The organism is Oscillospiraceae bacterium (assembly GCA_031265355.1).
GTDB lineage: Bacteria > Bacillota > Clostridia > Oscillospirales > UBA929 > JAIRTA01.
In genome coordinates this window covers 1-57671 of record JAISCT010000042.1, presented here as the reverse complement: position 1 = coordinate 57671, position 57671 = coordinate 1, and the positions used below count along the sequence as shown (strand labels likewise).

The window sequence follows — 57671 nt, the reverse complement described above, 5'->3', positions numbered from 1 at the left end:
ACTTGCTGGACGCGCTGAAACTCGACAAAGTGCACCTCGTTGGCAACTCCTTCGGCGGCGCGCTGGCCCTGGCGGTGGCTGTGAAGTATCCGGCGCGCGTGGACAAGCTGGTGCTCATGGGCAGCATGGGCGTCACGTTCCCGATCACCTACGGGCTCGACCGCGTGTGGGGTTACACGCCGTCGCTGGACAATATGAAGGAATTGCTCGACATCTTTGCCTACAACCGCAAGATCGTCTCGGACGACCTCGCCAAGCTGCGCTATGAGTCCAGCATCCTGCCGGGCTTTCAGGAGAGCTTTTCCGCGTTGTTCCCCGCGCCGCGCCAGCAGGGCGTGGAGGCCATGGCGGGCAACGAGAGCTATTTGCGCACCGTGCGCCACCAGACGTTGATCATTCATGGCCGGGAGGACAGGGTTATCCCGCTGGAAACGTCCCTCAAGCTGATTCGGCTGCTCGAAAACGCGCAGCTTCATATCTTTGGCAAGTGCGGCCATTGGACACAGATCGAACGCACCAAGGAGTTTGCCGAACTGCTGAAGAATTTTTTTGAGAACACGCCGGACCTGTGAGGATTCTCGCCGTCCGGGCCCGGGAGGGAGCGCTGTGAGCGACACACGCATTCAGGAGTACGCGCGGCTGCTGTACGAGGCGGAACGCACGCGCGTGCCTGTCGCGCCGCTGACGGAGCGGGACCCCGCTCTCACGGTGGACGATGCCTACGCAATCCAGCTCGCCAACGTGCGCCGCGTCACGCAGATGGGACATGTGATCTCTGGCAAGAAGATTGGCCTCACATCCCCCGGCATCCAGCGTCAGTTCGGCGTCGGCGAGCCGGATTACGGCCATCTGTTCGCCGCGATGGCGTGCCCGTCCGGGCGTGTGCCCGCGGAGGCGCTGCTCCAGCCGAAGATCGAGGGCGAGGTCGCTTTCGTTTTGGGGGCGGATCTGCCCGGCGGCCGCGTCACTCCGGCGGATGTGCGCGCCGCCACCGAATATGTGACGGCTGCCTTTGAGATCGTGGACAGCCGCGTGGCGGACTGGAAGATTCAGCTTGTGGACACGATCTCCGACAACGCCTCCAGTGGGCGTTACATTTTGGGCGACATCAAGCTGCCCCCGGACTGCGTCGATCTATCGGGCGAGGAGATGCAGCTCTTCAAAAACGGAACGCTGGCGGAGCGCGGGGTGGGCGCGGCCGTATTGGGAGACCCGTGTGCCGCGGTGGCGTGGCTTGCCAACCGGCTCTGGACCTACGGCGTCACGCTGAACCGGGGCGAGGTCGTGCTCTCGGGCGCCTTCTCCGCCGCGCCGATGGCGCGGAAGGGCGACGTGTTTGAAGCGCGTTTTTTCACGCTGGGCGTCGTGAAGGCGGAGTTTGTCTGAAAGGGGCGGTTTGAAAATGTCAAAGGTCAAAGTGGCCGTGATCGGGCCGGGTAACATCGGCAGCGATATTATGTATAAAATCTTTCGCAGTCAGCACCTGGAGATGGCGCTGATGGCTGGCATCGTCGAGTCGGAAGGCATCCGGCGCGCCGCGTCCCACGGGGTGGAGGTGTCCACCGAGGGTGTGCAGGCCGTCGTCCGGCGCGAGGATGTGCGCATTGTGTTCGACTGCACCAGCGCCGCCGCTCATCGGAAGCATGCGCCGCTGCTTCAGGCGGCGGGTCAGATTGCCATCGACCTGACGCCGGCGGCCGTCGGTCCGTACTGCGTGCCCTGTGTCAATCTCGACAAACTGAAAGACGAAAAAAATGTCAACATGGTGACCTGCGGCGGGCAGGCGACAATTCCCATCGTCTACGCGGTGGCCCGGGTGGCCGGCGCGGCCTATGCCGAGATTGTGGCCTGCATCTCCTCCAAGAGCGCGGGCTCCGGCACGCGGGCCAATATGGATGAATTCACCCAGACAACCTCCAAAGGGCTTGAGGTCGTGGGCGGCGCGGACCGCGGCAAGGCGATCATCGTGCTGAACCCGGCCGAGCCGCCGCTCATGATGACCAATACAATTCAGGTGGGCGTCAAAGACCCTTCCGTCGGGTTGGCGCCGATCCGCCGGTCCATCGACGATATCGTGGCGTCGATCCGGCAGTACGTGCCCGGCTACCAGATGCGGGTGCCGCCCGTGCTGGAGGACGACAAAGTCACCGTCATCATTCAGGTGGAGGGGCAGGGGGACTTTTTGCCGACCTATTCCGGCAATCTTGACATCATCAACGCCGCCGCGGTGGCGACGGCGGAAAAATTGGCTTCCGGCATGCTCGGGGAGGGAGGGGTCTAAATGGCAAGCGTCAAAGTGGTCGATACCACGCTGCGCGACGGCAGTCACGCCGTGAAACACCAGTTCACCGAGGAGCAGGTGGCTGCCATCGCGGCGGGTCTCGACAAAAGCGGCGTCGCGCTGATCGAGCTCTCCCACGGGGATGGTCTCGGCGGCTCCGGCTATACGTACGGATTCTCCGGCGTGGACGAGTTCACGCTCCTGCGGGCGGTCAGCCGGGTCATTCACAGCAGTAAGCTGACCGTGCTGCTGTTACCCGGTATCGGTACAATCGAAAATCTGGAGGAGGCCGTCGACTGCGGAGCGCAGGCGGTGCGCGTGGCCACCCATGTAACCGAGGGTGACGTCAGCGCGCAGCACATTGCGGCGGCCAAGCGGATGAATCTCTTCGCGGTCGGATTTCTGATGATGGTCCACATGGCGTCTCCGGAGCGCATTGCCGAGGAAGCCGCCAAGATGGAGAGCTACGGCGCCGACTACATCAACCTGGCGGACTCCGCCGGGTACTTGCTCCCGGACGACGTGGCCGCGCGCGTGGAGGCGGCGGTGAACCGAGTGAAAATCCCGGTCGGTTTCCACGCCCATAACAATCTGGGCTTTGCCATTGCCAACTCGTTGCAGGCGGTGAAGAGCGGCGCGTCCTTTTTAGACGGCACACTGCGCGGGCTGGGCGCCGGCGCGGGCAACGCGCAGATCGAGGTGCTCGCCGGTGTGCTCGCGCGCTGCGGCATCGAGACGGGCCTCGACTTTTACGGTCTTATGGATCTGGCGCAAGGCGTGGTACAGCCTCTCATGCGTCGGCCGCAGGTCATTGACAACGGTTCTCTGATGCTCGGTTATGCGGGTGTGTACTCGAGCTTCCTGTTGCATGTGTACGCGGCGGCGGAGAAGTACTTCCTCGATCCGCGCGACATCCTCGTGGAGTTGGGCCGGCGCAAGCTGGTCGGCGGCCAGGAGGACATGATCATCGACGTGTCGAATGATCTGAAAAACCAAAAAGCGGCCCGCGGATGAGAGCGGCGGCTGTGAAGCGGCATCGGATTTTGCTGGCGGACAGCGGGGAGAGTTTTCCCTGCGGGGAAGACGAATTTATTTTGCGCGCTATGTTCCACGCCGGCTGCGGTCCGCTGTGTAACGGTTGCTGCGGTGGTGGTTGTGGAATTTGTAAGATGCAGATTGTGGAAGGGGCCTACCACGTGGAGAAGAAGATGAGCCGGGCGCATGTCAGCGGCGAAGAGGCCGCCCGGGGGATTCTGCTGCTGTGCTGTGTGCAGCCCCGAAGCGATCTAACAATCAGACACATCACGAAAGAAAAGGAAGGCAGGTAGGTTACGTATGGCAATCAATCACACTCTGAGACCCGGTCTCGTCCAGCTCCGTGTGCTCGATCTGGACAAAACGCTCAATTTCTACACCAATGTGTTGGGCCTCGACGAGGTGGGCCGCACCGCGGACGGTCGTGTCCTGCTCAAGGCTTACGACGAGTTCGACCACCACAGTGTCGCGCTCCGTCTGGCCGACGAGGCAGGCCTCGATTTCGTCGCCTTTAAGGTGGGGAGCGCCGAGGAACTGGAGAGCATCAAGGCCGCCACCGTCGCCTTTGGCTATGCGGTGGAGGAAGTGCCCGCCAACACAGATCAGCCCGGCTTCGGCAAGCGCTATGGCTTTACGATCAGCACAGGGCACCGTTTCGAGATCTACAGCGAAGTTGAACTGGCCGCGAAGGGCCCGCAGCTCCGCAACCCGGACATCTGGACGACCCCGCCCCGCGGGATGCGCGCCCAGCGCATGGACCACTTCCTGCTGTACGGCCCCAACATCGCCGAGGCCGAGCGGTTCTGCCGCGAAGTGTTTGGCATGTTCGTGCCCGAGGTGTGCAATCTCCCCGACGGCAACCGCCTGGCCAGCTGGATCACCAGCTCAAACAAGCCGCATGACCTGGCCTTTGTGGAATATCCGAAACCCGGCAAGCTGCATCATCTCGGCTTCTATCTGCAGGATTGGACCGACGTGGGCAACGCGGCCGACTGGATCGCCATCAACCACTTGAAGTTGGACATCGGTCCGACGCGCCACGCCATCACCCGCGGCCTGTCCATCTATTTCTGGGAACCCTCGGGCAACCGCATCGAAGTGTACGCCGGCGGCTACACGGCCTATCCCGACAACCCGCAGCGCGTGTGGGACGCCGACCAGTTGGGCCGCGGTCTGTTCTACTATTCCGGCGAGGTCATCCCGAGCTTCCTTGAGATCGTGACCTGACGGCAGTCTGATTTCTCACGGGCCCAGCCCGTATCTCATACGCGCCGGGCTCACCCATAGAAGAGGAAGAATGACAGAGAAGGCAAAAAACAGCCCCCAGGGGCTGTTTTTTGTGGCCTTCGGCAGACGTACTTCCGACGCCGGAGACATGAACTGTGACGAAAATGTGAAAAATGTGAAACCAGTATGAAAAAACAGCGGCCGACTTGAAAAAACGGTGATTTTCTGTTATCCTATAAAAGGAGAAGTTGAGCCCTTACAGAAATAAAATCAGGTATACGAGGAGAAATGAAGATGAAAACCCCCAAAATGGCCCTGTGTCTCTTGCTGGCGTTTACCATGTTGCTGGTCTCTTTGGCCGGGTGCGGTCGATCGTCGGACAGCGCTGAGGTGTCTCCCGACGGCGGTGTTCCTCCCGGCGACGCTGAAGTGCCTTCCGGCGACGATTCTCTTTCCGGCGACAGTTTTTCTCCCAGCGACGGCTTGGATGAAAACGGATTCTGGAAGGGCGTCAAAGCCCTCGACTACGTGGAAATTTTCGATTATACGGCGATATCGATTCCCAGTGAGGTCCATCAAATTTCCGACGACCAGGTTCAGGCTGCGATCGATGAATTGTTGGCCAATTATTCGGGGGAGCCGTCGCAGATCACAGACCGCGCGGTCGAGGACGGCGACACGGTCAACATCGATTACGTCGGGAGTGTGGACGGCGTTGAGTTTGACGGCGGTTCCACTGACGGCGCCGGCACGGACGTGATCGCTGGCAGTACGAATTATATCGATGATTTCTTAACGCAGATCATCGGACATAGGCCCGGAGAAACCATCAGTGTGGAGGTCACCTTTCCAGACGACTATCAGGAGAGCAGTCTTCAGGGGAAAGACGCCGTGTTTGTTACGACCATCAATTACATTTCCGAAACGGAGCAGCCAGAGCTGACGGATGAATTTGTCGAGACGAATTTTGCCGCCGACTATGGCTGGACGACTGTGGCCGCATTAAAGGACGGCAGGCGGGCGGAGCTCCAAAAAGCGTCTGTAGAGGGATATATCAGAGACTATTTGACCGGTGCAGCGACCGTCAGTTCGGTGCCGGATGTGCTGACGGCATATACGGAAAGATCCATGCTGGACTATTATCAGGGATATGCGGATGGATATGAGATAAGTCTGGATGAATTTTTGAGTACTTACGTCGGTGTCTCAAGCAGGGAAGAGTTGATTGAGAACAACAAAGAGGCGAATCTGGAAACCGCGACGTATTACCTTGTATCGCAGGCGATCGCGGAAGACATGGGCTATTCGGTCAGCGACGATGATATGACGCGTTTTTTCACCGAACAGACAGGGACAAGCGATTATTCCTCCTACGAAGAGCAGTTTGGCCTGCCTTACCTAAAACAGACGGTTCTCTGTTATACGATACTCAATGATATCGCCGAAAACGCTGTTTTGGCATAGCCGAAAGAAGCGACCCGCCCTTTGAGACAGACGGTGGATCGGCGACATTTTGATTGCCGGACAAATCAGGCGCGGCCTATTTTGGTGACAAAGCGGGATGGGGCCATTGTCTTTTTTTCATTTGTGTGGTACAATAAAGAACTGCAGGAGTCTAATGAAGATCAGTTAAGGAGCGGACCATATGGCAGCAGGGACATTGCTTATCCTGACCGCGCAGAATTTTTCGGAAGAAGTGTTGCAGGCATCTGGCGTTGTGGTGGTCGATTTTTGGGCCCCGTGGTGTGCGCCGTGTCGGCTGATTGCCCCCGTTGTGGAAGAGCTGGCGGCGGCGCTGGCGGGCCGGGCGCGGTTTGGTAAGGTCAACGTGGACGAAAACGGCGCGCTGACGGTCGAGCATGGGGTGATGAGTATCCCCACATTGCTAATTTTTAAAGACGGCGTCGAGGCGGAGCGCGTGGTGGGCGCCAGACCCAAGCAGGCGCTGCTGTCGCTCATCGAGCCGCATCTCGCGTCGAATTGAGGGTTCGACGGACCCTTAGTACCTTGTTGCCGCGAAGCGGCAACAAAAAACAAGAATTTTGGTTGTGGGCTGCAGGTGCAACCCACGTTAGTGCAGAGAACAGTTTGCAGCGGGAGATCCGTTCGCAATAGGACTGGGGCTGGGAATGTGACGAACAAAGATGTCGGAATGCGACTCAAAGGATCGGTGGTGGGCGGTTTCCGCCGCCGGGACGTCATTGCCTACATCGAATCTCTGCAGCGCGGGCACAGGGAGGAGATCGAAGCCTACCGGGCTGGCACCGACCTGCTGCGTCGGGAGCGGGACGAGGCCCGCGCCGCCGCCGCGCGGTTTCAGACGCAGTGGAAGGAGATGTCCGACAAACACGCCGGGCAGCCGGCCCTCGCGGCGGAGCTGACGCGGGCGCACGAAAACGTGCAGACGCTGACCGAGACCAAATCGCGGCTGGAGACGGAGATCGGCGCCGTGCGCAAGGTGTTGGCCGAGCGTGAGGTCGGCCGACAGCAGCAGGAAAATGAACTTCAGGAGCTGCGGACGCGCGTGGAGAGATTCACGGTGTCGCACGCCCGGGCCGAGATGCTGGAGCAGGACGCGGCCCGCCGCGTCGGGGAGATCGAAAAAGCGGCGCGCGCGCGCGCATTGGAGATCGAACACGGCGCGCAGACGCACGCCGAGAGCGCGGTGCAAAACGCCGCGCGTGAGGCCGAACAGGCCCGTGAGGTGGTGCGCCGCCTCCGCCAGGAGACGCTCACCCGCTATGCGGTCCTTCGGCAGGAGGAGACGCACCTCTCCCGGACTGTCGACGCGGAGCTCACCCGCATCCGCGAGACGATGGCGCGGGTGGACGGCCTGTTTGAGGGGTTGGCCGCGCGCCTGGAGGTCCTGACGGCGCCCGCCGAAGAACAGCCGGAGGTGTCCGCTACGTAAAGCAAAGCAAACCAAACTGAACCGGCCCCCCGGGGCAGACAAAGACGGACGGCCGATCGGGCCGCCCGTCTTTGAATCCGAAAGGAGTCTTTCCATGGTTGTGCGTCCTCGCATCCTGCTGATGGGCGGTCTGGGGCAGACGGAAACGGGCGCGCCGTATGTGCGGCTGCCGCGTGCTTACGCCGACGCCGTCTGGCGGGCCGGCGGGCTGCCGGCGTGCGCCTGCGCGCCGGGCGGCGCGGCGGACCACGCCCGCGCCTTCGCCGGTCTGCTGCTGACCGGTGGGGAGGACCCGGATCCGGCCGCCTACGGGCAGGCGGTGCTGAACGATACGGTACAGGTGGACAAAGCGCGCGACGACTGGGAGCGCGCTTTGTTCGAAGCCTTTTGCGCGGCCGGCCGGCCGGTGCTCGGCATCTGTCGGGGCATACAGGCGATCAATGTCTTCCTGGGCGGCACATTGATCCAAGATCTTCCTGCTCAGCGGGGGTTTTGCCACAGCGGCGTTACGCACACAGTCCGCGCCGCGCCCGGCGGCTTCCCGTGCGTGCTGTTCGGTGCGCGCTTTCTGACCAACTCGGCCCACCACCAGGCGGTGGACCGGCCGGGCGGCGGGCTTATCCCGACGGCTTGGGCGGACGACGGCGTGATTGAAGCCGTCGAGGGGCGGGACGTGCCCGTCTGGGGCGTGCAGTGGCACCCGGAGCGGATGGGACCGGGAGATCCCGCGCTGCTCGATCACGGGCGGCTTTTTGAAAGGTTTGTGACGCGATGCGCGGCGGACTGAAGACGATCAATCTGGAGGAGGGCCACCCGACGTGCGACGCGGCGATCCGGCGGCTGACGTATGAACTTCACGCGGCGCGCAGCCTGGAGTACGCCGCGCTGAAACTCATACACGGGTACGGCTCCACCGGCGCGGGCGGACGCATCCGGGTGGAGGCGCGCGCCTATCTGGGGCGGCTGCTGCAAAAACGCCAGATCCGCGCCGTTGTGACGGGCGAACAGTTCTCCATCTTCGACGAGGTCACCCGCGCGGCCTTCACCCGTTGCGGCGAGCTGCGCCGCGACCCAGACGTCGAACGCCACAACAACGGCGTGACGTTCGTGATTCTATAGACGGGCGTCTCCGCTTCGGACATCTCTGCGGCCGGCCGGGGACGGCCGCCTCTTTATGTATGGTTCAGGTGTCGCACCGGACGCCGTATCGGAGCCGCCGCGCGTGGCGTGATTAGAGGCGGCAAACTGCCGATTGACATCGGTTTGGCCTCGTGCTATAATTGCTCTGCCTAATGGAACTATATGTGGTGGAATAGTTGCTCGTGGATGGATTTGGAGGGGTTCTATGCTGTCGAGTGATGTGCTGCGCGGGCATTTGGAGGCCATTTTGCTCGCTCTGATCTGTGGGGATGACCGGTATGGTTATGAGTTGTTCAGCGAGATAGGCAAGCGCACGCAGGGGCGCCTGGAGATCAAGGAGGCCACGCTGTACGCCGTGCTGCAGCGGCTGGAGCGGCGGGGTTGTATCGAATCCTACCGGGGGGATGTGAGCGGCGGCGGCAAACGGCGCTACTATCACACTACGCCCGACGGCCGGCGCGCATTGCAGCAGGAGATCGCCGCGTGGCGGGAGACCAAGGCCATTATTGACATTTTCATGGAACCAAAAGGCATGGCGGCCCAGACACAAAGTTTTTGACAGGGTTTTACCGTTTGATCCCTTTGTGCGGGTTTTAGGCAGACAAACAATAATATTGCAGACCATTTTAGAAGATAATATGGTGAATTCGCCCATAGCGAGCGCTATAATAAAAGTGAGCGCGCCGTCGAGCGAGGCTTTTGGTACGTGAACCATGCCTTTGTGCGGCTTCCGATAAAGGCGTTGCCAATCGAAAAAGAGTGTAAAATCGAAAAAGGGGTGTATTGTGAATGAAGCGAAAGGGAATCTCACTGGTGTTGGTGCTCACGCTGCTCTCAAGTGTCATGGCGGGTTTTCCTACGACCGTATCGGCCACCGCTGTCCCTGACAACGCCAACGTATCACGCTTGGCAGCCTCGGAAGGCATAGTCCTTCTGGAAAACAAGGGGGTTCTCCCGCTTGGGCCTGCCGCCAAAGTCGCCGTGTTTGGGCATTCACGGCACATGAATGGCAGCTCTTATCCCGCCGACGGCTTCGGGAAAGACGGTTTTATCACATACGGCGGCGGTTCCGGTGAGGTCACGGCGCCTTACGTCGTGGATCTCTTGACAGGGCTGAACAACAGAAAAAACGAAGGCAAGCTGGAGTCGATCACAGACGGCGGCGTCAATCCGAGCGCCGCCACGGTAAACGCGGCCGCGCAGACCAATGATATCGCGATCGTGGTCATCCGCCGCTGGACCGCCGAGGCTTCCGATCTGAGCGCCGGCGCCGGCGGGTACTTGCTCTCCGCAGATGAGACCACGATGATGCAGCGGGTGAACGCCGCCTTTGACAATGTGGTCGTGGTCATGAATGCGGGCAACGCGATCGACATGGCATGGGTGGAGGCGTATGAGCACGTCAGCGCGGTGCTGGCCGCTTGGTACCCGGGCATGGAGGGCGGCAACGCCTTGGCTGACGTGCTTTGCGGCGCGGTCAACCCGTCGGGCAAGTTGGTGGACACCTTCGCCCGCAGCCTCGGCGACTACCCGTCGTCCGCGACCTTTGCGCAGACAAACCCCCAATATACCGACGATATATATGTCGGCTACCGCTACTTCGCGACGGCTTTTCCCAACTATGAAAAGGTAAAATATGAATTCGGCTACGGGCTGTCCTATTCCACGTTTGCGATCACGGACAAAGCCGTCGCAGTGGAGGGCGACGAACTGGTCGCCACGGCAAAAGTGACGAACAACGGCCCGTATCCCGGCAAAGAGGTGCTGCAAGTCTATTATTCCGCGCCCGCGGGCGCACTGAACAAACCCGCGTTTACACTGGCGGCTTTTGCGAAGACGTCCCTGCTGGGGGTGGGAGAAGATGAAACCGTCCAAATGCGGTTCCCCATCCGCAGCATGGCATCTTACGACGACGTCGGCAAGACCGGCGTCATATCGGCCTATGTGTTGGAAGCCGGCGATTACAACATCTACATTGGCAATTCCATCAAGAACGCGACAAAGAGCGCCGCGGCCGGCCTGTACACACAGACCGCTCTTCGCGTGACGGAACAGCTGTCTAAGCGGCTGACGCCGCCAACCGCGTTTAACCGCCTTGTCGATCCGGTCAGCGGTACGTATCAGTCGACCAATTGGACGCCGGCGGACGGCGCTCCGACGCCCGGCGTCCCGAGCCCCAATCCGGGCTCCGCGGCGCCTGTTACGCCGGTGCCATGGACGGGCGGCGGCACGATTCTGCTTGAGGACGTCTATCGTCAACCGGGGTACATATACGATTTTGTGGCACAGATGACAGACGCTGAATTGCGTGTGATGAGCAGGCATCAGGGCAGTTCTATCCTCCCGAACGGGACCGGGGCCATCGGGAAATTGGCTAAGTACGGCATTCCGGAAGTGAACACGGCCGACGGCCCTGCCGGCCTGAGGATCGGCGTGATTGGCAGCCGAACCGTGGTCGCCACCAGTTTCCCAATAGGAACGCTGCTGGCCTGCACGTGGAACGAGAAGCTGATGGAAGAGGTCGGCGCCGCGGTCGGCGCCGAGATGGAACTGAACAAGGTCGACATATGGCTCGCGCCCGGTATGAACATTCACCGCAACCCGCGCAACGGCCGCAACTTCGAATATTATTCGGAAGACCCGTTGGTATCGGGCAAGAGCGCGGCAGCCGTCACGAGGGGCGTACAGGGCAGAGGCGGCTTGGTGACCGTCAAACACTTCGCCGCCAACAATCAAGAGACCAATCGCTACAATACAAACTCACAAGTGTCCGAGCGCGCCCTTCGCGAGCTCTATCTCAAGGGCTTTGAGATCGCGGTGAAAGAGGCCGATCCCGGCTGCGTCATGACCTCGTACAACTACTTAAACGGCACTCGCACCGAGGCGTCTTACGATTTGCTGACCAACATCTTGAGGAACGAGTGGGGCTTCAAAGGCATGGTCATGACCGACTGGTGGAACGGCAGAGCCACATCGGCCGCCCAGATCGCCGCCGGGTGCAACGTCAAAATGGATGACAACGACGCTTCTATCAATCAGGTTTCGCGCGACGCCCTGGAAGCGAACATCAGGACGGTCATGGGCACAGTTGTGCGCACCTTTGCCTTTGCGGAAGAGATAAGCCCCGAGCCCAGGCTTACGGCCATCGAAGTATCTCCGATGCAGATCACGGTAGGCAAAGAGGCGGACGTCAAGGTGACCGTGACGGGCAAAAACCTTGAAGGCACGAACGTCACGGCGGGTATCAAGGGCTACCCGGAAACGTTTGTCAGCATTCCAGGCGGCGCCGGCGCGACGGTTTATCTGCATGTCACAAAAGATCTGCTCCCGATCGGCACATACGATGTGGTCATGACACTGAACGGAGTCGAATCCAATACAAAAGCTTCGCTCAGAGTGGACCTAGAAAAACAGTACTTTTATCTTGTCGCCGCGAGAAACAATCAGATCGTCGGCGCGGACGCCGCTACGTTCAACAGCCCCGGAAGCATGACTACGATGGTGGCCAATCTCGACGAGCCCAACGGGTACGCCCAATTTGAAATCCTCCGCGTGGTTCAGGATAGGGTTCATCTTCAGATGATGAACGGTTATCTCATTACGATGGAAGGCTCCACTTACGGGGGCCAAATGGTCAGGCCGAGAACCGCTGTGCCGGCCGCGCCGTCGGCCACGGGCTGGGAAGCCCTCATCTTTGAAGACCAAGACGACGGCACCGTAAAAATCAAGCGGATTGGTACGGACGGCACATGGTATGTCAATGTGGCTGCGAACGGCAACCTCTCGACGGTACAAAACAGCGTCGGCGACACCGGAAAGTTTCAATTGGTTTCGCTTGGTTCGGTTGAGCCCGTGCCTATGATCACCAGTGTGGAAGCATCCCCGTCACAGATCAACGAGGGTGTCGCGGTGAATCTCACAGTGACGGTGGCCGGCAGGTATCTTGAAGACGTGCAGGTGCGAGTAGGCGTCAAAGGGTTTGAGGGCTCGTTTACAAGCGTGCCCGGAGAGACCGGCGCCACGGTGACGATACCGGTCGCGGCGGATATGCTTGCGGCGGGCATGTACGATATCGTTGTGACAATCGACGGCGTTGAATCCGACGTAAGAGGTCTGATTCGGGTGATCGGTCAAGAGATGCCATTGCCTCAAACGGGCGACATCATTTGCCTGATTGCGGTGAGAAATGAAAAGATTGTCGGCGCGGATCCCGGCACATTTGGACCGCCCGTCGACAATGGCCAGCTGACGATGACCGCCAATCTCGACGAGGTCAGCGATTACGCCAAACTGGAGGTATCCTATCGGTTTGAAAGTGTCCTCCTGAAAGCGAAAAACGGCTTGTACGTCAGCCTGGAAGGCGCGGCTTACGGAGACAGGAAGGTCAGACCGCGTGTCGGCGAGATGGAAGTCGCCGCCGATGGGTGGGAAGCTCTTCAATTTGAGATTCAAGATGACAACACGGTAAAGATCAAAAGGACGAATTCGTTTGACGGCGTCCAGTATGTGGATGTGGCCGCAAACGGCAGTCTCTCCACAGTAGCGGGCAGTGTTGGAGATACCGGAAAGTTCAGAATGGTCATATTGGAGCACGGGGTCGTGGATCCCGAACCGAGCGATTACACCGTGACGTTCGACCACAACTATCTGGGCGCGCCGGCCAATCCGCCCGACAGAGAGGTCGCGCCCGGCGCCGCAATCGGCGCCCTGCCCGTGCCGCCGAGCCGTCCGGGGTTTGTCTTCAACGGCTGGGCCACGTATGATGGCAAAACGACGGTTTCACCTGGAAACACCTGCCTGATGCCGATGTTCTACAGCGCCGATACGGTCGTCACCGCCAATGCGGCGCTTGTGGCGAACTGGTCGCACGTCTTGCGGGTGGACAGGGACGGCGCGAAAGCAACGGCGACAGTGTATCTCAGCGACGAGACGATTCGATCGGACAGCGTCCGGCTGATCCTGATTTCGTACAAAGCCGGCGGACAGCTTCTGAGCGCCGCCGAATCGGGTGTCCTCGCCGTGCCGGACGAGAAGCCGCTGCGGCTGACGCAGCAGGTTCCGGCCGATGTGTTTGGGTTGGACTCGGCCACATTCAAAAGCGCGTCCGTAGAGGCCAGTATCCCCGCCGAGGCGGCCATTGTGAAGGCGTTCTTGTGGGATGCTGCGTCGCCGTACGTACCGGTGTGCGACGCGGTCGAGCCGGTCGCGGTCAGTCTTGTCTGGAGCGACGAGTTCAGCGGTACGGGCATCGATGCGGCGAAGTGGGTCGTCCCGCCTGACGACAACGGCGGCGGCAACAACCAAGCGTCTTACTACAGGCCGGAGAACGCGGAGATCAACAAAACCGACGCGGGGCTTATCGGTTCGGAAGACAATTCCGCGCTCAGGATTCAGGCTGTCCGTGAGACGGGCTTGCCGCGGGGCACATGGGCTTCCAGCAAGCTCACGACCCAAGATCTCTTCACGGTGAAATATGGACGGATCGAAGCCCGCGTCAAGCTCCCCGCGAACGACCAAGGGTTCTGGCCGGCGTTCTGGATGATGCCCAACGACAGTGTTTACGGCGGGTGGGCGACGTCCGGTGAGGTTGACATCTTAGAGAACAAGAGTCGCCAGAGCGGCACCATCAGCAGCGCGCTTCACTACGGCGGGCCATGGGCGGCGTCCGGTAACATGAGCGCGGGGCGCAACCGCTACACGACCTTGCGCGCGGGCGCCGCGGATACGGTCGATACAAACATCCCGGTCGACACGGTCATCCCGGGGTTCAGCGTCGGAGACTGGCACACCTACGCGATCGAGTGGTATCCGGACCGCGTAGAGTATTTTGTGGACGGTATCCGCTATCAGGAGATCAACACATGGTACACGACGCAAAGCGGCGCGCGGGTACAGCAGCCGAAGCCGCTGGATCAGTCGTTCTACCTGATCCTCAACCTCGCCGTCGGCGGCACCTTCGACGGGAACCGCACGCCGGCCAGCACATCCGTCGGGAACATGTATGTCGACTATGTGCGCGTCTACCAGTAAAAACTGCGCGGCAGCCTGCGGCTCACGCTGAGCAGGCTGCCTCCCGACAGACAGAGAGACGCCGGGCTGCCAAAGCGGCAGCCCGGCGTTTCTCTGTGTTTTTAAACTTTTTGCGCAGAAGTATTTTTGCTTAAAAGTGAGAGAAAACAACATTTTTTGATATTTTTGATAAGGTATACCTTTTCAAGAGTGTATCATAGACGCTGATATTATCATTGTATTGCATGTAATTCGTAAAGTCAAGCGCTTGATGTAATATTTTTTGTGTATTTCGACCGAATCAGAGAGGTCAAATCTTCAGAAACGACAGTTTCAAAAACGTATAGCATAGCAGGCCACGCGAGAAACGCTGAAAGGACTGCGGCTCAGCGGGTTTGTGCGGGGTGGCGGAGAGAGTCCGGGAGTGGGCGGTCGTTTTGTGTGCAGGGAGAGCGGCCGCCGGTGGGATCGTTTGTGCAGACGGTTTCGTCTTGGGCGTTCTCCGCTTATTACACCACACCGGTTACAGACAAGGCGGACCGCCGCCGGGCCTCTGTACCGGCGCATAAAGGGTACAGGTGTCAGGATGCTGAGAGAAGGCAAAATCGAATCAGATGAGCTTAGGAGAGTGGATAGTATGCATAGAAAGTATGGCAAGGCCGTGGTTTCGTTCTTGGTTGTGTGCATGATGTTGTGGCAAGCCGCTCCGGCCTTTGCGCTGTCCGAAACAGACGCCAGGGTCCGCGACGCCGTCATCGGCGGTGCGCGCAGCGAGCTGTTCAACAGTGACTGGAAGTTTTATGTTTCAACGACGAACGCGAATGCCCAAGGAGTCGACTACGACGACTCCGGATGGGCGGATGTAGAACTGCCCCACGACTGGCAGATACACCAGTTCGGCGCGAGCGCCGCAAACAACGTCAGCGCCATGTACGCAAACGGATACGGCTGGTACCGCAAGACGTTTTATCTGCCGCCGGAGGATGAGGGGAAGAACGTCACCCTCCGTTTCGACGGCGTCTATATGGATGTCAACGTGTACATCAACGGGCAGATGCTGACGCTGAACGCCGCCGACACAGCCAGAACATGGGCGTACGGGTACACGGTGTTTCATTTGGACATAACGGATTCTCTCAATTACGGCAATACACCGAACGTCATCGCGGTCCGGTGCTGGTTTCAGAATGCAAATTCCAGATGGTACTCGGGTGCCGGCATTTACCGCAATGTGTGGATGATCAAGACAGATCCCGTGCATGTCGCGCCTGACGGCACATATATTACGACGGACGGGGCGGGCGGCCATGTGACGATGGACACCGAAGTCGTCAACACATCGGCGGCGGCGGTCTCAAGCGTTAGTGTTACCCAGGCATTGTACGATCCGAGCGGAGTCCAAATTGCCGCGGACTCGACTTCCATTGCTTCTATGGCGGCCGGCGCGACGGAGACAGTACAACAGAACCTTTTCGTCGACACCCCGAAATTGTGGGACATCGAGAGCCCAAATCTTTACACAATGAAGACGACAGTTTCGAGCGGCGGCGCCTATGACGAATACATTACAAAATTCGGATTTCGCACGATCTTGGCCACACCCAAAGACGGCTTTTTCTTAAACGGCAGACGCGTCACGCTCCAAGGCGTCTGCATGCACCACGACCTGGGTGCTCTGGGAGCGGCCGTCAATTACCGCGCGGTGGAGCGGCAACTGGAGATCATGCAGGAAATGGGCGTCAACGCCATCAGAACGGCCCACAATCCGCCGACGCCCGAGCTTTTGGAAATATGCGACAGGATTGGGTTGATGGTCGTTACCGAGGCCTTCGATTGCTGGAGCTCACAAAAAAATACATATGACTACGCACGATTTTTCAACAATTGGAGCGCTCTTGATGTGAGAAGTTGGGTCAGGCACGACCGCAACCATCCAAGCGTCATCATGTGGAGTTTGGGCAATGAGGTGGGCGGCGCCCACACAGACAGCGGCGCCATAGCGAGAGCCACCAGATTGCATGATCTTGTACGCGCGTCCGACCCGAGGAAAAGTGCGTATACGACGTATTCGACGAACGCTCCGGAAGATGCAAGCGGCAGGCCGATGCAAATCGGCGGGGAAGTCTTTGATGTCTTCGGCTACAACTACCTGGATATCAACATACGTGGCGTGAATTTCACAAAGTGGCATGACAAATACCCGGATATGCCGATTTTCGGCGGAGAAACATCCTCGGCAGTACGCAGCCGCGGGATATACATGCTGCCGGATACCGCCACCTTCAGCACCACGGGCAACATGAGAAATCAGGCATCCGGTTACGACAACCATATCCAAAGTTCCGCCAATGGGATATACACAAAAACCGCCGCGGACGCGCACAAATCGGTCAGAGATTATTCGTTTAACATGGGCGAGTTTGTCTGGACAGGTTTTGATTATCTCGGCGAGCCGTCGCCGTATGGCGGTACCTCCAGCAATACCAATGCAAAAAACTCTTATTTTGGTATCGTGGACACGGCCGGACTGCCGAAGGACATCTACTATTTCTATCAAAGCATTTGGACGGACAAACCGGTTTTGCACTTGCTGCCGTATTGGGCCCCGGTATCAACCATTTCTTACAACGGCATAGACTCTCAGGATGGGGTGCCTATTTGGGCGTATAGCAACGCGCACAGTGTGGAATTGTTTCTGAATGGCCAATCTCTGGGCAGACAGTACATAGATCTGCTGAAAGATGAGACGCTGAATTACAGGTGGGTCGTGCCCTATGAAGACGGCGTCGTGGAAGCAAAGGCATATGATAAGGATGGCGACGTCATTGCGACAGACAGAATTGAGACCTTTGACGTCCCCGCAAAAATCGACTTGAAGCCTGACAAGGAGACAATAAATGCCGATGGTAAAGACCTCGTGTTTGTTGAGACAAGCATACTCGACAAGGACGGCGTATTTGTTGCCAACGCGAACAATTACGTCGAGTTCAAAGTCACGGGCGCCGGCACCTTTGTGGCCGCAGACAACGGCAACTCGAACGATTTCGATGCGTTCGGCGCGCCGGCCCGCAGGGCGTTTTCCGGCAAACTCATCGCGATTGTCAAATCCGACGGCACTGGGGGCCCGATCACGATCACGGCCGTGTCCAACGGGCTCGAATCCAAAAGCGTCACAGTAAACACCGTGCGAAAACAAGAGGTGACCGGCGTCGCATTGTCGACGATCGACGGCTCGACGGCGATCCATACAGCCGGGGGCAAACTGAAGACAGTGGCCGCCGTATCGCCGGCGGACGCGGACTTTGAACAAGTTTCCTATGCCGTGACAAACACGGACGGCTCGGCCACAGATAGAGCCGTCATCAGCAAAAGCGGCGTTTTGAAGGCGCTGAAAGACGGTGTGGTCAGAGTGACCGCGAAGGCATTGGACGGCAGCGGCAAATCTGATTTCATTGACATCACGCTCAGCAATCAGACCGCGCTTGTGCCTGTGACGGATATCGCGGTGACAGGCGCGGGCAACGCCGCGGCCATAACGGCAAAGTCCCGCCCGTTGCAGATGTCGGCAGCCGTTGTGCCGGGCGGCGCCACGTCCAAAGGCGTGGTCTGGTCCGTGTATAACAAGACAGATGCGCAAGGGCCGGTTTTGGCGGCAATCAACGCGGCCGGCGTTCTGCGTCCGCTTTACGACGGCGTTGTGACGGTGAGAGCGGCGGCGGCGGACGGATCGGGCGTCTATGGCGAGGCGGATATCACAATTTCCGGGCAAAATCCCGACATGACGCCGATAACAAGCATTTCCATTGAATTGCTTTCCGGGTCCCAGAACCTGTCCGCCGTCGCAAATACGGCGACCGTCAGGGCGGTGGTGTGGCCGCCCAGTGTGACGACCGAGGTTGCGTTGACAATTGGTGCGACGGAAAACTTTGGTCAAACGTCGCCAAACGCATCGATCAGTTATGACGCAGAAACGGGCATAGCGACGGTAACAGCCCTCAGGAATGGTACATTTGCCGTCGTTGCTTCGGCCACAAATGGGTGGATCAGTTCTCCCGTACGGACGACCATGTCGTTTAAATCCGTAGGATTTGTGGAACCGGAGAACATCGTCAATCCTTACCAGTTGGTGAAGGCCAGAAACTTTGACGGCGGCAGAAGCAATGACAGTGACGGAGCGAACAATCTGGCCCTGGTGGGCCCTGCGGGCGACCAACTGGTCAACAACAGAGGAAACCGCAGTTGGGTACTTTATAAAAATATTGACTTTGGACCTTGGGGCAGCGACAATCTGATTTTTTACGGTGTCAACGCCAATGCCGGCGGCAATGCGGCGGAAGCGGAGGTCCACTTGGGTTCGCGCAGCGGTCCGCATCTCGGCACGGTCCGTTTTGAAAAGAACGCGGACGCGTGGGGCTTCGATTACACGGCGCAGACATTCATTCCGGCGGATGCCAGTGCATTGAGGAATCTGACAGGGATACAAGATATATGCTTCATGTTTACCAGCGGCAGCATGCATTTCTACGGCTGGCAGTTTACAGAAAATCCGAAGACAGAGAGGGACCCATATATCATAAATTCGGCGGCCGGGGCGGATTTCAAAATCGCAGGTTTTGTGGGTTATCACGGCTTTACATTCGGCGACATTGGCGCAAAGAAAGTTGTGATCACCGGCGCTGCGAAAAATGCGACGGCAAGAGTGGAGATCCGGGATGGATCCGCGGCCGGAGCGGTTCTCACGTCGTTCGATTTCCCGGATACGAGCGGCGAGACGCTGGGGAAAGTGTTCAACTTATACGGAACGGCCATAAAAAGGGCGCGACATTTGTATTTCACCTACCCGGACGGCGTCTTCACATTGGAATCCGTGCAGTTTATCGAGACACGGCCGGAATCTATAGGCGCGTATCAGGTGATCCAAGCTGAGGATTTCGACTCTTCGGACGATGGATACGCTGTCCGCAGTGATGCGGACAGCGCCGGCGGTATGAAGACGGCTGTCCACGTGACCGACCCAAACAATGTGTCGTTCATATACAAAGGACTGGATTTTGGGCAGAAAGGTAAGGATCTCATACTGCGTGTGTACGGAAAAGGCGACGGCACCAGGGACGTGCGTGTGAACACAGGCCCGGACAGCAGCACCACGATTCAGATCGGGGCGGCGGGAAACACGGACTACGCGATTTGGGAGTATCCCATCGGAAAAGAAACCGGCCTGAGAGACATCGACTTCTACTTTATGCCGGGGACGGACGTCTGGATCGACTGGTTTGAATTTGTCGAAATGCCGGACGAGCTCGTCACGGTCGATTTCAAGGCCGGCAGTTTGAGCGAAGCCACGGGGAAGAAGTTGGAGTTGGAGCTCCTGGTCAACCGGTCGCTGCTGCCCCCGAGTGGCTCACTCAACGCCTTGGCAGCCCTGTACGACAACGCCGGCCGCCTTGTCTCTATAGCGCGGTATCCGGACGTCAGGAGCGGCCTGTACACTGTCGACATCCCCGCGGATACGACCGGCATGACGCTGCAGGTGTTCTTCTGGGACGCCAACAACCTGCCGCTGACAGATGTGATTTCTTTCGAGTAGTATCTCCCTTCTCTTTTCGCCAGCATATCCTGGGAATGGGTAACACAAAGGCACGGGTGAAAGCCCGTGCCTTTGTGTTTTAATGCGTCATTCTTAACGATATCAGCTCAGGGTCTGTCGGAAAATAAAGTGTGCAGTTGGCGCAGCAATTTTGTGTCCCGGCAAGGCGCCGGGCTCCGCGAATACTTGTAGTATTCAAGGGTTCCGGCAACGCGGCCGGGGCGCAAAAGGGCAAGTCAGATGTACAGGTTGTTTTTCGACAGACCCTTAGAATTCAGGATGTTTATAGATGGTCACAGCAAAGGAAAGCCGGTCTTCATCCGTTTCAAAAATAGGAAGCGGAGATCCATTGTGTTCCAAAGCATCGATGATTTTTCTAAAACCAGTATTGCGGCCTTCAGTGAGGTGCAGTTCCTTCAGAAACTCGCCGATACGGCGGTTGCGGTAGCGTCGGCTGAACACCTTGAAATTCTTTAGGCCCTCAATGCTGACGGAACGATCAGCGCCAGGATGACTGACGATCTCTATGCGATCCGGCAGAACGCGAGCTTCAATGGGTTCGCGCTCATCATAGCCCTTGTGATAGACGGCATTGGCAAGAGATTCTTCGATGGCCGCATACGGGTAGTTGAAGAACCTGCGCGCTTCAGCGACGCCTGACAGTTTGATGATCTGCTCCTGAATGATGATGTTCCGGATGTGTATGAGCGCTTCCCGCAGTTGGATATGCAAAGGTCCTTTAAAGATTTTTTCAATGATTTTGTTACCGCCAAGGTCCTCCGGAAACTCCACCACGTCTATCTGCGCATAGGGGAAGAATTTGTCCGGCTCAAGGCTGAAGAACATAAGCCCCACATTTTTAGGTTTTGTATACTCTGGCAGCGTATCGACGATATTCATACTCTTGCATAAGTCCAAAAGATCCATCGTTTCTGAATACTGATACAAGGAACTGCCGGTTTCTTTCAGATAATTGCGGATTAAAGAGATGTTCAGGTCATCGATTTCAGCCGTATGATTGATGCGATCATCAAAAGGAATCTTGTTGGAAAGCGAAAATAAATCTCTGAGCTCATCGTCGGAAGGCACAACTGTACTGGACATCTTCCGGATATAATAAGCACGTTGCTTATTGTCCTTTGCCATTGTTATTGGGCACGAATATGGGCGGGAATTCCCACCCGGCGCCCACACAACAAAAAACTTCTTGTCTTGGTAATCTACCGCCTCCACAATGGGGAGATACTCGGGCTGAATGAGCTTACATTTATTCAACATATCTTTCTGAAGACTGTCCAACTGGTTCGCCGGGATCCCCTGCAACGGGAAAACTGGCCGGCCGTCTTTTTCCTCCACGCCGATCACAATGTATCCACCGCTCCAGTTGTCAATGTCATTGGCAAAAGCACAGATGGTTTTCAAAGACGCGGCGGCATCCCATGTTTTTTTAAATTCGATCCGCGCCCATTCGACGACATTGCCGGACAACAGTATTTTTATATCTGTCGGGATACTCATTCGAATATCTCCTCTTCTAGTAGGCTGTGTCATCTAAAGGTTGTCAGCAAGCGGCGAGGATTTTTTTCGTCAGGCGAGGCGGCGGGTTCCGCTGATACTGGAGTGTATCAGCGGGTTCCGCCAACGCTGTCTGGCGGGAAAAAGACTGACGCTTGGTAAACATTTAGGTGACACAGCCTACTAGCATAGTGTCAGGTCTCGTCATACACGAATTCATCAATCTCCGCCGGCCTCGGGCCGCCTGTTTGATGCAAGTGGACTTCCGCAATCATCACAGAACGCAGAATCGAATGTAAGCTTTCTGCCACAGTTCGGACATTGAATGCTCGACAACGTCGATGCCGGTACATAGTCAGTTGACGCAGTTACATCAGGGTAGCTTTTCATCAATCTGTACGGATTGAGGAAAATCAACCAGAAGACTCCGCCAAGGCTTAAAACAACAAAGCCCCCAACCATGCCAATAGTATCTGCGATCTCGAACGCAACATAATGACCCATGATTGCATACAAAATTATCGTGAGCAGAACATTCAGCGCAAAGATACCGACAACCGTTATTCCATAATAGAGCTTTTGCCTACGCAGCAAAGCCAAGCGTAGGATAAATGTCAAGAACGCCATACCAAGCTGAATTTGGGCGATTAGCAGGAGCGAGAATCTAAGGTTTGCATATTGAGAAGCAAGTTGCGAAACCTGATACTCTAATTGAGCATATTGCCCGAGGGTTGACAAGGCTCCGAACAACGCAAGCCACGCTGCGACGGTATATCGCCGCAAACTGCTAAAGGTGCGTACTGGCTTTTGCTGCGCATAATCATTGAAGTTATCCATAATTTACCGCCCTCCGAATGATATAGTCCCCTGTATCTGCAAAAGAAAGCGCCTGCATTTTATTCTCGGTTGTTATAGAAGCCCTTGCCAAAATCCAAGAAGCGGTTTTGCGGCGCAAGCTGAGGCTTTTCAACCGCCATATTGCTGCCGTGATACAGAGTCATGCGTCAATCCTCCAACATCAGTGAGGCGAACGTCTGTCCCTCGCGCAAAGATTTCACCTTCATTATACGAAACAAAAAGGAGAAAATCAAGGGTGGGATGCGCAATTTGCAGCAGACCATGTGGGAAGCGCCAAAAGGACGGAGGCCCAGTAGGTTTGTGCGGGATAGCCGGCAGCTGGATACTCACCACGACCATTACGAACGACCGCCTCGCACTCCGTGGATACGCGGACGTGTCCAAGAAGTACGAGGCGGTGCACGAGCGTTGCCGAACCGCCGTATACCGAACGGTACGTACGGTGGTGTGAGAGGACGGGAGCTATTCACTCCCTCCACTCGATTGGCGTTAAGTCGCGCCGCTCAGCCGAAGACGCTGAGCAGGAACCCGGCGGCCACGGCCGAGCCGATGACGCCGGCCACGTTGGGGCCCATCGCGTGCATCAGCAGGAAGTTGGAGGGGTTCGCCTCCTGACCGAGCTTTTGCGAGACGCGCGCCGCCATTGGCACGGCCGAGACGCCGGCCGAGCCGATCAGCGGGTTCACCTTGCCGCCGGAGAGTTTGTACATGAGCTTCCCAAACAGGGTGCCGCCCACTGTCGAGAAGCCGAAGGCGAACAGCCCGAGTGCGATGATCTTGATCGTATTGAGGCTGAGGAAGCCCACACTGACGCCGTCGCCGTTGATCAGCCAGCCCACGCTTGTGGCGCCCACGGTGACGCTGAGAAAGATCGTGACGATGTTGATGAGCGCGTTTTGCGCCGTGTCGGAGAGACGCTCCACCACGCCGCACTCCCGGAAGAGATTGCCCAGCATCAGCATACCGATGAGAGGCGCGACCGACGGCAGCAGCAGCACAGAGAAGAGAGTCACGACGATGGGGAAGATGATCTTTTCGGTCTTGCTGACGGCGCGCACCTGTTCCATCTTGGTCTCACGCTCTTTGGGCGTCGTCAGCGCCCGCATGATGGGCGGCTGAATGAGCGGGATGAGCGCCATGTACGAATACGCGGCCACCGCGATGGGCCCGAGCAGGTGGGAGGCCAGACGTGAGGTCAGGAAGATGGCCGTCGGCCCGTCGGCCCCTCCGATGATACCGATCGAGGCCGCCTCCTGCGGGGTAAACCCGAGCAGGGACGACAATATGAAAGCGCAGTAGATACCGAGCTGCGCCGCCGCGCCCAACAGCAGCGAGGACGGGCGGGAGATCAGTGGGCCGAAGTCCGTCATGGCTCCGATGCCGAGGAAGATGAGACAGGGGTAAACCCCAAGCTTGACGCCCAGATAGAGGATGTCGAGAAGACCTCCGTCGTGCAGGACGCGCCCGTAATCGATGACTTTGTCTTGGTAAAATTCCATGTGCATGAGTCCGCCCAGCGGCAGGTTGGTCAGCAGCATGCCGAAGGCGATGCCTACAAGCAGCAGCGGCTCGAAGCCCTTGACGAGCGCCAGATACAAAAGGACGCACGCGATGACCACCATCGCGGCGTTTTCCCAGTGAACAAACAGGTTGTTGAACCCGGAAGTTTCCCAAAGATCTTGCAGGACTTTCCCTACATTCATTCTTTCACCCCACTCTATACCAACGTGAGAAGCGGCGTCCCGGTGTCGACGGAAGCGCCTTGCGCCACGAACACTTGCCCCACGGAGGCGTCCCGAGACGCCACGATCTCGTTTTCCATCTTCATGGCCTCAAGAATGACCAGCACGGCGCCCTTCTTGACGGCCTGACCGGCCGCGACCTTGACGGACAGGATCGTGCCGGGCATCGGCGAAGCCACCACCTCGCCCGCGCCGACGGCGGCTGGAGCAGGGGCCGCTGCGGCGACCGGAGCCGGTGTGGGCGCCGCGACAGGCGCCGGCGCGGCGGCGTTTGCCACATCGACCAAGATGGCCTCTCCCTTTTCCACTTCCACTTCATAGGTCTTTCCGCCCAGTGTCACACGGTATTTCATCTCGTTCCCCTCCTATACTTCCTTGATAGAAATGAAGCGAAGTTCATTCAGCGGCGTTTTCATCTCATCGGCCACAATGGCCATGATCATCGCCGCGATTTTATCTTCCACACCGAAGAGCGCCACGGTGCCGGGGCCTGGGCCGGGAACCGGCGCGGTAGCCGATACGGCCGCCGGCGCGGGGACGGCGGCCTGCCCGCGCTTGTTCTGAAGCGATAGGATGACGGTGCTTTGCAGCTTTGTCAGCGCCATGATGGCGACCAGCGCCACGAACACGACAGCCATACCGAGCACGGACATGAGGAGTCCCTCGGACAGAGAGATCTCGGTGAGCTGCTCCGCGGTTCGGGCGGCGGCGAGAAACAACATGGTGTCTCTTCCTCCTTTTATATCTTGACGATTGTGTAGGGGAGCCGGCGTGTTTTCTGCTCCTCGCGCCAGGCGAAGAAGCGCTCCGCCACCTGCGGAAACACAATGTAAGAGAGCACGTCCTCGGTGGAGGCAGCCAGCGCGCCGGCTTCCTTCCGGCCTGCCTCCAGGCCCTCGCCGAGGGTGCCGGCAAAACGGCCGGTGATAGGGGCCTCGTCGCCCAGCACCTTTTTCAGCACCTCCGGGTTCACCGAGCCGGGCGCCGCGCCGTATTCCCCGCGCAGATACGCGCGCACTTCCTTCGAGACGTTCCGGTAGCGTTCGCCGGAGAGTACATTGGCCACGGCCTGCACGCCCACCATCTGGCTCATTGGTGTGACGAGCGGCGGGTAGCCGAGCTCCTCCCGCACCTTAGGCGTTTCCTCCAGCACGGCCTGGAAGCGGTCCAGCGCGTTTTGCGCTTTGAGCTGGCTGACGAGGTTCGAGAGCATGCCGCCCGGGATCTGGTAGTTGAGCGCGTCGGTCTCCGTGCCCATGACCAGCGCGTCCATCAGACCCGACTGGATGTATTCGTCGCGGATCGGCCTAAAGTAATCGTTGATCTCTTTCAACACGTCCGTCTTGAGGCCCGTCTCGTAGCCGAGCTGTGCCAGCGCGTAAGCCAAGGTCTCGGTGGCCGGCTGGGACGTGCCGCCCGAGAAGCTGGAGATGGCCGTGTCGATGACGTCCGCCCCGGCCTCGACCGCCTTCAGATAGGTCATGAAAGCGAGCCCCGTGGTGGAGTGGGTGTGCACATGCAGCGGCAGTTTGGAATTCTCTTTGATGGCCTTCACGAGGTCGTAGCACTCCTTCGGGCTCATCACGCCGGCCATGTCCTTGATGCACAGCGTGGACGCGCCCATCGACTCGATCTGCTTGATGAGCGCCACATAGTTCTCCAGCGTGTGCACGGGGCTTGTGGTGTAGCTGATGGCCACCTGGGCGACGCCCTTGCGCTTGATCGTCTCTTTGACGCTGACGTCCAGGTTGCGCAGATCGTTTAGCGCGTCGAAGATGCGGATGACGTCGATGCCGTTTTCGATGGACTTCGCGACAAAAGTCCGCACCACATCGTCGGGGTAGTGCTTGTAGCCGAGCAGGTTCTGTCCGCGCAGCAGCATCTGCAGTTTTGTGTTCTTGACGCGCTTGCGGATGTTGCGCAGCCGCTCCCACGGGTCCTCGTGGAGATAACGCAGGCAGGTGTCGAACGTGGCGCCGCCCCAACACTCCAGGGAATAATAGCCGGCCCGGTCCAACGTCTCCAGAATGGGTTCGAACTTCTCATATGGGAGACGGGTGGCAATCAACGACTGGCCCGCATCGCGCAGAACGGTCTCTGTGAACGCGATTTTCCTCATCGAAGCAATCCTCCTTCACATTTGCATATCAGATTTACTATATCACATCCAAACGGGATTGAAAAGATCTGATTGTGTTTTTTTTCACATGCTATCCGCCGGGTGCGCCTGTTTTTGGAAAACGAGGCGTTGGGAGAGGATGTAATTTAGAAAAATCACCACCACGTTGATGACGCCCTTGACCCAGAAAGCTTGATTCGTCCAGCCGATCAGGGTCACGAAGACAAAGACGCCGCCGAGCTCGAAGAGCATGGTGGCCGCGCGCGCCGAAAAAAAAGAGAGAGCCTCGCGCGCCAGCGCGCGCTTATCGGCACACCGGGCGCGGAACACGAAATGCTTGTTTGCGAGATAGGCGAAGCACACGGCGCACACCACCGAAATGGCGTTGGACAGATTCTCGTTCATCTGCCAGACGGTGTAGAGCAGTGTGAACAGCCCCCAGTTGACAGCCGTGGTGAGGCCTCCCACCACGCCGTAACGGAGGAGCCGCACCCAGCTCTCCCGCCGGCGGCCCGCCGGCGGCCCGGCCGGTGTTTCCCTCTTGGCCGGCATACCGCCGCCCCCTCTCGCGCGCATCACGCATATGGCTTTTATCATATCACGAGAAACCCGCACTGGCAACCGGGGACGCGTTTGGATTGACACCCGGATCTGGGAGGGATACAATGAAAATGAAAAAGGACCGGAAAATGGCGCGAAAAAGAAAATATATAGTATAAACTTATCGAAATATTACTATATGTTTATATGTCGAACGGTATTTTGTGATGATGGAGGGACGCTCATTGGGAAAATTTGCACGCTGTCCGCGTGGTGTTGTTTGGCGTCGCGCCGGGCGCGCCGGTCTGCTTTTGGGTGGCGTGCTGTTGGCCGGTGCGTTGTTCGGCGCCTGCGGGACCGGGACCGGACCCGAGCCCGCGCCGTCGCCCACGCCCGAGATGATCGAGACGCCGACGCCGCCCTCCACGCCGCCGCCTTCGCCGACGCCGACCCCGAATCCGTACGAGGGCCTGGAGGGGATCAATCCGTTGACGGGCCTGCCGATGGAGGCGGATTACGAGGACCGGCGGCCGGCGGCCGTCATGCTCAACAATTTGAAGAAGGCGCTGCCCATGTTCGGCGTCTCGCAGGCGGATATCATCTATGAGGCGCTGGCCGAGGGTGGCATCACCCGGATGGTGGGGGTCTTTCAGAATCCCTCCCAGGTGCCGCAGATCGGCACCGTGCGCAGCACGCGGGCCTACTACCTGGACATCGCGCAGGGGCACGACGCCATCCTGCTGCACGCCGGGGGCAGCCCGGAGGCGTACACGGAGATCAAAAGGCGCGGCGTGGCCGCGCTCGACTGCCTGCGGGGTTACGAGGGATCGCTCTACTGGCGCGACAAGGACCGCATCAAAAACGCCGGACTCGAACACAGCGCCTTCACGTCGGGGGCGCGTATTGAGTCCGTCTTCCAGACGCTGAAAGTGCGTATCCGCCACGAGGAGGGCTACCGTGAGGCTCTTCGCTTCGCCGATGACGGCACGCCCGCTCCCGGTGCGCCGGCCGTGTCGATCTCGGTCCGGTATTCCTCCTACAAGACAGGACTTTTCACCTATGACCCGGAGACAAAACGATATGCCTGCACACAGTACGACGCCCCTTACATAGACGGACAGGACGAAACGCAGGTCTCGGTGGTCAATGTATTGGTGCTGCGCGCCGCGGTCAGCCAGGTCAAGGGCGACAGTGCCGGGCGGCTGACGACCCGCCTGACCGGCACCGGTGAGGGTTTCTTCGCCTGCGGCGGCCGGATGACGTCCATCGTTTGGTCCAAGGCGTCCCACGACGCCCCGTTTGTCTATACGCTGAAAGACGGCGGCGCGCCCCTTGTCCTCGGCCGGGGGCAGAGCTACATCAACATCGTCTCGACAAAGGCCAGCGTGGAAGTGAGCTAGCGCCGCGCCGCGCCGAATTGACAATCGGGAGACGGGAGACGAGTGGGGGACGGAGGGCGATTGTAGGGGCGGCGTACGGCCGCCCAGCCCGTCGTCCGCGCGTGTTTAGGTGGTTGGGTCGGCGGGGCGGGTTAGAAGTTCGCGCAGACCCATGATGAGCAGCAGCAGACCAAACAGACGGCGCAGCCAGACGCCGTCGATGTTTTGCGCGAGAAAAGCGCCCAGGGCGGCGGTCGCGAGTCCGCCGGCCGCCGCGGGCGGGACGGTCGGCCAGTCGACGCCGCGGGTCCGGATGTGCCCCCAGAGCGCCGTCAGGGCGGCGGGCAGGAAACACAGCAGGCCCGCGCCCTGTACGGCCTGCTGTGGGAGCCCTGTCAGCGACAAATAAAGCATGAGCGGCGCGCCGCCGCCAAGGCCGCACCCCGCGAGGAGCCCGGCCGCGAGCCCCACCAGCGCGCCAATGAATGGGTTCATGAGAGCAGACACCGTACCCCCCCATACAGCAGGAGCAGCCCCAGCGCACGCCGCAGCAGCGGGGCGGGCAGGCGCCGGAAGCACGGCCCAGCCAACAGGCCGCCGGCGAGTCCGCCCAGCAGACAGGGCCACGCGTCCGCGAAGGGCAGTGCGCCGCGCAGCCCGTACAGGAGTGCGGAAAGCAGGCACAGCGGGGTGATGACGGCCAGAGAAGTCGTCATGGCCGTCTTGTCCGCCAGCCCGGTCCACCGGCGCAGCAGCGGTGCCAGCAGCAGCCCGCCGCCGGCGCCGAAGAGCCCGGTGCATACCCCGGCCGCCGCGCCGGCCGCCGCACATAGGATCCCTTTGGGTACGCGCATAGGCAAGCCCCTTTCCCGTAATCATAGATAGTCTGTACAGGGGGTGCGCAGCCTATACGCAGAACATCGCAAATGGTCAAACCCCAAGGGGCGGACCCTTGGGGTTTGTAAATTCCATCAGAAGGGGATGATGGCGCCTTTGTGGGGACTGGCCGGTCCCCCAGATGTCGCCGCGCGCAACGATTGACCGTTTTGTAATATGCCCGGCGCCCGTCGGCCCGGTATGCATCCCTCCCCGCCCTGTCGTGTCCGGTGGATCACCAGCGAACCCAGTATATCCGAGAGGTGTTACGAAAGTATGAATATCTGTTAAGGAACCATGAAGCGCCCATGAATGTTTTGTGAATTCTGCTCATCGATACAACCCGCCCCAAAAATTGTCGCCGTCGATCACCTCAATCGGTTCAGGTTGGCTCCAGCGGGCAAGCTACATATTTGTGCGGCCCGGCACAGCCCCTTTGCGCGGTTTTTCTTGACAGAATTCCGGCCGTTCATATATAATACAAGTGTTTATAGGACCCGGCGGCAGCGCGCCGGAGATCTTCACAAGGTGGTGTCCGATTTGCTCCGAACCTATCAGCCCAAAAAGCGGCAGCGCGCCAAAGAACACGGCTTCAGAAAGCGCATGGCCACGAGAAGCGGCCGGAAGATTCTTTCCAGTCGCCGCGCCAAGGGCCGCCGCGTCCTCTCGGCCTGAGATGCGCCACACAGAGCCGTTGCGTCTCAACCGGGACTTTAAGCGAACCTACGCGCGCGGCCGTTCCCTGGCGGGCCCCCTGCTGGCGCTGTACGCGCGGCCCAACCGATCGGCGCGGACGCGCTTGGGTCTCACGGTGGGGGCGAAACTTGGCAAAGCGGTGCGGCGCAACCGGGTGCGCCGCCGCATCAAAGAGGCCTACCGTCTGAGCGAGCGCCGTTTCCGCCCAGGGCACGACCTCGTGGTGGTGGCGCGCGTCCGGGCCGGGGATGCCACCTACGCCGAGTTGGAGCGGGAGCTCTTGCGCCTGATGGCGCGGCTCGGGCTCGTGGTGGCGCCATGAAGCGGGTGCTGTTGGCCCTCATCCGGTTTTACCGGAGATCCATCTCTCCGTTGCGACCGCCCGCCTGCCGGTTTGTGCCCACCTGTTCAGAGTACGCCCTGGAGGCCGTCACCCGGTACGGCGCGGCGCGCGGCGCTTGGCTTGCGTTGCGCCGCGTTTTGAAGTGTCATCCTTTTCACGCCGGCGGGTATGATCCCGTCCCCTGAGCGCGGCCCGGTCAGCGGCCGCGCGCTTCGCCGATCCGCGCCCGCGCCGGGCGGCGCGGATCCCAAGAGCCCGATCCGGGCGGAACGTTCCGGGTCACAAACTTTACTGAATATGGGTGGTTGTCGGCTTTGGGTCAAATTATCGATGTGCTCATCTATCAGCCCTTTTCGTGGTTGCTGCGCGTGTTGTACGAATTCTCCGGCTCCTATGGGTTGGCGCTTATTCTGTTTGCATTTGTGACGAAAGTCATTTTGCTCTACTTCTCCGCCCGCGGCAAAAAGGCCATGATGCGGACCCAGCGTCTTCAGCCGAAGATCAAGGAGCTGGAAAAGCAATACGGGGCCGACAAACAAAAATACCAAATGGCCGTGCAGAAACTCTATCAGGACGAGGGCGTCTCGATGATGGGCGGCTGCCTCTGGTCGCTGCTTCCGTTTCCCATCTTCATGGCGCTCTACACCGTTATCCGCCAGCCGTTCACGCAGCTGATGGGTCTCACGGCGGAGCAGCTAGACAAAATCGGCCAGTTTTTGGCCAGGTTTGGCGTCGATGTGGCGGCGACAGATCCATACCGGGAACTGATGCTCTCCAGCAGGTTGGGAGAGCACATGGGGCAGCTGCCCGCCGACATCGCCGAGCTGCCGCTCATCGACATCAACTACAGCTTCCTGGGCCTCAATTTGGCCGACAAGCCGTCGTTGCAGCTGTCTTGGCTGATTCTCATCCCCATCATCTCGGGCGCGACGGCCTTCTTGTCCATGTGGATCGCGCAGAAGATCTCCAAACAGCCGGCCATGCAGGGCAGCCAGGTCAAGATGACGATGTTCCTGATGCCGCTGGTCTCCGTCTGGTTTGGCTTCGGCTTCCCGGGGCTGCTCGGCATCTACTGGATCGCCCAGAATGTCTTTGGCATCGCCCAGGACGTCTTCCTTACCAAGTATTATAACAAAATCTTCGAACGGGAAGACACCGAGCGCGCCGCGTTAGAGGCGCGCCGGAAGGCGGCCGAGGAGGCCATGCGGGAGGAGCAGCGCCAGCGCCGCGCTGCCGCCATAGAGGCAAAGAAGCAAAAGCGCAAACCGGGGCAGACCGTCTACAAAATCAAAAACAAACCCAAGCCGAAAAACAGCGGGCCGGAGGCGGACGATTGACAAAACCCCCTGTCCATCGCCCGCCCGCCGAGAGAGGATTGGTCAGACATATGGAGGCATATCTGGAAAAAACTGGCAAGACAATCGACGCGGCCATTCAGGCCGCCCTGGACGAGTTGCATCTCGACCGGGATCAGGTGACGGTGGAGGTCCTGGAGAAGGCAAAGACCGGCTTCTTGGGGATCGGCGGCGCGCTGGCGCGCGTGCGGGTTTCCTACGTGCGCTCCCGCGCCGCGAAGGCGGAGGAATTTTTGACGGGACTGCTGGCGCGGCTTCAGTCAACCGCAACCGCCCGCATCGTAGAGGCGGCGGACGGCACACTGAACATCGAACTGCTCGGGTCCGGCCTCGGGTTTCTGATCGGGCACAGGGGGGACACGCTGGACGCCATTCAGCATCTTGTCAATTATGCGGTCAATCGGGGTGATGAACACCCCGCCCGCGTGACGATCGACGCGGAAAATTATCGGGCGAAGCGCGTGGAAGCTCTGCAACGGTTGGCCAAGAAGATGGCTGCCAAGGCGCTTAAGTACCGGAAAAACTTGTCTCTCGAACCCATGAACTCCTACGAGCGGCACATCATCCACGCGGCGCTGCAGGACATGGAAGGCGTCTCTACCCGTTCCATCGGCGTGGAGCCGCACCGCCGCGTCGTGATCGTGTGCGAGGGGGGAGGCGTTCGGCCGGCGGGCCCGCGCCCGCTCCGCAGCGACAGGCCCCGTCAGGGCGGCGGGCGGCCTCAGTTTGGTGAGCGGTCCCCGTTCGGCGGGGGGCGCTCCCAGGGCGGCGGACGGCCCCCGCAGAGTGGTTTCCAGGGCCGCCAAGGCGGCGGCTACGGGCGGCCGGACAACCGTGCCGGCAGCGGCGCCGGTGCCGGCGGATACAAGCGTTATGACGCGCCCCGGCCCGGCGGTGGGACGCCTCGGCCCAGTGGCCCGCCCCGGACACAGCCCTTTACACCGCCCGGGAACCCCCGTCCGTACGACAGGATCTCCGGTGCGCCGCCCGAAACAGACGACGAATGAGCATAATATCATACATGCAGGATCGGGTATTGACTTGGGCCGGGATGCTTGCGAGGGAGGGACGGTATGCGATTGGAATTCAGCCCCAAACAGTTCAGACGGCTGTTGGACATGGTGTATATCGGGAATTGGATCCTCAATTCCACCCGCAGCGAAGATCGCATCGTCGACTACGACGAGGTGGAGAGTCTCGTATTTGGACTGTGTGAGAAGGAGGGCCTCACGGCGCTCTACGAGCACATGGGAGAAAACATCATTCCGTCCCGCGCGTTTGCGGAGGGCGGGATCCACGAGGCCATCATGGACTATGAAGACACGGTGTTTTTTGAGATCCTGGCCGAGGAGCTGGCGCGGCGCGACATGCAGGAGGCGTCGGTGGACCAGGACGACGTGGAGGAACTGAACGAGCGGATCACGGCCTACATCGCAGAGTTTGAGCGAAACGGCACCGACAACATCTCTTTGAATCTCTGAGGCAGCGCCGCACAGGCGAAAAAAGGCCCGGGACGTCAGTCCCGGGCTGTTTGTGTTCAACGGACGAATCAGAGCTGTTCGAGGCCCTTGATACAGGCAGCACACACCACTTTGCCTTTGTAGTCCACCGTGTTGTGGTCTTCTCCACAGAAGATGCAGGAGGGTTCATATTTCTTTAGTACGATGGAGGCGCCCTCCACGTAAATTTCCAAGCTGTCTTTCTCCCCGATGTTCAGGTTGCGGCGCAGCTCGATGGGCAGGACAATCCGTCCGAGCTCATCTACCTTCCTCACGATACCGGTTGATTTCATCGTCATGTCCCTCCGTAAAATGGTAGAAGAATGCCGGATTCTTCTGTACACTTCATATTATAGCAGAATTCATAAAAATGTCAATGCCATTGTAATAATATGGATAAAAATGTTTCTAAGAAAATATAGTAATAATCTGAAAAAATATAGAAATTCAAATATTTTACAAAAAATGCAAGAAAAACCGAGAAACCTTGTGCGAGAAGGGCTTCTGGGAATGGATAATTTTTCCGCACACGATTCCCAGCTGCCGAAATGCATGAAAGGTTCAAAGAAATCCCAAAAAAGAATGAAAATGGCAGGAAAAAAATTTACTTTCGTGGAATTTTTTTCGCAAAATTGGAAAAAACGGAACTGGATATTTTACCTATTTTCGCACTTTTTTTGCAATCCGGTGCAAACCGCGTCGTGCCGTTCGCGCCATGCCGCAGCAGAGACCTGGCGGACATATCGCCCCGGGCCCGGACATACACTGGCAGTGGCCGGCGTTTCGGCCGGGAAGAGGGGTCGTTTTGTGGTCTTGTCCTGGGTGTGGATTTGCATGGTGGGGGCGTCGGTCCTGTGTGCCCTGCTCACAGGCCGGACGGAAGCGTTGTCCCGCGGGGTGGTGGAGGGTGCCTCGGCGGCTGTAGAGCTCTGCGTGGCCATGGGCGGCGTCCTATGCCTCTGGAGCGGCGTCATGGAGGTCATGCGCCGGAGCGGGTTGGCCCGAGTACTGGCTCGGGTGTTGCGCCGACCGCTTGAGAGGCTGTTTCGCACCGCGCGGGGCGACGAAGAGGCCATGGAGGCACTCTCGGCCAATCTGTCGGCCAACCTGCTCGGGCTTGGCAATGCGGCCACGCCGCCGGGCCTTGCGGCCGCCCGGCGCCTGCGAGCGCTGTCGGGCGGAACGGAGGCGGCCTCAGACGCCCTGTGCATGCTGGTGGTGCTGAACACCGCGTCGCTCCAGCTCATCCCAGTCACCGTAGCCGGAGTGCGCGCGGCAGCGGGCGCGGCGGCGCCCTTTGACATCCTGCCGGCGGTTTGGATCAGCTCCGCCGCCTCCGTGGCTGTGGGGGTCCTGTCGGCCAAGCTGATGGCCCGGGTGTGGCCGGTATGAACGCGGCGTTTGCGTTGTCTGTGCCGCTCATCTTACTGTGTGTGGGCGGCTGGGCCATGCACCGGGGTGTGGACCTGGCGGGCGCGCTGACTGCCGGTGCCGGCGACGGTTTGCGGGTGCTCGTACGCATCTTGCCCACGCTCGTGATGCTGCTCACCGGCATTCACATGCTGCGCGCATCGGGTGCGCTGGATCTGGCGACGCGCCTGTTGGCTCCCTGGCTGGGGCGAGCGGGCATTCCGGCGGCCTGCGCACCGCTGGTGCTCCTGCGCCCGTTCAGCGGCGGCGGCGCGCTGGCCATGGGCGCCGAACTGATGCGGACATACGGCGCCGATTCGCCGGTCGGTCGGACGGCGGCCGTGATGCTGGGTTCCAGCGAAACCACGTTTTACGCGGTGGGCGTCTACTTTGGCGCCGCGGGCGTCGTCCGCGGCCGCTATACGCTCATCGCGGCGCTGCTGGCCGACGTCGCGGGTTTTTTGGCGGCGGCCTGGAGTGCCAGTTGGCTCTTCCCAGCATAAAGTCGACTGACACGCGCACATGACTCCTTGCTTACACTATACCGGCGTTTTCTGGAAAAGACAAGAAACATATGGAGAGAAATGTCAGATAACTGACAATATGGTCGAAATTGTAAAGAGATTTTCCACATCTCCCGCGATAAAGAATGTCCGCATCCGGGTTCGCGGGTCCCCAGTCGGCGCCGCAGCCGGCGACGAAGCAAAAAAATTCCTTGCAAACGGAACGGATCATTGGTAGGATAAAAAAGAACGAAGGGGCCGCGGGTGGGGTCCGGGGGGTTCCCCGGGCGGGACAGGCCCTCGCAAAAATGGGCTGGACGGAGGAAGCGCGGATGCAAAATACCGAGAAGACGATGGAGAAAATCGTGTCGCTGTGCAAGGGGCGCGGTTTTGTGTTCCCCGGCAGCGAGATCTACGGCGGGCTGGCCAACACTTGGGACTACGGACCGCTGGGCGCGGAGTTCAAAAACAATGTGAAACGGGCCTGGTGGAAGAAGTTTGTGCAGGAATCCCCGCACAACGTGGGGCTCGACAGCGCCATTTTGATGAACCCCCAAGTGTGGGTGGCCTCCGGCCATGTGGGCGGCTTTTCCGACCCGCTGATGGACTGCAAAGCCTGCAAGACCAGGCACCGGGCGGACAAGCTGATCGAAGACGCCGGCGAAAACCCTGCGGGCTGGGACTTTGCCCGTATGACGGACTATATCCGAGACCACGGCATCGCCTGTCCGGATTGCGGCGCGCACGATTTTACCGACATTCGCACCTTCAACCTGATGTTTAAGACATTTCAGGGCGTGACGGAGGATGCCAAGAACGAGATCTTTCTGCGCCCCGAGACCGCGCAGGGGATCTTTGTGCAGTTTAAGAACATCCAGCGCGCCACCCGCCGGAAGATTCCCTTCGGCGTGGCGCAGATCGGCAAGTCGTTTCGCAACGAGATAACGCCCGGCAACTTCACATTTCGCACGCGAGAATTCGAACAGATGGAACTGGAGTTCTTCTGCCGGCCCGGTACGGACCTCGAATGGTTCGTCTACTGGAAGGACTACTGCCGGCAGTGGTTGCTGGGGCTCGGTCTGCGGGAGGAAAACCTGCGTCTGCGTGACCACGAACAGGCCGAGCTATCGCACTATTCGGCCGCTACGACCGATTTTGAGTTCCTGTTCCCGTTTGGTTGGGGCGAGCTCTGGGGTATCGCCGATCGCACCGACTTCGACCTCACCCAGCACCAGACGCACGCGGGCGAGTCAATGGAATACTTCGATCAGGAGCGGGACGAAAAATACATCCCCTACGTCATCGAGCCGTCTCTCGGCGCCGACCGTGTGGCGCTGGCGTTTCTGATCGACGCCTACGACGAGGAGGTCGTGGATGCGGAGAAGAACGACGTGCGCACTGTGCTGCGCCTCCACCCGGCGCTAGCCCCTTTCAAGGCCGCTGTGCTGCCGCTGTCGCGGAAGCTGACGGACGAGGCCCGCCCGGTGTACGAGACGCTGGCCAGGACCTGTATGGCGGATTTCGACGATGCCGGTTCCATCGGCAAGCGCTACCGCCGACAGGACGAGATCGGCACGCCGCTGTGCGCCACCTTTGACTTTGACTCCCTGGAGGACCGCCGCGTCACGGTCCGAGACCGCGACACCATGGCGCAGGAACGGATCCCCATTGAGGCGCTGGCCGACTACGTCCGCGACAAGACAGTCTACTGAGACTGGAAAAATAAGTATCAATCCACATGGGTCCCAATTAAGACATAGGGAGCAGACAAAGACGGGAGGGTCGACTTTGGGAAAGAAAGAAGAACTGCGGCTGCTGGCGGAACAGATCCGGGTGGCGGCGCTGGAAGAATTCGCGGCGCTGGGCTTCGGGCACGTCGGCGGAGCGCTGAGCTTGGTGGAGACGTTGGCCGTGCTCTACGGCGGCGCGATGCGTGTGGACCCGGCACGACCGGAATGGGCGGAGCGCGACCGGCTTGTGGTGTCGAAGGGGCACGCGGGGCCGGCGGTGTACGCGACGCTGGCGCTGAAGGGCTATTTCCCGCGGGAAGAGCTGCTGACGCTGAACAAGCCGGGGACGCGTCTGCCCTCGCACTGCGACCGGCTGAAGACGCCCGGGATCGACATGACGACGGGGTCGCTGGGGCAGGGCATGTCGACGGCGTGCGGGTTGGCGCTGGGGCAGCGGATGGACGGCGCGCGCGCGCGGACGTTTTTGGTTTTGGGGGACGGAGAATGCGACGAGGGGCAAGTGTGGGAAGGGGCGCTGTTTGCGCCGCACTACAAGCTGGACAACCTGATCGCGTTTTGTGACAACAACGGCCAGCAGCTCGACGGCTACGTGAAAAAAGTACTCGACACGGGGGACTTGGCGGCGAAATTTGCGGCCTTTGGGTGGTACACGCAGACGGTGGACGGGCACGATGTGGAGGCGCTGGACGCGGCGGTGGCGCGCGCGCTGGCACAGGAGGGCGCGCCCTCGATGATCGTGCTGAAGACCGTGAAGGGCAAGGGCTGTCCTTTTGTGGAGGGGCGTGAGTTCAACCATCATGTCCAGTTCACAAAGGCGGAGATGGACGGGGCGCTGACGAGCGCCCGGGCGGTGCTGGAAGCCGCGGAAGCGGCTGTGAGAGGGGGCGCGCAGGCGTGGGTGTGATTGTGAAGGCGGCGCTGGAAAAGGAACCGAAGATGATGCGGGAGATATACTGTGAGACGCTGACGGCGCTGGCGGCGGCGGACAAGCGGATCGTGGCGCTGGATGCGGACCTCATGAGTTCGTCGGGGATGAAGCCGTTTGCCCAGGCCTATCCGGATCGTTTTGTGAACTGCGGGATCGCGGAGGCAAATATGGTGGGTGTGGCGGCCGGGCTGTCGGCCACGGGAAAGATCCCGTTTGCGCACTCGTTTGCTTGCTTCGCGTCGCGCCGCGTGTGCGACCAGGTGTTCATCTCGGCGGCGTACGCGCGGCTGAACGTGCGGATCGTGGGGACGGACCCCGGGGTGACGGCGGCGTACAACGGAGGCACGCACATGCCGCTGGAGGACATGGCGGTGCTGCGTGCGGTCCCGGAGATCACACTGATCGAGCCGACCGACTCGGTGCAGCTGCGCGCGCTGCTGCCGCAATTGGCGGAGAGCTACGGGGTGTACTACATCAGGTTGATGCGGAAGAACGCGGTGTCGGTGTTTGGAGAGGGCTCGGAGTTCACGATTGGCCGTGGAGAGACGCTGCGCGGCGGTCGGGATGTGACGCTGGTGGCCTCGGGTATTTTGGTGGCGGAGGCGCTGAAAGCGGCGGACGAGCTGTCCGCCCGGGGCATCGAGGCGCGCGTCGTGAACTTGTTTACCTGGAAGCCGGTCGACCGCGCGTTGCTTGAGCGCTGCGCGCGCGAGACGGGTGCCGTGGTGACCTGTGAGAACCACAACGTGGTGGGCGGACTCGGCAGCGCCGTCTGTGAGGTACTGGGGGAGACCGCGCCCGTGCCGGTGGAGCGCGTGGGCGTGCAAGATCAGTTCGGCGAGGTGGGCCCGGAGGATTACCTCCGCGGCCGGTTCCGCTTAAACGCCGTGGATATCGCCGCCGCGGCCGTCCGGGTGTACGAGCGGAAACAGACATTATGAGAGGGCGCAGATGGCTGCTGGCGCTCTTTTTGATGGCCGGCGCGGTAATAGGGCTGCTGATCGGGGAACTGACCCGGTCGGTGCCCGCCCTGCAGTGGCTGAGTTTTGGGCAGAGTTTCGGTCTGTCGCCGGAGAACCCGCTGGTGTTGGAGCTCGTGGTGCTGCGCCTGAAATTTGGCCTGACGATTCAGCTGTCGGTCAGCGTGATCCTCTGTATGGGCGCCGCCGGTTTGCTTTACCGCCGTTTTGGGAAGAAATAATCTCAGAGCGGTTGCACGAGGCAGGAGTTTTCGGAGGTTGCCATGAAGATCATACTCGCGTCGGCCTCGCCGCGCCGGCGGATGTTGCTTGCGCAGGCGGGTCTGGTCGATTTTCTCACCTGCGAGCCCCTCTGCGACGAGACGGTGCCGGACGCCGCCGCCCCGGAGGAGACCGTGCGCCGACTCTCGCAGGCCAAGGCCGATGCCGTGACGCGCCGGTACGAGGCGGACGACGTGATCATCGCGGCCGACACGCTGGTTTGTCTAGATGGTCGGCTGCTGGGTAAGCCGCGCGACGGCGCCGAGGCGGCGGAGATGCTCGCGCTGCTGTCCGGGTGTGCACACGAGGTGTACACCGGCGTCACCGTGCGGCGCGGCGCGCGCGTGCGCACCGCGTGCGAGCGGACGGAGGTCGTCTTCCGGCCGCTGACGGCGGCGGAGATTGCCGCGTATGTGGATTCCGGCGAACCGATGGACAAGGCCGGCGCGTACGGGATCCAGGGGCGCGGCGCGCTGATCGTGGCGCGCGTACACGGTGATTTTTACAATGTCATGGGCCTGCCGCTGTGCCGGCTCGGGATCATGCTGGCCGAGTTTGGCGTTGCACTGCTGGAAGGTGGAAGATAGCATGCGTTTTTTCTTGCGGCACAAAGGTCTGCTGGCGGCTGTGGCGGCGGTGCTGCTGGTGCTTGTGCTGGCTGTCGCCTCCTCGCTCACCGGCGGCTACGCCTCGCCGGTGTCAAACCTGTTGGGCACGGTGTTCCAGCCGCTGCAGTCGGGAATCGCCAGGTTGTCGGATTCCATCGCTTCTCTCTACGGTTACATGTACGAGCATGACGCGCTGAAGGATGAGAACGAACGGCTGAAGATCCAGATTGCCAAGATGGAGGCGGCGGCCCGGCTGTCGGAGGCCTCGAACGATGAGAACGAACGGCTGCGCCAGTTGCTGGGTCTCTCCGAGCGGCGGCGGGATTTTGTATTTGAATCAGCCACGATCACCGAGCGGGACGCGTCCAATTGGGCATCCGCGCTCACGCTCAGCCGGGGTTCCAGCAATGGCATTGCTCCGGGGCAGTGTGTCATCAACGAGGCAGGGTACCTCGTCGGAGTGATCGGTGAGGTGGGGGCGACCTGGTCGACGGTCACCACCCTCATCGACACCGACATGGAGGCCGGCGCGTTCATCTTCCGCACGGGCCTGTCGGCGGTGGTGGAGGGAAATTTTGACCTCATGCGGCAGGGGCTTTTGCGCATGTCGTACCTGTCAAAGGACGTGGATGTGAAAAATGGGGACCCCGTGCTCACATCCGGCATCGGCGGCAAGTACCCGCGCGACATTGTCATAGGCACGGTGACAGATCTGTATATGGACGAGACCGGCATCTCGGCCTACGCGGTCATCCGTCCGTCCGTCGAGCTGGGGAAGCTCCAGCAGGTGTTTGTGATCAAGAGCTTTGACATTTCGGAGTGACGCCCCGCGCGGCGAAGGAACGGACAGGCCCGTCTGCGCGGGCCGGCCGGGAGGGTGGCTGGGTTGCGATATCGGGGCATCGTCAAGTGGGTTGTATATGCGCTGGCCTTTTTGATCTTTCTGCTCTTGCAGACAGGCGCGCTAGTCCGTGTGCGCGTGTGGGGTGTGAGCCCCAATATCCTCCCCGCGGTGATCGCGATTGTGGCGATGCTGGAGGGGCGGGAGGCGGGCGCCGTCTACGGATTTTTGGCCGGGCTCTGGTGCGACGCCGTCATCCCGCCCGTTCCGGCCGTGCACGCGATTTTGTTCCTGCTCCTCGGCGCGGGGGTCGGCCATGTGACGGAGAAGCTCTTTCGAAAAAATTTTCTCACGGGCTTTCTCTGTTCTCTTGTGACGCTGGCGGCCTTTGACGTGGTGTTCTTTACGGTCCTCTACCTTGTTCCGGGCCGGGCGGATTTGTACAACCTGGTCCTTGTAGCCGCGCCGGAGGTCGCGCTCACGGCGCTGTGCGTACCCGCGGTGTATGCGCCGCTGAGGGGCATTGCCCGCCGATTCGGCAATGAACCGACAGGAGAATCGTCATGAAAAGAGCCAAGTTTTTCTTCCGCATCGCGCTCCTTATGCTGCTGCTCGGGGTATTTCTGCTGGGCGCCGCGGCCCGGCTGTACAACCTGCAGATCACGCACGGGGCCGACAACCTGCGCGAGGCGGAGCGCCGGCTTAGACGGACGGTGGTGCTGCCGGCGGCCCGCGGAGAGATCCTCGACCGCTACGGCCGTCCGCTGGTGGTCAACCGACTGAGTTATTCCGTGCGCCTTGACCTAAACCGACTCACGCAGGCCGCCGACCCCGCCGGGACATTGGACCGGCTGGTGGCGCTGATGGACGAGACGCAGACGGCATACACCGACACGTTCCCGGTCGTCGGTCCGCCCTTTGTCTACCGCGCTTCCCTGACGGAGCAGGACAGCGACCGACTCGAAGAGTTCCTTCGGCGCAAAAGTTGGGAGCCGTCTGACGCCGAGGCGCTGATGACGCAGTTGCGGGAGGAGTACGCGGTGGACGACCGCTTCTCCGACACCGAAGCGCTGCGCATTGTGGGCATCCGCTACGAGCTCGATCTGCGGGCGCTGTTCGGCATGGAACCGTACCGGTACATCCCGCCCTATCGCTTTGCGGACGATGTGGACATCACCCTCGTGGGGAAGATCCGCGAACAGGGGCTCTCCGGCGTCACAATCGACACCGTCCCCATTCGGGAGTACCGTACGGAGTTTGCCGCGCATCTGCTGGGACGGGTGGGTCAGATCCCGGAGAAGGAGGCGGATGACTACGAGGCGCGCGGATACGCCGCCGATGAGATTGTGGGGCTGGACGGACTGGAACGCGCGCTTGAGGAATGGCTGCGGGGCACGGACGGGGTGCGGGAAGAAGAGACCACCGCCTCCGGCAAGGTGACGAATATCATCAGTGCCCGGCCGCCGGAACCTGGGAAAAACTGTATGCTCACGATCGACATCCGGTTCCAGGAGCAGGTGGAGTATGCCCTGGCGTCGGGCATCGCGGCCCTGCGCGAGCGGGGCGAGCGGGAGGGGCTGGCCGAAGAGGAACTGGCCGGTGCCGGCGCCGCCGTGGTCATCGCCGTGCCCACCGGCGAGGTGCTGGCGATGACGTCTTATCCGACGTTCCATCTCACGAACTTTCAAAGCGATTATGCGGCGCTGTTGGAAGACCCGATGCGGCCGATGGTCAACCGGGCTCTGGCCGGCACCTACGAGCCGGGTTCCACATTTAAGATGGCGGTGTCCATCGCGGCGCTGGAGACGGGTGCGATCACGCCCCGCACGCAGATCTTGGACAGGGGCCGCTATATGCGCTTCGCGCCCAGTTACACGCCCAGGTGCAGCGGCGGGCACGGGAGCGTCAATGTGTCGCGCGCGTTGCAGGTGTCCTGCAACTATTTCTTCTACGACGTCGGTTGGCTGACCGGAATCGAGACGATGAACCGCTACGCGCGTGAGCTCGGTTTTGGCGAGCTCACGGGCATTGAGTTACCCGGAGAGCGCGCCGGGAGCCTGGCCGGACCGGCCTACTGCGCCCAGCAGGGGATCCCTTGGAACGGCGGCGACGTGCTGCAGGCAGCCATTGGGCAGTCGTACAACCAGTTCACCCCGCTCCAGCTTGCCAGCTACACGGCCACGATCGCAAGCGACGGCGTGCGCTACCGGCCTCACCTGCTTGGCACCGTCAAGTCTTACGACTACGACGAGACGCTCTACGACACGCCGGTGGAGGTGGCGGCGCGCATGGATTTAAAGCCGGAGACACTAAATGCCGTCCACGAGGGGATGCGTCTGGTGACGCAGCCGGGCGGCACGGCGGCGGGCACCTTTGCGAGTTACCGGATCCCGGTGGGCGCCAAGACGGGGTCGGCGCAGAAGAAGGCGGACGGCAGCCCGGACAACGGCGTCTTTGTGGCCTACGCGCCTTTTGACACGCCGGAGATCGCCGTGGCGGTCGTCGTGGAGCGCGGCGGCGGCGGCGCGCGCGTGGCGCCGATTGCCCGGGACATATTTGACGCCTATTTGAACGGCCAGGACGAGATGGACTCCGTCCCCGGACAAAACGCGCTGCGCGGCTGAGCGGCGCGTGCCCCGGGCCGCCCGGACTGCCCTCTTGACAGCCGGTTTGTTTGCGTGCTACAATAAAAACTGGTTCAGGTGTCAGAAGTGCGTCTGCCGAAGGCCGAGCCGATTTTTTCGGCAGATGCAACAAAAAACGCTCGGGGTCCCCACCGAGTCTGCTCGGTGGGGTGAAAAGCGAATACTGGGTGTATTCGCGAGGCTTTTTGTGAAATATGGCGGAATAAATCGCCGGCCAGCGGCGGGCGAGGCTTTTGACACTTGAACCAAAATTGGTTTTGTCGTGCGGGTGTAGTTCAATGGCAGAATCCCAGCCTTCCAAGCTGGTCGTGTGGGTTCGATTCCCATCACCCGCTCCAAGGGTCCGCCGAGCAAATTCTACGCTACGTTTGACACGTTTCTTTCCCGCCGAGCGTCCGTAGGCGGCTGGCGCCCGTTCGCTCCGGCTGTTGCCGGGGCGTCTTTGTTGTCTTGTTCATAGGCGCCAGTAGCTCAGTCGGATAGAGCAACGGCCTTCTAAGCCGTGGGTCAGGGGTTCGAATCCCTTCTGGCGTGCCATTTCCGTAGGTCTGCTTTGCTACAAAGCGACCTCGCAAAAGCCCCGCCGTTGCGAGGTTTTTGGCATAAGGGGGCAGTTTCAGAGTTGCTCCCCTTTGTTTTGCTCTATTGTTTTTTACCGTTAGAAGCGCATATTTGCACCTGTGCGGCGGCGCGTTTCCGCTTCGCCTGCTCGATAATGTCGTCTATATTCTCGCCTTTAAGCGTGTTTGGATAATCCCGCTCAAACTCGACCAAAATCTCCTTTGAGAGTTTTTCGCTCTCTCGGCTCTCACGGTACAGCTTTTCGTAATCGCCGCTCGTAAAAGCCGCGTCCAGCAGTTCCGTTGACGTTTCAGGCAAAGTAACCTCGCCGTACAGCTTTTTAACCGCCGTGTCAATCGCCGTCCGCTCAATCGGTTCGCCGCGTCGCTGATGTTCGAGTAAAATCCCCGCCACGTCGGACAAGTCGTTTTTATACGCCCGCCCGCTAATCAGCTTCATCGCAATCAGGTATTCGGCGGCGACCGTGCGGATTTGCAGGACGTTTGAGTACGTTTTGTAGTAGACTGAAACCTCGTGCAACCTATCGGAGTATGACGCGGTACGCTGAAAGTCCGCGTTGAACCAGCCATGCGGCAGCCCGAATCTATCGCCGATATGGTTGATTGCGTCTTTCATCGCGCTTGAAGCGTGGATAATCGCGTCGATGTCATAGGTCGTTTCGCGGAAGCCGTAGTTGGCAAGTACCGCCGCGCCGCCGATTAAGATAATCTCGGCGGGCGTTTCCACGCCGTTCAGTTTGCGGAACTCTTTCGCGAGAGCTTTCAAATACTCGTTCAGATTTTCGCGGGTTATAGGCTTTTCAGACGACATTCCGCACCTCCGCTTCCACAATGTTGTGGCGCAAAAATTCCGGTATAGCCTCGGCGCGGCTGCGTTCCTTCCAAGCGTCGCCGCCCGTCGCCGCGCACAACGTCAAAACGCCCGCCGGGTATATTATCTCAGTGAGCTTTGCCCGCCGCAAATCGTTATAGTCCGCGCAAGGCGGCAAATCGTTTTCGCGGCTTAAATAGTCCGTCATAGCAAGCAGATACAGGCTTTCGGCGTACCATTTCTTATCCCATAGTTCGCGGATTCTGCCCGATTCGAGCGTGTCAATCAGAAACTCAATGTCGCCCATATCTTTTACGAGATGACAGACGTTACTCTTAAATGTCTCGAAGGTGGGGCGGTATTCCATCGCGTCCGCGACAAGGATTTCCATTGAAACATCAAGCGTTTTCGCGAGCTTGTATATCGTTTCGCCGGAGCAATTCTCAATCCGCGCCTTGCCGGAGCAGATGTCGGTCATCGTGGTCTGCGGTATGCCCGCTTGTTTGGCGACCCTGTATTTCGTAACGCCCTTATGGGCAATCAGCGTGTTAATGTTCATTGTGGTTCACCTCATCATCCATTATAACGGATAACCGACATAATATCAAGTGATTTTTGAAAGATACACGCCGCGTTCGGATTTTTCGTTGGATGCCACAAAAAAGCAGGCGCATATCTGTCCGATTGCTCACAGATACACGCCTGCTTTTTCGTGAATTTGGAGGGTTCCAAAGAGAAACCTTGGTTACAGCTCCGCGATGGCTTCAATCTCACAGAGGGCGCCCTTCGGCAGTTCTCGGACCGCCACGCAGCTGCGCGCCGGTTTGGCGGTGAAATACCCGGCGTAAACTTCATTGAACGTCACAAAATCAGCCATGTTGGCCAGAAAACAGGTAGTTTTGACGACTTTTGTGCAATCCGTTTGGGCGGCCTCTAAAATGGCCCGGACATTTTGACAGCTCTGTTCCGCTTGTGCTGCAATGCCCTCCGGTATCATGCCGGTCTCCGGATGAACCGGCAGCTGGCCGGAGGTAAATACCATGTTGTTGGATATAAACCCTTGCGAATAGGGGCCGATCGCCCCCGGTGCTTTTTTGGTTGCGATTTCTTTCATCGTGTTTCAAACTCCTTTCATGTGCCGCAGGATGCTGGGCGAGCGGCCGGTGTTCTCGCTTTATTTGCGAAACACCCTGCCCGGACGGTTGCCGGTATGCTGCCCGTGCTCGATAACCAGCGCACCGTTGACGAGTACGTATTCGATTCCTTCCGGATATTGTACCGGATCGGTAAAGGTCCCTTTGTCTATGACGGTGTCCGGATTGAAAACTGTAATGTCCGCGTAATATCCCTCGCGAAGTTGGCCTCTCTTTACAATGCGGAAGGTTTCAGCCGGTTTCTTTGTCATTTTATAGATGGCCTCAGGCAAGGTGAGTGCTTTGTCCTCACGAACATATTTCCCAAGGACACGCGGGAATGCGCCATAGACACGCGGATGCGGCTTTCCGCCGAGCAATCCATCCGTACATACATTCATTTCCGGGCGTTTCATGAAACATTGTACATGCGCTTCTTTGCCGTAAAAGTCCACCATGCCAACGGCATTTTCTTCCTCTAAAAGCAGATCGAAGGTGGCTTGATAAGGGTCTTTTTTGCGCAACTTGCCCAGTTGAATCAAGTTCAGGCCAATGGCGTCCTCATTCCTTTTGTTTTTGACGCTGGTGACAAAAATTTGGTCCAATCCAGCAAACTCTACAAAGTTGTCCCATCCTGGAATGCCTCTCTCAATGTCCGCAATCATTTTCTCTCGAAGCGCATAGTCCGCCAAACGTTTCAGCACTTGATCGGTACCGCCGTCGTGCACCCAGGGGGGCAGGATGACACCAAGCATGGTGCTGCCGGCGACATACGGATACTGGTCAAAACTGACCTGAATCCCTTCCTTTTCAGCCTCTTCAAGCAATGCCAGCACGTGATCAATTCGACCCCAATTTTTCTTGCCGCAGACTTTGAAGTGTGAGTAGTGAATCCGGATGCCGGATTCCTTGCCGATGCGAATTACCTCTTTCATGGAATCCAGAATTGTATCTGCCTCACTGCGCTGATGGATGACAAAAATACCGTCATATTCCGCAGCGGTTTTGCAGATTTCAATGACTTCTTCGATCTGTGCATACGCGCACGGCATGTAAATCAGCCCGGTTGATACGCCAATGGCGCCTGCTTCCATCTCGCGGCGTGTGATGCGTTTCATTTTTTCGATTTCTTCCCGCGTCGGTTGACGGTTCTCCAGCCCCATCGCTTCCATGCGGATGTTGCCATGTGGTACGAGGTAACATTCATTCAAACCGGGCCGCGCGGATGCCAACAGCTTTAGATATCCGGCGGTATCTTTAAAGTGCCAATCGATGTCGTCAGAATCACCATCTAAGCCCGCCAGATTCTTGCGCCACGGGCTGATGTACTGTTCTGGCAGCGGCGCCAGGGAGATGCCGTCCTGGCCCAATACCTCCGTGGTAATTCCTTGCATCACTTTCGGCAGGACCTCTGGCTCAAGCAAGACCTTTAAATCACTGTGACTGTGCGTGTCGATAAAGCCGGGCGCCACAATCAGCCCGGAGGCGTCAATGATTTGCGCATCTTCCGCTGGCGAAATATCACCTATTTTTACAATTTTGTCGTCTTCCGTCAGAAGATTGGTCCGATATCCGGCGCGGCCGCTGCCATCTATGATGGTGCCGCCTGTGATGATTTTTTTCATGGTTTTCATGGTGTATTTCTCCTATTCCGCCTCAAAGGCAATCTCCGGAGCCGGCTGTGTGCCGCGGCCGCGATCCCATGCGGACACCGCGAAGATTAGAATGAAGGCTACGATGCCACCCGGCACCATGGCACTCAGACCCCATGGTGTATTGAAGAAGTAAATCCAGATTGCCGCCACAATCGTACCCGCCACAATTGACACAAATCCGCCAAGTTTTGTGACTTTCCTATAGAACAGGCCGCAGATAAATGCTGCAAACGGGCCTGCACTTCGAAGTGCAAATGCACCCATCATGACGCTGATAATGTTTTGTGCGACCAAAGAAATTCCAAGCCCGACCAGCCCGACAATCACCATAGTGATACGGGAAATCTGCACCTCTTTGGCGTCGTCCGCGATACCGTGATTGATATAGGGACGATAGACGTCATTGGTGAACATCGTCGCAGTTCCTATCATATTGCCGGAGGCGCTGCTCATTGTGGCCGCCACGATGGCCGCCAGGACAATGCCTGCCACAACAGCCGGCGCAAACTGAATCGTCGCCTCCGCGAGCGCGTTCTTCTGTGCTCCACCCGCGGCATATCCATCAATGCAGACGTAAGCGATCAAGCCAATCAGGGCCGGGACAATCGCATAAGCGGCGGATATAATGCCTGCCATCAAAGAGCCGACTTTTGCGGATTTTCCATCTTTGGCGGAGCAATAAGTCTGCACGATCTCCTGTCCGGTCGGGAACGTCATAAAATACATCACGATATAGCCGATAATCGTCGGGAGACCAATCTTGGTCAGGCTTAAAAGGTCCATCGGTTGCCCGCTGTCCCCGAGGAGCGCGCGCGCTCGGTCAAATAAGACGGAGAATCCTCCGACTTCACTGTTGCCCACCATGATCAACATCGCGATGGTCATACCGACTGTGATAAAAATTACATGCATCATATTGGCCGCGGTCACGGATTTGAAACCGCCGATCATTGTATAAATGATGACGACAATTGTGGTGATTACCGCCGCGATATTAAACGAGATGCCGGTCACCACGTTGATGATAGAAGCGGTTGCGATAATCTGTGCTCCCGTCGCCATGAACAGGGCGGTGATCGAGGTAAAAGCAGTGAAAATATGTGATGCCTTGCCATAGCGTTTGCTGATAATCTCCGGCACTGTGCTTGCCCGTGATCTGCGGAAATACGGTGCGATAAAAGAGACCAGTACAAACCCGATGCCAGCCGCGATTACATACCAGCAGCTGGAGAGCCCGTAGCTGAATACGTTGGTCGCGATGCCTGTGGTACTCGCGCCGCCGGTATTTGCCGCAAATAAGGTGCCTGCCAACACAAACGGACCGAGCGATTTGCTGGCCATCAAAAAGTCTTCATTGCTTTGACTGGCCGATTTGGACTGCTTTCGTTTTGAAATAATAAGCCCCAGACAAACAGTAGCCACCATGTATAACACGATGATGATGAAAGCGGTAATTTGCACCTGTGTCACAGTGGGTCATCCTCCTTTCAAATCAAACAGCGCGTGATTTACGGTCGATATTCTTTGCGGCTTTACCCATCCTTTTCTCTGGTCTATACAAGCAGCGCCTGCATGACGCCATAGTAGCAATCCGTCACTTTGGTCAGTTGTTCGATGGCAATGTATTCCCCCACCGTATGCGCCAAACTTTCCTGTGAGGGCCCAAGCCCAAATGTTGGGATGCCCGCTTCGCCCGCATAGTGGCTGCCATTCGTACAGAAATTGTACTGGGTGATGGAAGGCCGGTAGCCCATCTCCCGTAGCTTGTCCATCACAGCCCGCACAAAATCCGCTTTCTCGTCATACAACCAGCCCGGGAAGAAGCGCTCTCCCTCAATCGGTGCTTTGGTATGGCAGATTTCCTTTCCAACGGCATAACTGACATTCACCTTTAATGCGGGATCTTTCAGCATCATCTCGTTTAACAGCGCTTGAATTGGCGCGAGAACACTTTCTTTTGTTTCGTCTACCAACAAGCGGCGGTCATATGTGGCGCGGCAATACTCCGGCACGACGGACGCGCCTGGGTATGGGGCGCTTTTGATGTCGGTCAGTTCCAAAATTCCCTTTCCAAGCACAGGATGCTCGGGTGGCTTCAGCCCGCGGATCGCTTCAATCACCTGCGCCATCTTGTATACCGCATTGATGCCTTTCTCTGGATTCGCGCTGTGACAGGGCTTCCCGAAAGTCTCCACCACGATTTCCGCGCGGCCGCGCTGTCCGATTTTTACATTCAGTTCTGAGGCCTCCCCAATGACGACGTAGTCCGGAGACACAGCTTTGCTGATTTCGCGCGCCGCCACGCCCTCAAAGCATTCTTCGTGGACGACGCCCGCCACAAAAATTTCCCCCGCGAAATCCCGCTTGGTATCTTCGGCAAAATTCGCGGCCGCACAGACAAAGGCGGCGACCGCGCCTTTCATATCGCTGGTTCCGCGTCCGTACATGTTCCCGCCATGCACTTCGGCGGCAAAGGGCGGATAGGGCCATTCGTCCGGATTGGTCACCGGAACCGTGTCGATATGTCCGTCAAACAAAAGTTTCTTGCCCGGCCGGTGCCCCTTGATACAGCCGACAATATTGCCATAACGGTCTACGGTGACATCATCGAACCCCTTCTTTCTCATATAATCTTGCAATACGGTCACGACACCTCCTTCCTCGCCGGAGTAGCTCTTTTGCCGGATGAGCTCCTGGCACAAAGCAATGACAGCATCTTCCCGGTTTTTACTTAACATTGTGTTTCTACTCCTTTTTATGTTTCATTTTGCAGACGATTTTGTCGCTCCGACTTCTCAAAAATCTAAGCTTCGCGGCTGCTCGGGTACTTTCCGTCCCAGACAATCTCCCGATAATTTTTATGGTCCGTATCTCCTTCCGTGCTAAAAAACAACACGCGGGATTGGACATCCAACTGCAAGGCGTCACGGATAGCCAGAAGTTTCGGATTTGTCATCAGTTCCGCCACGCAGCCGAATGTCACAGCGCCGCTTTCGCCCGATATCACACGCGGATCTTTGGGAAGCGGATTGCCCAAAAGACGCATTCCTTTTGCCGCCACGTAGTCAGGGCAGGAAAGAAAATGGTCTGCGTATGTCTTTAATGTATCCCAACCGATGCTGCAGGGCTCTCCGCAGGCCAGACCGGCCATAATCGTATCCATGTCTCCGGTTACGCAATGCAGCGCCCCGTCATTTGCCTGCGCGGTCCGGAAAATGCAGTCCGCTTTGTTGGGCTCCACAATCGTAATGATAGGACGGTTTTCTCCATAGAGCGCCGCAAAAAGTCCGGTGATGGAACCTGCCATCGAGCCGACGCCCGCCTGTAGAAAAATGTGCGTCGGCGGTTCCGGAAGCTGTGCGATGGCTTCATAGCCCATCGTGCCGTACCCCTGCATGATCCACAGCGGGATTTTCTCATAGCCTTCCCACGCGGTATCCTGCACCATCACCCAGCCCTTTTTTTCTGCCTGACGCTTTGCCAGCCGAACCGCACCGTCGTAATTCAAGTCCGTGACAGAAGCTTCCGCGCCTTCTGCACGAATGTTTTCCAGCCGCTCCGCCGCGCTGCCTTTCGGCATATAAACCACGGCGCGTTGGCGGAGTTGACGGGCCGTCCAAGCGATCCCGCGTCCATGGTTGCCGTCTGTGGCCGTGACAAAAGTCAAATCCCCCACCTTCGCGCGGGTCTGCTCCGAAATGATTTTTTCATAGGGCAATTCAGAAATGTCTTGCCCCAGACACTCGGCGATGTAGCGGCCGATTGCGTAGCTGCCGCCCAATACCTTAAAGGCGTTCAACCCGAAGCGGTAGGACTCATCTTTGACGTACGCCGCGCCCAATCCGAGTGCCTGCGCGGTATACGCCAGCGAAACCAGCGGCGTCGGCTTATAGACTGAAAAACTGGTGTGGAAGCGCTGTGCCTTTTTGGCTGTCTCTTCTCCCAAAGGCGGCGGTGCCCCACTGTTTTCTCTGCCGCGCCGATAGGAAACCAGTTTGAATTCCTCCTTCATAAGCCCTCCGTTCCGCTCGCCTTGGTGTGAGGAGTCGTCTGGAAATCGCAAGAATACGTCCTTGGCGAGACGAATAAATAGTTATTACAATGATACCTTTTTATCATTATAGCACAAATATCCCCGTATGTCCATTGACAAGATTTCCAATTATTTGAATATTTTTGACTGATTTTTCCAATTTGAAAGATGAGTTGCTATTTTGACACAGTTTTATCGTAGAATACTAGATAAATCAGATGAGCTCGGTGAAATTATCACGAATTGTGTAACGAAAGAATCAGGGGAGACATATTGTCCATTTGCCTGCAGAAAAAATAAATAGTTATTGAAATAATACTTTTTTATCATAATAACACGGATTTCCACGCCTGTCTATGGACATTACCACCAATGATATGGATAATTTTTAGCTATTTTTACTATTTTGTGATGAAAAATTATTAATTTTATCTCTGCGTGCTAGACAATCGGAGGGGTATATGGTATAAAATATAAAGAAAGAGCATGCTGACAAAAGGAGCACCGAAACAACGGTGTTGCAGGGAATCGAGGAGTAAAATGATGTATGATCGATTGGAAGATTATAAAAAGCTGGTGGAATTTCTTTCTTCTCTCTTAGGCGAAAATTGCGAAGTCGTGTTGCAGGATTGCCGAGAAGATCAGTGCGGCATTATTGCCATCGGAAACGGCGCTGTTACAAACAGGAAGGTCGGCGGGCCTCTGACGGATTATGCGTTGGAAGTCATTCAATCCAAACGCTGGAAGAACGAAGATTGGGACATCAATTATCGGAGCACGAAGAATCATAAAAATCTGCGTTCCTCCACCTATTTTATCAAAGACGATAATCACGACTTGATCGGGATGCTCTGCGTCAATATTGATATGACTGTCTATGAGCAATTGAGCCATGCGATTTTAAGCCTTGGCGGTCTGCATCTGCTGCCGTCGATTCCTGCGACAACATCGATTGAAGAGCCACATATGGGGCCGCCAAAAGAAACATTTTTCAACAACATTGCGGAGATGGTAAATATGTCTATGGAAGAAGTATTCGCCGAAGAGGCCATGCCGCAGATCACCCGTTTAAATCTGGATGAGCGTCTGCGTCTGCTAGAAAATTTACAGAAGAAAGGCGTCTTTCTGATCAAGGGCGCGATCAGCGAAGTGGCGGCTATCTTGCGATGCTCGGAACCCACCTTGTACCGCAGTCTGTCAAAATGTCAAAAGACAAAAGCCTGACAAACAGGGAGGCGCTTGTTTCCAGCTCGCGGCAGTTTTCGTGGTGTACCGGGATATCAGACTCACAGTCAAACATTTTCAAATCGGTGCTAACATGTCCGGGAGAGAGACGAGCGCGACGTCCTGCCGCGTATTGATGAGGGTTGTGAGAGCTTTGGTGAAGCCGGATTTTGAAAATAGCATGTAATGTTTCTCCGTAAATTGCGGCAGCAAAGCGGCTTTGGCCTGCAGGCCCTCCAGCGCGTCGGCGCCGAGGGGCTCGCCACGCCATTTGCACTCGCCGAAGATGGCCTGGGCGCCGGCGCAGGCGATGAAATCGATCTCCACGGCGCGGTGACGGTTTCGGTCCGTGCCCCACCACCGGCCAATTTTTTGAAACGAGACGGGGAGAGAGTCCGCCGCGAGGCGGCGCCACATATATTGTTTGGCGCAGGTCTCGAAGGCGTGGCCGGTGTAGGTGTTCAGCCGTTCGCCGCACACCTCGTCGCAGACGCGTGCGCCCAGGCCTGCCGAGATGCGGCTGAGGTTGGGCAGGACAAAACGGTACCAAAACCGGAACATCTGGTCCTCCAGTGCGTAAGTCGTCTTTCTGGAGTGCGTTTCCGTCACGGGAATGTCGCGGCGGACGAGCCCCAGAAGGATCAGCGTGTCGAGCATGTCGCTGCATTGGCTCGTCTCAATGCCCGCCTTGACGGCGATCTCACCCAACCGGCTGCTGTCGGAGGCGATGGCGGTGATGATACCGTTGTATGTCTGCGGCATCTTCAGTTCTTGTTTGAGGAGATTTGCCGGCTCTTCAAACAGGCGGCCGGACGGTTCAAAAAACAGCGCGCGCAAGTTCTCCCGCACAGAAAGACTGTTGTCTATGCGGGATACATACTCGGGGACACCTCCGGTGGCGCCGTATAGAACGATCGTTTCCTCCGCGCGAAAGCCGCATAGCATGTCGGCGCAGGCCCGGTAGTCCAGAGGTAAAATCTTGTATTGCGACGTCCTGCGCCCATACAGCGGACTCTTGTACCCAAGTACTTGATTTTCCATGAAGGACATGGACGATCCGCACAAAATCAGGAACAGCCGGCTGCTTGCTTGGTGCCTGTCGATGGCGGCCTGGAGCAGAGAGGACACCGCCCGGTCGCTCTCCGCGAGGTAGGGATATTCGTCGACCGCGAAGATGATGCGCTCACGCCTGGCGTGGGCAAACACGTATTCGATTGCCTCATAGAAAGAGCCAAACGGATTCGGCGGCGCCTCCGGAGCCAGTACGGTGAGGATCTGCCGCGACAGCAGCGCCAGATTTTCTTTGGCGGTCGACTCCACCGCGACAAAGTAAATGTACTTTTTGCCCCGACAGAACGCGTGGATCAATGTGGTCTTGCCGACACGCCGCCGACCGTAGATCACCGCAAACTGGAACCCGCCGTGCCTGTTAAGAGCGTCGAGACTGGCAAGTTCTCTCTCTCTGCCGACAAACATGGCGGTCCCTCCAATTGTAAAATGCTAATTATAAAATTACTAATTGCATAATTAGCATACCAAACCGCTCGCGTCTTGTCAAGTGCCGGCGCAAACATGAATGTTGTTTGAGGCGCGCAGAGTCGCGGCGTAAAACCGGCCGCGGCGACCCGTCAGGGGTCGTTGCCGCGGCCGGTTTATCTCGTCCGCCAACGCGCGTCAGCGCGGCGGCAGGACGGTGAGAGGATCGAGGTGTGCGTCGCCCTGGTGGATTTCCAGGTGTAGATGAAAGGTCTCGGAGCTCTCGGCGGCGGCGGATTCGCCCACGGCGCCGACGGTGTCGCCGGCTTTGAGCGTCTGGCCCTTGCTGACGGCCGGCGTCCGGGCGAGGTTTGCGTACAGGCTGCGCACATCGTTCCCGTGGGCGATCACCACGACGGTGCCCAGCAACGGGTCCTCGTAGACGTCCTCTACCGTACCGTCGCGGACGGCCGTCACCTTGGCGGCGGCGGCGGTCGCAATGTCGATGCCGCTGTGGGTGCGCCAGTCGTCCAGGGTCTTGTTGTAGAGGAGCGCGTCCTCACTGTGGTGTGTGATCACCGCGCCCGCCGCCGGCCACACGTAGACCGGCGCCTTTGGCGTGGCCGTGGGTGTTGGTGTGGCCGCAGCGGTCGGCTTCTGGGTTGTCTCGTCTACGGGTCGCTGAGACGGCGGGACAACATCCGTGCCGCCGACCGCCAGCGCGGTGTCGTCCGTGCCGTGGGGCGCCGCCGGCGTGTGTGCGGGGGTCTCGGGGGAGGCTGTTTCCCAAGAGATCGTCGGCGCCGGGATGTCCCAGTCCAGGGGCGCGCCGCCCAGATTCAGGTCCGCCGAGTCCCCGCTGGCCGTTTCGTCCGACGCGCCGTCCGAGCCGCCGGAAAACAGCGCGAAGCCGGACAGGCCGACGGCCGTGACGCACACGGCTAGGACGACGTAAAATCCCTTGCCCGCGAAGAAGTCCAAGATGGGATGTTTCTTTTTCATGTGTGTTCCCTCCGGTATTGGCGATGTGATGTATCGTAGGAGAACTCCGGGCGAGAGCCCGTCTCCACGACCTAGTATCACCGAGTGGAGGGAAATTTATACAGGGGCAGCCGGGTGGTCGCGTGCGGCCACCCAGCTGCCGGACGGTGCGTCAATTCGCGGTGGTGTTTTGCGAGGGAGCGGTGACGGCGCCCGCCCCCGGAGGTTCGTCGGCGTCCGGTCGGGTCAGCCCCGCCATGAAGCCGTCTAGCTCAGCCGTATGTACGTCGCTGCCGATCACCGTGTCCCCGTCCACCAGCAGATCGGCGTACACCTCGAAGGTCTCTTGCGGATAGTTTAAGATCGCGTAGCGGTAGCGTATGACGCGTTTCCCCTTGTGACGGCTCAGATCGAAGCCCTGCGAGAGCTGGATCTCGTTGTAATTTTGTAAAATAGGATCAAATTCATCCGGAATGCGCACCTCCTGGACCTCCAGGGGCTGCGGCTCCACACGCCAGCCAAAGGACTCCAGGTAGGCGACGCGGTCGTCGTTGTCGTGAATGCCGCGCGGCGCCGGCGTCGGTTCGGCGACGTTCTGTGGGTCTGCCCCGAGGCGTGCCACAAGCAGGATGATCCCGCACAGCAGCACACCTGCCAGGATCACAGCGACCGCCAGCCCTCGCTTTGTCAGTCTCGTGGTGAAGACAAGCATCAAAAGTCCCCTCTCCGATTTGAGCGTCTCTCACAGCGCCGCGCTCAGTGCATGGTATCTCATCTGTCCGCACAACAGTAAATATATGGAATACATAAAGAAAACAGTACAAATCTTGCGGTGGGCCGCCGCACGGGAAGTTTTTAGCGGCGCCCAAATAATTGCTTTTTGAGCGAGATCGTGATATATTGGATGCAACGCCGAGGTCCCCGCGGGGCCCCGGAGCATATTGACGAGGGGGATGGCCATGAAAATACAGGCGTCCGCTGAAAATTACCTGGAGACAATCTACATGTTAAAGCGGCGGATTGGAGCTGTCCGCTCCATCGACATCGTGAACGAACTCGGTTACTCCAAGCCCAGTATCAGCGTAGCCATGAAGAATTTGCGGGAAAACGGCTGCATTGAGATGGATTCAGACGGCTACATCCGGCTGACCGAAAAGGGCGCCGCGGTGGCGGAGAAAATGTACGAGAGGCACACCCTGTTCTCCCGGTGGCTCGTGTCTTTGGGGGTCGACGAGAAGACCGCGGGCGAGGACGCTTGCCGCATCGAGCATGTGATCAGCGAGGAGAGCTTCGCGGCCATCAAGCAGCACACCGGGCGTCTGGGCACGGAGGGCAGCTGAGGCAGCCCCCATCACATCCATTATAGCGCGTGAGAGGCGTCCTACGCAAGACGAATGAAGACACACCCACACAGGCCGGGGAAGGTCCGGCTCGTGTGGGTGTGTTGTTTTTTGGTGTCAGCCGCAAAAAAGTGAAACTTTTTTTGATGTCTGTCCAAGGTAGCAAAAACATGGGAAAAGGGCAAGTTTTTTACAAAAGATGAAGAAATTGCAATTAATCGAAATAAACTGGGGAAATATATGCAATATTTGTAAGTAGATGGCAAATAATCCCTGTATTCTTGTTCAAAAATTCTACGATATAAGAGGTGAGCTATCCATCACCACCCAAAAAGATGCAAGGGGGCAAACAAAATGAAGCGACGTATGATGAGTCTTTTCCTGGCGTTTTCCGTACTATTCGTGACCACCGTGGCCGCCGTGGCGGCGCTGCTTCCAGCGCCGTCGCAGGACGCGCAAGTACAATGGGAAGCGGACAGCCCATTCAGATACATGGTAGACGAACAACGACAGGAAAGCCCACCGCCGTCACAGGAAATACCCGGTACACCGGGCAGTTTCCGGGCGGCGGGTTTTTTTGCGTCCGAACTGACGACGTCCGTTTTGTCTCCGGGGACCGATCTGCGGGAGATGATGGCGCGGCAGCCTCGGGAAGTCGCCGTGCCGGAGGACCGCTACATCGTCAAATATAAAGAGGGGCGGGAGGCGGACTTCAAAGAAGCCGCCGCGCCGCTTGCGTTGGAATCGGACGCCGTGGCGCGGAAAACGCTGCCCGCGGAGCTGCGAGCCGTACCGAATCTCTCCGCGGCGCTGCCCGCGGGCGACTTTGCGGAGCTGGACCGGCTGGAGACGCTGACACTGGCGGAGCCTATTTTACCGAGCGAACTGGCGGAACAACTGGCGGATCTGGGCGTGGCGGAGTATGTCGAATACATTTGCCCGGACTACAAACTGTCACTGGACAGCCTATCGTTGGAACTGACGGAGAGCACGGAAACAGAGACAACATCCGCAGAGACAACGACATCATTCACGGAGACAGATATATCGTTCACAGAGGCGACGTCGGAGGCGACGTCCAACGGCACCGCTTCTCCGCCGTCGACCGGCGGTCCGCTGGCACAGGCGACGCCCGTGTTGGTGGCCGTGCTGGACACCGGCGTGGATGTGGGGCACACGTCGCTGGCAGGCTGCCTGACACAGGGATTCAACGTAATGACCGGCGGCGATGATATATACGACGACACCCGACCGCTGGCATATTCTCACAGTACGCACCTGGTGGGCAGCATCTGCAGCGCGGCGGCGGAGACGGGCGCGGCGGTGGAGATCCTCCCGATACAGGTGTTTGAAAACGGAGTTGCGAGAACCAGCGACATATTGGCAGGAATTTCTTAC

Annotated in this window: 56 protein-coding genes and 2 tRNA genes (1 of these 58 running past the window's edge); 37 read left to right on the top strand and 21 right to left on the bottom strand. The window is 58.7% G+C overall.

Annotated elements, in window-relative coordinates; translation table 11 throughout:
- From LBK75_06115 to LBK75_06050, 14 genes are all read left to right on the top strand, one after another.
- On the top strand, positions 1-572 hold the 3' portion of the coding sequence (locus tag LBK75_06115; GenBank protein MDR1157868.1) for an alpha/beta fold hydrolase. Its footprint begins 265 nt before the window's first position; 572 of the gene's 837 nt are visible here — the last part of the coding sequence; its start codon lies beyond the left edge, outside the window; its stop codon occupies positions 570-572.
- A gap of 34 nt (positions 573-606) precedes the next feature.
- The gene (locus LBK75_06110) at positions 607-1386 is read left to right on the top strand and encodes a fumarylacetoacetate hydrolase family protein (protein MDR1157867.1); all 780 of its coding nucleotides are present in this window, start codon (positions 607-609) and stop codon (positions 1384-1386) included.
- A gap of 16 nt (positions 1387-1402) precedes the next feature.
- The gene (locus LBK75_06105; protein ID MDR1157866.1) at positions 1403-2281 is read left to right on the top strand and encodes an acetaldehyde dehydrogenase (acetylating); all 879 of its coding nucleotides are present in this window, start codon (positions 1403-1405) and stop codon (positions 2279-2281) included.
- The gene (dmpG, locus tag LBK75_06100) at positions 2282-3295 is read left to right on the top strand and encodes a 4-hydroxy-2-oxovalerate aldolase (GenBank protein MDR1157865.1); all 1014 of its coding nucleotides are present in this window, start codon (positions 2282-2284) and stop codon (positions 3293-3295) included. It begins immediately after the preceding gene.
- Entirely contained in the window at positions 3292-3609 is a 318-nt protein-coding gene (locus tag LBK75_06095) for a 2Fe-2S iron-sulfur cluster binding domain-containing protein (GenBank protein MDR1157864.1), read from the top strand. The genes dmpG and LBK75_06095 overlap by 4 nt, the downstream gene beginning before the upstream one ends.
- A 7-nt stretch (positions 3610-3616) precedes the next feature.
- Positions 3617-4543 carry a catechol 2,3-dioxygenase gene (locus tag LBK75_06090; protein MDR1157863.1) on the top strand — a complete coding sequence of 309 codons (927 nt, stop codon included), beginning with the start codon at positions 3617-3619 and terminating at the stop codon, positions 4541-4543.
- Between the two features lie 294 nt (positions 4544-4837).
- A complete protein-coding gene (locus LBK75_06085; protein ID MDR1157862.1) occupies positions 4838-6007 on the top strand; it encodes an FKBP-type peptidyl-prolyl cis-trans isomerase in 1170 nt (389 codons plus the stop codon).
- 181 nt (positions 6008-6188) lie between these two features.
- Positions 6189-6527, top strand: a complete 339-nt coding sequence (gene trxA / locus LBK75_06080; GenBank protein ID MDR1157861.1) for a thioredoxin — start codon at positions 6189-6191, stop codon at positions 6525-6527.
- Positions 6528-6695: 168 nt separating this feature from the next.
- Positions 6696-7454, top strand: coding sequence for a hypothetical protein (locus LBK75_06075; GenBank protein ID MDR1157860.1), 759 nt, complete (start codon positions 6696-6698; stop codon positions 7452-7454).
- Positions 7455-7548: 94 nt separating this feature from the next.
- On the top strand, positions 7549-8241 hold the full coding sequence (locus LBK75_06070) for a gamma-glutamyl-gamma-aminobutyrate hydrolase family protein (protein ID MDR1157859.1): 693 nt from the start codon (positions 7549-7551) through the stop codon (positions 8239-8241).
- A complete protein-coding gene (locus LBK75_06065) occupies positions 8226-8573 on the top strand; it encodes a hypothetical protein (GenBank protein MDR1157858.1) in 348 nt (115 codons plus the stop codon). Before LBK75_06070 ends, LBK75_06065 begins: the two co-directional genes overlap by 16 nt.
- A gap of 226 nt (positions 8574-8799) precedes the next feature.
- Positions 8800-9153, top strand: coding sequence for a PadR family transcriptional regulator (locus LBK75_06060; protein ID MDR1157857.1), 354 nt, complete (start codon positions 8800-8802; stop codon positions 9151-9153).
- Between the two features lie 230 nt (positions 9154-9383).
- Positions 9384-14624, top strand: a complete 5241-nt coding sequence (locus LBK75_06055) for a glycoside hydrolase family 3 C-terminal domain-containing protein (GenBank protein MDR1157856.1) — start codon at positions 9384-9386, stop codon at positions 14622-14624.
- Positions 14625-15240: 616 nt separating this feature from the next.
- Positions 15241-20190, top strand: a complete 4950-nt coding sequence (locus tag LBK75_06050; protein MDR1157855.1) for a DUF4982 domain-containing protein — start codon at positions 15241-15243, stop codon at positions 20188-20190.
- Between the two features lie 267 nt (positions 20191-20457).
- On the opposite strand, the gene LBK75_06045 is transcribed toward LBK75_06050, so the two are convergent.
- The 3 genes from LBK75_06045 to LBK75_06035 all read right to left on the bottom strand — a co-directional run bounded on the left by LBK75_06045 (position 20458) and on the right by LBK75_06035 (position 22706).
- Entirely contained in the window at positions 20458-21708 is a 1251-nt protein-coding gene (locus LBK75_06045) for a putative DNA binding domain-containing protein (GenBank protein MDR1157854.1), read from the bottom strand.
- A gap of 216 nt (positions 21709-21924) precedes the next feature.
- Positions 21925-22542, bottom strand: coding sequence for a zinc ribbon domain-containing protein (locus LBK75_06040; protein MDR1157853.1), 618 nt, complete (start codon positions 22540-22542; stop codon positions 21925-21927).
- A gap of 59 nt (positions 22543-22601) precedes the next feature.
- Positions 22602-22706: a DUF3990 domain-containing protein gene (locus LBK75_06035; GenBank protein ID MDR1157852.1), complete on the bottom strand. Its 105-nt coding sequence runs from the start codon at positions 22704-22706 to the stop codon at positions 22602-22604.
- Between the two features lie 155 nt (positions 22707-22861).
- Here LBK75_06035 and LBK75_06030 point away from each other — a divergent pair, with 155 nt between their 5' ends.
- On the top strand, positions 22862-23014 hold the full coding sequence (locus LBK75_06030) for a hypothetical protein (GenBank protein ID MDR1157851.1): 153 nt from the start codon (positions 22862-22864) through the stop codon (positions 23012-23014).
- Positions 23015-23066: 52 nt separating this feature from the next.
- On the opposite strand, the gene LBK75_06025 is transcribed toward LBK75_06030, so the two are convergent.
- The 5 genes from LBK75_06025 to LBK75_06005 all read right to left on the bottom strand — a co-directional run bounded on the left by LBK75_06025 (position 23067) and on the right by LBK75_06005 (position 26976).
- Entirely contained in the window at positions 23067-24266 is a 1200-nt protein-coding gene (locus tag LBK75_06025) for a sodium ion-translocating decarboxylase subunit beta (GenBank protein ID MDR1157850.1), read from the bottom strand.
- A 14-nt stretch (positions 24267-24280) separates the two neighbouring features.
- Positions 24281-24658: a biotin/lipoyl-binding protein gene (locus LBK75_06020; protein MDR1157849.1), complete on the bottom strand. Its 378-nt coding sequence runs from the start codon at positions 24656-24658 to the stop codon at positions 24281-24283.
- A gap of 12 nt (positions 24659-24670) precedes the next feature.
- Positions 24671-25027, bottom strand: coding sequence for an OadG family protein (locus LBK75_06015; protein MDR1157848.1), 357 nt, complete (start codon positions 25025-25027; stop codon positions 24671-24673).
- Between the two features lie 17 nt (positions 25028-25044).
- Entirely contained in the window at positions 25045-26424 is a 1380-nt protein-coding gene (locus LBK75_06010; protein ID MDR1157847.1) for a pyruvate carboxylase subunit B, read from the bottom strand.
- Positions 26425-26508: 84 nt separating this feature from the next.
- Positions 26509-26976: a GtrA family protein gene (locus LBK75_06005; protein ID MDR1157846.1), complete on the bottom strand. Its 468-nt coding sequence runs from the start codon at positions 26974-26976 to the stop codon at positions 26509-26511.
- 233 nt (positions 26977-27209) lie between these two features.
- Here LBK75_06005 and LBK75_06000 point away from each other — a divergent pair, with 233 nt between their 5' ends.
- Complete coding sequence (locus LBK75_06000) at positions 27210-28364, top strand: DUF3048 domain-containing protein (protein MDR1157845.1); 1155 nt, start codon at positions 27210-27212, stop codon at positions 28362-28364.
- Positions 28365-28469: 105 nt separating this feature from the next.
- Here LBK75_06000 and LBK75_05995 read toward each other — a convergent pair whose 3' ends face one another.
- Together LBK75_05995 and LBK75_05990 are read right to left on the bottom strand one after the other, a co-directional pair.
- Complete coding sequence (locus tag LBK75_05995) at positions 28470-28838, bottom strand: TSUP family transporter (GenBank protein MDR1157844.1); 369 nt, start codon at positions 28836-28838, stop codon at positions 28470-28472.
- A complete protein-coding gene (locus tag LBK75_05990; GenBank protein ID MDR1157843.1) occupies positions 28835-29197 on the bottom strand; it encodes a TSUP family transporter in 363 nt (120 codons plus the stop codon). The genes LBK75_05995 and LBK75_05990 overlap by 4 nt, the downstream gene beginning before the upstream one ends.
- A 562-nt stretch (positions 29198-29759) precedes the next feature.
- On the opposite strand from LBK75_05990, the gene rpmH reads away from it, so the two are divergent.
- From rpmH to LBK75_05960, 6 genes are all read left to right on the top strand, one after another.
- Positions 29760-29894 (top strand): 50S ribosomal protein L34, encoded by a 135-nt coding sequence (gene rpmH, locus LBK75_05985; GenBank protein MDR1157842.1) that lies wholly within the window; start codon positions 29760-29762, stop codon positions 29892-29894.
- Between the two features lies 1 nt (position 29895).
- A complete protein-coding gene (gene rnpA / locus LBK75_05980) occupies positions 29896-30237 on the top strand; it encodes a ribonuclease P protein component (protein MDR1157841.1) in 342 nt (113 codons plus the stop codon).
- Positions 30234-30443: a membrane protein insertion efficiency factor YidD gene (gene yidD / locus LBK75_05975; GenBank protein MDR1157840.1), complete on the top strand. Its 210-nt coding sequence runs from the start codon at positions 30234-30236 to the stop codon at positions 30441-30443. The genes rnpA and yidD overlap by 4 nt, the downstream gene beginning before the upstream one ends.
- A gap of 129 nt (positions 30444-30572) precedes the next feature.
- On the top strand, positions 30573-31595 hold the full coding sequence (locus LBK75_05970; protein ID MDR1157839.1) for a YidC/Oxa1 family membrane protein insertase: 1023 nt from the start codon (positions 30573-30575) through the stop codon (positions 31593-31595).
- Positions 31596-31645: 50 nt separating this feature from the next.
- The gene (locus LBK75_05965) at positions 31646-32620 is read left to right on the top strand and encodes a protein jag (GenBank protein MDR1157838.1); all 975 of its coding nucleotides are present in this window, start codon (positions 31646-31648) and stop codon (positions 32618-32620) included.
- A gap of 66 nt (positions 32621-32686) precedes the next feature.
- A complete protein-coding gene (locus tag LBK75_05960) occupies positions 32687-33094 on the top strand; it encodes a hypothetical protein (GenBank protein ID MDR1157837.1) in 408 nt (135 codons plus the stop codon).
- Between the two features lie 68 nt (positions 33095-33162).
- On the opposite strand, the gene LBK75_05955 is transcribed toward LBK75_05960, so the two are convergent.
- Positions 33163-33405 (bottom strand): AbrB/MazE/SpoVT family DNA-binding domain-containing protein, encoded by a 243-nt coding sequence (locus LBK75_05955; protein MDR1157836.1) that lies wholly within the window; start codon positions 33403-33405, stop codon positions 33163-33165.
- 514 nt (positions 33406-33919) lie between these two features.
- On the opposite strand from LBK75_05955, the gene LBK75_05950 reads away from it, so the two are divergent.
- The 12 genes from LBK75_05950 (at position 33920) to LBK75_05895 (ending at position 43576) form a co-directional block, all read left to right on the top strand.
- A complete protein-coding gene (locus tag LBK75_05950) occupies positions 33920-34504 on the top strand; it encodes a spore maturation protein A (protein ID MDR1157835.1) in 585 nt (194 codons plus the stop codon).
- Positions 34501-35025 carry a spore maturation protein gene (locus LBK75_05945; GenBank protein ID MDR1157834.1) on the top strand — a complete coding sequence of 175 codons (525 nt, stop codon included), beginning with the start codon at positions 34501-34503 and terminating at the stop codon, positions 35023-35025. The genes LBK75_05950 and LBK75_05945 overlap by 4 nt, the downstream gene beginning before the upstream one ends.
- Positions 35026-35357: 332 nt before the next feature.
- The gene (locus tag LBK75_05940; protein ID MDR1157833.1) at positions 35358-36737 is read left to right on the top strand and encodes a glycine--tRNA ligase; all 1380 of its coding nucleotides are present in this window, start codon (positions 35358-35360) and stop codon (positions 36735-36737) included.
- Positions 36738-36813: 76 nt separating this feature from the next.
- Positions 36814-37680, top strand: a complete 867-nt coding sequence (locus LBK75_05935; GenBank protein ID MDR1157832.1) for a transketolase — start codon at positions 36814-36816, stop codon at positions 37678-37680.
- Positions 37680-38645: a transketolase family protein gene (locus LBK75_05930; GenBank protein ID MDR1157831.1), complete on the top strand. Its 966-nt coding sequence runs from the start codon at positions 37680-37682 to the stop codon at positions 38643-38645. Before LBK75_05935 ends, LBK75_05930 begins: the two co-directional genes overlap by 1 nt.
- On the top strand, positions 38642-38905 hold the full coding sequence (locus LBK75_05925) for a DUF4321 domain-containing protein (protein ID MDR1157830.1): 264 nt from the start codon (positions 38642-38644) through the stop codon (positions 38903-38905). Before LBK75_05930 ends, LBK75_05925 begins: the two co-directional genes overlap by 4 nt.
- Before the next feature lie 42 nt (positions 38906-38947).
- Positions 38948-39532 (top strand): Maf family protein, encoded by a 585-nt coding sequence (locus LBK75_05920; GenBank protein ID MDR1157829.1) that lies wholly within the window; start codon positions 38948-38950, stop codon positions 39530-39532.
- 1 nt (position 39533) lies between these two features.
- Complete coding sequence (mreC, locus tag LBK75_05915) at positions 39534-40376, top strand: rod shape-determining protein MreC (GenBank protein ID MDR1157828.1); 843 nt, start codon at positions 39534-39536, stop codon at positions 40374-40376.
- A gap of 63 nt (positions 40377-40439) precedes the next feature.
- Positions 40440-40961, top strand: a complete 522-nt coding sequence (gene mreD, locus LBK75_05910) for a rod shape-determining protein MreD (protein ID MDR1157827.1) — start codon at positions 40440-40442, stop codon at positions 40959-40961.
- Positions 40958-43018 carry a penicillin-binding protein gene (locus tag LBK75_05905; GenBank protein ID MDR1157826.1) on the top strand — a complete coding sequence of 687 codons (2061 nt, stop codon included), beginning with the start codon at positions 40958-40960 and terminating at the stop codon, positions 43016-43018. Before mreD ends, LBK75_05905 begins: the two co-directional genes overlap by 4 nt.
- Before the next feature lie 285 nt (positions 43019-43303).
- A tRNA-Gly gene (locus LBK75_05900) sits at positions 43304-43377 on the top strand.
- 122 nt (positions 43378-43499) lie between these two features.
- Positions 43500-43576 (top strand) — tRNA-Arg (locus LBK75_05895).
- A 105-nt stretch (positions 43577-43681) separates the two neighbouring features.
- Here the strand turns inward: LBK75_05895 and LBK75_05890 are convergent.
- From LBK75_05890 to dpaL, 7 genes are all read right to left on the bottom strand, one after another.
- Entirely contained in the window at positions 43682-44431 is a 750-nt protein-coding gene (locus LBK75_05890) for a hypothetical protein (protein MDR1157825.1), read from the bottom strand.
- Positions 44421-44990: a helix-turn-helix transcriptional regulator gene (locus LBK75_05885; protein ID MDR1157824.1), complete on the bottom strand. Its 570-nt coding sequence runs from the start codon at positions 44988-44990 to the stop codon at positions 44421-44423. Before LBK75_05885 ends, LBK75_05890 begins: the two co-directional genes overlap by 11 nt.
- A gap of 186 nt (positions 44991-45176) precedes the next feature.
- Positions 45177-45545, bottom strand: a complete 369-nt coding sequence (locus tag LBK75_05880) for a RidA family protein (GenBank protein ID MDR1157823.1) — start codon at positions 45543-45545, stop codon at positions 45177-45179.
- Positions 45546-45605: 60 nt separating this feature from the next.
- Positions 45606-47189, bottom strand: a complete 1584-nt coding sequence (locus LBK75_05875) for a D-aminoacylase (protein ID MDR1157822.1) — start codon at positions 47187-47189, stop codon at positions 45606-45608.
- Between the two features lie 21 nt (positions 47190-47210).
- Positions 47211-48689: a sodium:solute symporter family protein gene (locus tag LBK75_05870; protein MDR1157821.1), complete on the bottom strand. Its 1479-nt coding sequence runs from the start codon at positions 48687-48689 to the stop codon at positions 47211-47213.
- Between the two features lie 83 nt (positions 48690-48772).
- Positions 48773-49957, bottom strand: coding sequence for a YgeY family selenium metabolism-linked hydrolase (locus tag LBK75_05865; protein ID MDR1157820.1), 1185 nt, complete (start codon positions 49955-49957; stop codon positions 48773-48775).
- 65 nt (positions 49958-50022) lie between these two features.
- The gene (dpaL, locus tag LBK75_05860) at positions 50023-51231 is read right to left on the bottom strand and encodes a diaminopropionate ammonia-lyase (GenBank protein MDR1157819.1); all 1209 of its coding nucleotides are present in this window, start codon (positions 51229-51231) and stop codon (positions 50023-50025) included.
- A gap of 564 nt (positions 51232-51795) precedes the next feature.
- On the opposite strand from dpaL, the gene LBK75_05855 reads away from it, so the two are divergent.
- Positions 51796-52476, top strand: coding sequence for a PAS domain-containing protein (locus LBK75_05855; protein ID MDR1157818.1), 681 nt, complete (start codon positions 51796-51798; stop codon positions 52474-52476).
- Between the two features lie 78 nt (positions 52477-52554).
- Here the strand turns inward: LBK75_05855 and LBK75_05850 are convergent, their stop codons facing one another.
- From LBK75_05850 to LBK75_05840, 3 genes are all read right to left on the bottom strand, one after another.
- The gene (locus LBK75_05850) at positions 52555-53952 is read right to left on the bottom strand and encodes an ATP-binding protein (GenBank protein MDR1157817.1); all 1398 of its coding nucleotides are present in this window, start codon (positions 53950-53952) and stop codon (positions 52555-52557) included.
- 198 nt (positions 53953-54150) lie between these two features.
- The gene (locus LBK75_05845) at positions 54151-54954 is read right to left on the bottom strand and encodes a M23 family metallopeptidase (protein MDR1157816.1); all 804 of its coding nucleotides are present in this window, start codon (positions 54952-54954) and stop codon (positions 54151-54153) included.
- A 151-nt stretch (positions 54955-55105) separates the two neighbouring features.
- Positions 55106-55645 carry a DUF4830 domain-containing protein gene (locus tag LBK75_05840; GenBank protein MDR1157815.1) on the bottom strand — a complete coding sequence of 180 codons (540 nt, stop codon included), beginning with the start codon at positions 55643-55645 and terminating at the stop codon, positions 55106-55108.
- Between the two features lie 247 nt (positions 55646-55892).
- Here LBK75_05840 and LBK75_05835 point away from each other — a divergent pair, with 247 nt between their 5' ends.
- Both LBK75_05835 and LBK75_05830 read left to right on the top strand, forming a co-directional pair.
- Positions 55893-56273: a metal-dependent transcriptional regulator gene (locus LBK75_05835; GenBank protein ID MDR1157814.1), complete on the top strand. Its 381-nt coding sequence runs from the start codon at positions 55893-55895 to the stop codon at positions 56271-56273.
- Positions 56274-56627: 354 nt separating this feature from the next.
- On the top strand, positions 56628-57671 hold a 1044-nt coding region (locus tag LBK75_05830), incomplete at its 3' end, for a hypothetical protein (GenBank protein ID MDR1157813.1).

Coding starts and splice junctions, on each gene's coding strand:
- LBK75_06055 (MDR1157856.1), top strand. CDS start 9,384: ATGAAGCGAAAGGGAATCTCACTGGTGTTGGTGCTCACGCTGCTCTCA.
- LBK75_06025 (MDR1157850.1), bottom strand. CDS start 24,266: ATGAATGTAGGGAAAGTCCTGCAAGATCTTTGGGAAACTTCCGGGTTC.
- trxA (MDR1157861.1), top strand. CDS start 6,189: ATGGCAGCAGGGACATTGCTTATCCTGACCGCGCAGAATTTTTCGGAA.
- LBK75_05890 (MDR1157825.1), bottom strand. CDS start 44,431: ATGTCGTCTGAAAAGCCTATAACCCGCGAAAATCTGAACGAGTATTTG.
- LBK75_06035 (MDR1157852.1), bottom strand. CDS start 22,706: ATGACTCTGTATCACGGCAGCAATATGGCGGTTGAAAAGCCTCAGCTT.
- LBK75_06075 (MDR1157860.1), top strand. CDS start 6,696: ATGCGACTCAAAGGATCGGTGGTGGGCGGTTTCCGCCGCCGGGACGTC.
- LBK75_06090 (MDR1157863.1), top strand. CDS start 3,617: ATGGCAATCAATCACACTCTGAGACCCGGTCTCGTCCAGCTCCGTGTG.
- LBK75_05965 (MDR1157838.1), top strand. CDS start 31,646: ATGGAGGCATATCTGGAAAAAACTGGCAAGACAATCGACGCGGCCATT.
- LBK75_05840 (MDR1157815.1), bottom strand. CDS start 55,645: ATGCTTGTCTTCACCACGAGACTGACAAAGCGAGGGCTGGCGGTCGCT.
- LBK75_05925 (MDR1157830.1), top strand. CDS start 38,642: ATGAGAGGGCGCAGATGGCTGCTGGCGCTCTTTTTGATGGCCGGCGCG.
- LBK75_06085 (MDR1157862.1), top strand. CDS start 4,838: ATGAAAACCCCCAAAATGGCCCTGTGTCTCTTGCTGGCGTTTACCATG.
- LBK75_05875 (MDR1157822.1), bottom strand. CDS start 47,189: ATGAAAAAAATCATCACAGGCGGCACCATCATAGATGGCAGCGGCCGC.
- LBK75_05905 (MDR1157826.1), top strand. CDS start 40,958: ATGAAAAGAGCCAAGTTTTTCTTCCGCATCGCGCTCCTTATGCTGCTG.
- LBK75_06015 (MDR1157848.1), bottom strand. CDS start 25,027: ATGTTGTTTCTCGCCGCCGCCCGAACCGCGGAGCAGCTCACCGAGATC.
- LBK75_06040 (MDR1157853.1), bottom strand. CDS start 22,542: ATGGATAACTTCAATGATTATGCGCAGCAAAAGCCAGTACGCACCTTT.
- LBK75_05865 (MDR1157820.1), bottom strand. CDS start 49,957: ATGTTAAGTAAAAACCGGGAAGATGCTGTCATTGCTTTGTGCCAGGAG.
- mreC (MDR1157828.1), top strand. CDS start 39,534: ATGCGTTTTTTCTTGCGGCACAAAGGTCTGCTGGCGGCTGTGGCGGCG.
- dpaL (MDR1157819.1), bottom strand. CDS start 51,231: ATGAAGGAGGAATTCAAACTGGTTTCCTATCGGCGCGGCAGAGAAAAC.
- LBK75_06050 (MDR1157855.1), top strand. CDS start 15,241: ATGCATAGAAAGTATGGCAAGGCCGTGGTTTCGTTCTTGGTTGTGTGC.
- LBK75_06045 (MDR1157854.1), bottom strand. CDS start 21,708: ATGAGTATCCCGACAGATATAAAAATACTGTTGTCCGGCAATGTCGTC.
- LBK75_05835 (MDR1157814.1), top strand. CDS start 55,893: ATGAAAATACAGGCGTCCGCTGAAAATTACCTGGAGACAATCTACATG.
- LBK75_05885 (MDR1157824.1), bottom strand. CDS start 44,990: ATGAACATTAACACGCTGATTGCCCATAAGGGCGTTACGAAATACAGG.
- LBK75_05940 (MDR1157833.1), top strand. CDS start 35,358: ATGCAAAATACCGAGAAGACGATGGAGAAAATCGTGTCGCTGTGCAAG.
- yidD (MDR1157840.1), top strand. CDS start 30,234: ATGAAGCGGGTGCTGTTGGCCCTCATCCGGTTTTACCGGAGATCCATC.
- LBK75_06060 (MDR1157857.1), top strand. CDS start 8,800: ATGCTGTCGAGTGATGTGCTGCGCGGGCATTTGGAGGCCATTTTGCTC.
- LBK75_06005 (MDR1157846.1), bottom strand. CDS start 26,976: ATGCCGGCCAAGAGGGAAACACCGGCCGGGCCGCCGGCGGGCCGCCGG.
- LBK75_05845 (MDR1157816.1), bottom strand. CDS start 54,954: ATGAAAAAGAAACATCCCATCTTGGACTTCTTCGCGGGCAAGGGATTT.
- LBK75_06010 (MDR1157847.1), bottom strand. CDS start 26,424: ATGAGGAAAATCGCGTTCACAGAGACCGTTCTGCGCGATGCGGGCCAG.
- LBK75_05995 (MDR1157844.1), bottom strand. CDS start 28,838: ATGAACCCATTCATTGGCGCGCTGGTGGGGCTCGCGGCCGGGCTCCTC.
- LBK75_05855 (MDR1157818.1), top strand. CDS start 51,796: ATGTATGATCGATTGGAAGATTATAAAAAGCTGGTGGAATTTCTTTCT.
- LBK75_05960 (MDR1157837.1), top strand. CDS start 32,687: ATGCGATTGGAATTCAGCCCCAAACAGTTCAGACGGCTGTTGGACATG.
- LBK75_05920 (MDR1157829.1), top strand. CDS start 38,948: ATGAAGATCATACTCGCGTCGGCCTCGCCGCGCCGGCGGATGTTGCTT.
- LBK75_06020 (MDR1157849.1), bottom strand. CDS start 24,658: ATGAAATACCGTGTGACACTGGGCGGAAAGACCTATGAAGTGGAAGTG.
- LBK75_06095 (MDR1157864.1), top strand. CDS start 3,292: ATGAGAGCGGCGGCTGTGAAGCGGCATCGGATTTTGCTGGCGGACAGC.
- LBK75_05990 (MDR1157843.1), bottom strand. CDS start 29,197: ATGCGCGTACCCAAAGGGATCCTATGTGCGGCGGCCGGCGCGGCGGCC.
- LBK75_05880 (MDR1157823.1), bottom strand. CDS start 45,545: ATGAAAGAAATCGCAACCAAAAAAGCACCGGGGGCGATCGGCCCCTAT.
- LBK75_06105 (MDR1157866.1), top strand. CDS start 1,403: ATGTCAAAGGTCAAAGTGGCCGTGATCGGGCCGGGTAACATCGGCAGC.
- rnpA (MDR1157841.1), top strand. CDS start 29,896: ATGCGCCACACAGAGCCGTTGCGTCTCAACCGGGACTTTAAGCGAACC.
- LBK75_05955 (MDR1157836.1), bottom strand. CDS start 33,405: ATGAAATCAACCGGTATCGTGAGGAAGGTAGATGAGCTCGGACGGATT.
- LBK75_05850 (MDR1157817.1), bottom strand. CDS start 53,952: ATGTTTGTCGGCAGAGAGAGAGAACTTGCCAGTCTCGACGCTCTTAAC.
- LBK75_06065 (MDR1157858.1), top strand. CDS start 8,226: ATGCGCGGCGGACTGAAGACGATCAATCTGGAGGAGGGCCACCCGACG.
- LBK75_05945 (MDR1157834.1), top strand. CDS start 34,501: ATGAACGCGGCGTTTGCGTTGTCTGTGCCGCTCATCTTACTGTGTGTG.
- dmpG (MDR1157865.1), top strand. CDS start 2,282: ATGGCAAGCGTCAAAGTGGTCGATACCACGCTGCGCGACGGCAGTCAC.
- LBK75_06070 (MDR1157859.1), top strand. CDS start 7,549: ATGGTTGTGCGTCCTCGCATCCTGCTGATGGGCGGTCTGGGGCAGACG.